Annotated in this window: 49 protein-coding genes (2 of these 49 only partly in view); 13 read left to right on the top strand and 36 right to left on the bottom strand. The window is 61.5% G+C overall.

Annotation, left to right across the window (positions count from 1 at the left end; translation table 11 throughout):
* Positions 1-291, bottom strand: the 5' portion of a protein-coding gene (locus tag ASD00_RS10150; protein WP_025428819.1) for a GntR family transcriptional regulator. 396 nt of this gene lie to the left of the window's left edge; only the first 291 of its 687 coding nucleotides appear in the window; it begins with the start codon at positions 289-291; its stop codon lies off the left edge, out of view.
* A 308-nt stretch (positions 292-599) separates the two neighbouring features.
* Between ASD00_RS10150 and ASD00_RS10145 the strand changes: the two genes are divergently transcribed.
* Positions 600-1,334 carry an aspartate/glutamate racemase family protein gene (locus tag ASD00_RS10145; RefSeq protein ID WP_057206407.1) on the top strand — a complete coding sequence of 245 codons (735 nt, stop codon included), beginning with the start codon at positions 600-602 and terminating at the stop codon, positions 1,332-1,334.
* A gap of 81 nt (positions 1,335-1,415) precedes the next feature.
* Here ASD00_RS10145 and ASD00_RS10140 read toward each other — a convergent pair whose 3' ends face one another.
* The 10 genes from ASD00_RS10140 to ASD00_RS42280 all read right to left on the bottom strand — a co-directional run bounded on the left by ASD00_RS10140 (position 1,416) and on the right by ASD00_RS42280 (position 19,199).
* A complete protein-coding gene (locus ASD00_RS10140) occupies positions 1,416-2,408 on the bottom strand; it encodes an ABC transporter ATP-binding protein (RefSeq protein ID WP_057206406.1) in 993 nt (330 codons plus the stop codon).
* Positions 2,405-3,391 carry an ABC transporter ATP-binding protein gene (locus ASD00_RS10135; protein ID WP_025428822.1) on the bottom strand — a complete coding sequence of 329 codons (987 nt, stop codon included), beginning with the start codon at positions 3,389-3,391 and terminating at the stop codon, positions 2,405-2,407. Before ASD00_RS10135 ends, ASD00_RS10140 begins: the two co-directional genes overlap by 4 nt.
* Complete coding sequence (locus ASD00_RS10130; RefSeq protein ID WP_057206404.1) at positions 3,384-4,874, bottom strand: amidohydrolase family protein; 1,491 nt, start codon at positions 4,872-4,874, stop codon at positions 3,384-3,386. Before ASD00_RS10130 ends, ASD00_RS10135 begins: the two co-directional genes overlap by 8 nt.
* Positions 4,871-6,064, bottom strand: a complete 1,194-nt coding sequence (locus ASD00_RS10125; RefSeq protein ID WP_057206455.1) for an amidohydrolase family protein — start codon at positions 6,062-6,064, stop codon at positions 4,871-4,873. Before ASD00_RS10125 ends, ASD00_RS10130 begins: the two co-directional genes overlap by 4 nt.
* Positions 6,065-6,067: 3 nt before the next feature.
* Positions 6,068-7,018 carry an ABC transporter permease gene (locus tag ASD00_RS10120; RefSeq protein WP_025428825.1) on the bottom strand — a complete coding sequence of 317 codons (951 nt, stop codon included), beginning with the start codon at positions 7,016-7,018 and terminating at the stop codon, positions 6,068-6,070.
* A gap of 9 nt (positions 7,019-7,027) precedes the next feature.
* On the bottom strand, positions 7,028-7,999 hold the full coding sequence (locus ASD00_RS10115; protein WP_025428826.1) for an ABC transporter permease: 972 nt from the start codon (positions 7,997-7,999) through the stop codon (positions 7,028-7,030).
* A gap of 59 nt (positions 8,000-8,058) precedes the next feature.
* The gene (locus ASD00_RS10110) at positions 8,059-9,621 is read right to left on the bottom strand and encodes an ABC transporter substrate-binding protein (protein WP_057206402.1); all 1,563 of its coding nucleotides are present in this window, start codon (positions 9,619-9,621) and stop codon (positions 8,059-8,061) included.
* 456 nt (positions 9,622-10,077) lie between these two features.
* A complete protein-coding gene (locus ASD00_RS10105) occupies positions 10,078-11,382 on the bottom strand; it encodes an HlyD family type I secretion periplasmic adaptor subunit (RefSeq protein WP_057206453.1) in 1,305 nt (434 codons plus the stop codon).
* Positions 11,383-11,384: 2 nt separating this feature from the next.
* Positions 11,385-13,136 (bottom strand): type I secretion system permease/ATPase, encoded by a 1,752-nt coding sequence (locus tag ASD00_RS10100; RefSeq protein WP_057206400.1) that lies wholly within the window; start codon positions 13,134-13,136, stop codon positions 11,385-11,387.
* A gap of 126 nt (positions 13,137-13,262) precedes the next feature.
* Positions 13,263-19,199, bottom strand: a complete 5,937-nt coding sequence (locus tag ASD00_RS42280; protein WP_057206398.1) for an Ig-like domain-containing protein — start codon at positions 19,197-19,199, stop codon at positions 13,263-13,265.
* A gap of 263 nt (positions 19,200-19,462) precedes the next feature.
* On the opposite strand from ASD00_RS42280, the gene ASD00_RS10090 reads away from it, so the two are divergent.
* The gene (locus ASD00_RS10090) at positions 19,463-20,413 is read left to right on the top strand and encodes a LysR substrate-binding domain-containing protein (protein ID WP_082523516.1); all 951 of its coding nucleotides are present in this window, start codon (positions 19,463-19,465) and stop codon (positions 20,411-20,413) included.
* 34 nt (positions 20,414-20,447) lie between these two features.
* On the opposite strand, the gene ASD00_RS10085 is transcribed toward ASD00_RS10090, so the two are convergent.
* The 9 genes from ASD00_RS10085 to ASD00_RS10045 all read right to left on the bottom strand — a co-directional run bounded on the left by ASD00_RS10085 (position 20,448) and on the right by ASD00_RS10045 (position 29,004).
* On the bottom strand, positions 20,448-21,479 hold the full coding sequence (locus ASD00_RS10085) for a histone deacetylase family protein (RefSeq protein ID WP_057206396.1): 1,032 nt from the start codon (positions 21,477-21,479) through the stop codon (positions 20,448-20,450).
* Positions 21,480-21,501: 22 nt separating this feature from the next.
* Positions 21,502-22,014, bottom strand: a complete 513-nt coding sequence (locus tag ASD00_RS10080; protein WP_057206394.1) for a GNAT family N-acetyltransferase — start codon at positions 22,012-22,014, stop codon at positions 21,502-21,504.
* A 61-nt stretch (positions 22,015-22,075) separates the two neighbouring features.
* Positions 22,076-23,023 carry a 3-keto-5-aminohexanoate cleavage protein gene (locus tag ASD00_RS10075; protein WP_057206392.1) on the bottom strand — a complete coding sequence of 316 codons (948 nt, stop codon included), beginning with the start codon at positions 23,021-23,023 and terminating at the stop codon, positions 22,076-22,078.
* A gap of 10 nt (positions 23,024-23,033) precedes the next feature.
* A complete protein-coding gene (locus ASD00_RS10070; protein ID WP_057206390.1) occupies positions 23,034-24,401 on the bottom strand; it encodes an aspartate aminotransferase family protein in 1,368 nt (455 codons plus the stop codon).
* Between the two features lie 12 nt (positions 24,402-24,413).
* Positions 24,414-26,051 (bottom strand): N,N-dimethylformamidase beta subunit family domain-containing protein, encoded by a 1,638-nt coding sequence (locus tag ASD00_RS10065; RefSeq protein ID WP_057206451.1) that lies wholly within the window; start codon positions 26,049-26,051, stop codon positions 24,414-24,416.
* A gap of 8 nt (positions 26,052-26,059) precedes the next feature.
* Positions 26,060-26,824: an amino acid ABC transporter ATP-binding protein gene (locus ASD00_RS10060; RefSeq protein WP_057206388.1), complete on the bottom strand. Its 765-nt coding sequence runs from the start codon at positions 26,822-26,824 to the stop codon at positions 26,060-26,062.
* Positions 26,821-27,480 (bottom strand): amino acid ABC transporter permease, encoded by a 660-nt coding sequence (locus tag ASD00_RS10055; RefSeq protein WP_057206386.1) that lies wholly within the window; start codon positions 27,478-27,480, stop codon positions 26,821-26,823. The genes ASD00_RS10060 and ASD00_RS10055 overlap by 4 nt, the downstream gene beginning before the upstream one ends.
* A gap of 13 nt (positions 27,481-27,493) precedes the next feature.
* On the bottom strand, positions 27,494-28,141 hold the full coding sequence (locus ASD00_RS10050; protein WP_057206385.1) for an amino acid ABC transporter permease: 648 nt from the start codon (positions 28,139-28,141) through the stop codon (positions 27,494-27,496).
* A gap of 80 nt (positions 28,142-28,221) precedes the next feature.
* Entirely contained in the window at positions 28,222-29,004 is a 783-nt protein-coding gene (locus ASD00_RS10045) for an ABC transporter substrate-binding protein (RefSeq protein ID WP_057206382.1), read from the bottom strand.
* 141 nt (positions 29,005-29,145) lie between these two features.
* Between ASD00_RS10045 and ASD00_RS10040 the strand changes: the two genes are divergently transcribed.
* Positions 29,146-30,105, top strand: coding sequence for a LysR family transcriptional regulator (locus tag ASD00_RS10040; protein ID WP_057206380.1), 960 nt, complete (start codon positions 29,146-29,148; stop codon positions 30,103-30,105).
* 21 nt (positions 30,106-30,126) lie between these two features.
* On the opposite strand, the gene ASD00_RS10035 is transcribed toward ASD00_RS10040, so the two are convergent.
* Positions 30,127-30,546, bottom strand: coding sequence for an acyl-CoA thioesterase (locus ASD00_RS10035; RefSeq protein ID WP_057206449.1), 420 nt, complete (start codon positions 30,544-30,546; stop codon positions 30,127-30,129).
* Between the two features lie 226 nt (positions 30,547-30,772).
* Between ASD00_RS10035 and ASD00_RS10030 the strand changes: the two genes are divergently transcribed.
* Positions 30,773-31,348 carry a nucleoside 2-deoxyribosyltransferase gene (locus ASD00_RS10030; RefSeq protein ID WP_057206378.1) on the top strand — a complete coding sequence of 192 codons (576 nt, stop codon included), beginning with the start codon at positions 30,773-30,775 and terminating at the stop codon, positions 31,346-31,348.
* Positions 31,349-31,360: 12 nt separating this feature from the next.
* Here ASD00_RS10030 and ASD00_RS10025 read toward each other — a convergent pair whose 3' ends face one another.
* The gene (locus ASD00_RS10025) at positions 31,361-32,149 is read right to left on the bottom strand and encodes a pentapeptide repeat-containing protein (protein ID WP_082523515.1); all 789 of its coding nucleotides are present in this window, start codon (positions 32,147-32,149) and stop codon (positions 31,361-31,363) included.
* 481 nt (positions 32,150-32,630) lie between these two features.
* Here ASD00_RS10025 and ASD00_RS10020 point away from each other — a divergent pair, with 481 nt between their 5' ends.
* Together ASD00_RS10020 and ASD00_RS10015 are read left to right on the top strand one after the other, a co-directional pair.
* Entirely contained in the window at positions 32,631-34,028 is a 1,398-nt protein-coding gene (locus ASD00_RS10020) for a PLP-dependent aminotransferase family protein (RefSeq protein ID WP_057206376.1), read from the top strand.
* 186 nt (positions 34,029-34,214) lie between these two features.
* Positions 34,215-34,625: a DUF983 domain-containing protein gene (locus ASD00_RS10015; protein WP_025428846.1), complete on the top strand. Its 411-nt coding sequence runs from the start codon at positions 34,215-34,217 to the stop codon at positions 34,623-34,625.
* A 235-nt stretch (positions 34,626-34,860) separates the two neighbouring features.
* On the opposite strand, the gene ASD00_RS10010 is transcribed toward ASD00_RS10015, so the two are convergent.
* The 7 genes from ASD00_RS10010 to ASD00_RS09980 form a co-directional block, all read right to left on the bottom strand.
* On the bottom strand, positions 34,861-35,466 hold the full coding sequence (locus ASD00_RS10010) for an alkylhydroperoxidase domain protein (RefSeq protein WP_057206374.1): 606 nt from the start codon (positions 35,464-35,466) through the stop codon (positions 34,861-34,863).
* A gap of 19 nt (positions 35,467-35,485) precedes the next feature.
* The gene (locus tag ASD00_RS10005; protein ID WP_057206372.1) at positions 35,486-36,103 is read right to left on the bottom strand and encodes a CMD domain protein; all 618 of its coding nucleotides are present in this window, start codon (positions 36,101-36,103) and stop codon (positions 35,486-35,488) included.
* Positions 36,104-36,163: 60 nt separating this feature from the next.
* Complete coding sequence (locus ASD00_RS10000) at positions 36,164-37,210, bottom strand: putative FMN-dependent luciferase-like monooxygenase (protein WP_057206445.1); 1,047 nt, start codon at positions 37,208-37,210, stop codon at positions 36,164-36,166.
* A gap of 29 nt (positions 37,211-37,239) precedes the next feature.
* Complete coding sequence (locus tag ASD00_RS09995; protein WP_057206371.1) at positions 37,240-38,889, bottom strand: ABC transporter ATP-binding protein; 1,650 nt, start codon at positions 38,887-38,889, stop codon at positions 37,240-37,242.
* Positions 38,886-39,770, bottom strand: coding sequence for an ABC transporter permease (locus ASD00_RS09990; protein ID WP_057206369.1), 885 nt, complete (start codon positions 39,768-39,770; stop codon positions 38,886-38,888). Before ASD00_RS09990 ends, ASD00_RS09995 begins: the two co-directional genes overlap by 4 nt.
* On the bottom strand, positions 39,767-40,711 hold the full coding sequence (locus ASD00_RS09985; protein ID WP_057206367.1) for an ABC transporter permease: 945 nt from the start codon (positions 40,709-40,711) through the stop codon (positions 39,767-39,769). The genes ASD00_RS09990 and ASD00_RS09985 overlap by 4 nt, the downstream gene beginning before the upstream one ends.
* Positions 40,712-40,780: 69 nt before the next feature.
* Positions 40,781-42,421 (bottom strand): TIGR04028 family ABC transporter substrate-binding protein, encoded by a 1,641-nt coding sequence (locus tag ASD00_RS09980; RefSeq protein ID WP_057206365.1) that lies wholly within the window; start codon positions 42,419-42,421, stop codon positions 40,781-40,783.
* 310 nt (positions 42,422-42,731) lie between these two features.
* Here ASD00_RS09980 and galE point away from each other — a divergent pair, with 310 nt between their 5' ends.
* Entirely contained in the window at positions 42,732-43,718 is a 987-nt protein-coding gene (gene galE, locus ASD00_RS09975; RefSeq protein ID WP_057206363.1) for a UDP-glucose 4-epimerase GalE, read from the top strand.
* A gap of 40 nt (positions 43,719-43,758) precedes the next feature.
* On the opposite strand, the gene ASD00_RS09970 is transcribed toward galE, so the two are convergent.
* From ASD00_RS09970 to ASD00_RS39900, 5 genes are all read right to left on the bottom strand, one after another.
* Complete coding sequence (locus ASD00_RS09970) at positions 43,759-44,760, bottom strand: acyltransferase (protein ID WP_025428855.1); 1,002 nt, start codon at positions 44,758-44,760, stop codon at positions 43,759-43,761.
* A gap of 14 nt (positions 44,761-44,774) precedes the next feature.
* Complete coding sequence (locus ASD00_RS09965; protein WP_057206361.1) at positions 44,775-46,058, bottom strand: O-antigen ligase; 1,284 nt, start codon at positions 46,056-46,058, stop codon at positions 44,775-44,777.
* A 112-nt stretch (positions 46,059-46,170) separates the two neighbouring features.
* Positions 46,171-47,373: a polysaccharide biosynthesis/export family protein gene (locus ASD00_RS09960; RefSeq protein WP_272502213.1), complete on the bottom strand. Its 1,203-nt coding sequence runs from the start codon at positions 47,371-47,373 to the stop codon at positions 46,171-46,173.
* Between the two features lie 144 nt (positions 47,374-47,517).
* Positions 47,518-48,198: a sugar transferase gene (locus tag ASD00_RS09955; RefSeq protein WP_025428858.1), complete on the bottom strand. Its 681-nt coding sequence runs from the start codon at positions 48,196-48,198 to the stop codon at positions 47,518-47,520.
* Between the two features lie 304 nt (positions 48,199-48,502).
* Positions 48,503-48,829, bottom strand: coding sequence for a hypothetical protein (locus tag ASD00_RS39900; protein ID WP_156585526.1), 327 nt, complete (start codon positions 48,827-48,829; stop codon positions 48,503-48,505).
* Positions 48,830-48,981: 152 nt separating this feature from the next.
* Here ASD00_RS39900 and ASD00_RS09950 point away from each other — a divergent pair, with 152 nt between their 5' ends.
* Together ASD00_RS09950 and ASD00_RS09945 are read left to right on the top strand one after the other, a co-directional pair.
* Positions 48,982-49,266: an exopolysaccharide production repressor protein gene (locus ASD00_RS09950; protein WP_057206357.1), complete on the top strand. Its 285-nt coding sequence runs from the start codon at positions 48,982-48,984 to the stop codon at positions 49,264-49,266.
* Between the two features lie 152 nt (positions 49,267-49,418).
* Complete coding sequence (locus ASD00_RS09945) at positions 49,419-50,441, top strand: glycosyltransferase family 2 protein (RefSeq protein ID WP_057206443.1); 1,023 nt, start codon at positions 49,419-49,421, stop codon at positions 50,439-50,441.
* A gap of 44 nt (positions 50,442-50,485) precedes the next feature.
* On the opposite strand, the gene ASD00_RS09940 is transcribed toward ASD00_RS09945, so the two are convergent.
* Positions 50,486-51,436, bottom strand: a complete 951-nt coding sequence (locus ASD00_RS09940; RefSeq protein WP_025428861.1) for a polysaccharide pyruvyl transferase family protein — start codon at positions 51,434-51,436, stop codon at positions 50,486-50,488.
* A gap of 85 nt (positions 51,437-51,521) precedes the next feature.
* Positions 51,522-52,487 (bottom strand): glycosyltransferase family 2 protein, encoded by a 966-nt coding sequence (locus ASD00_RS09935; protein ID WP_025428862.1) that lies wholly within the window; start codon positions 52,485-52,487, stop codon positions 51,522-51,524.
* A gap of 124 nt (positions 52,488-52,611) precedes the next feature.
* On the opposite strand from ASD00_RS09935, the gene ASD00_RS09930 reads away from it, so the two are divergent.
* From ASD00_RS09930 to ASD00_RS09915, 4 genes are all read left to right on the top strand, one after another.
* Positions 52,612-54,096, top strand: a complete 1,485-nt coding sequence (locus ASD00_RS09930) for a lipopolysaccharide biosynthesis protein (RefSeq protein ID WP_057206441.1) — start codon at positions 52,612-52,614, stop codon at positions 54,094-54,096.
* Positions 54,097-54,505: 409 nt separating this feature from the next.
* A complete protein-coding gene (locus ASD00_RS09925; RefSeq protein ID WP_057206354.1) occupies positions 54,506-55,621 on the top strand; it encodes an acyltransferase in 1,116 nt (371 codons plus the stop codon).
* A gap of 2 nt (positions 55,622-55,623) precedes the next feature.
* On the top strand, positions 55,624-56,406 hold the full coding sequence (locus ASD00_RS09920; RefSeq protein WP_025428865.1) for a glycoside hydrolase family 16 protein: 783 nt from the start codon (positions 55,624-55,626) through the stop codon (positions 56,404-56,406).
* Positions 56,407-56,511: 105 nt separating this feature from the next.
* A protein-coding gene (locus ASD00_RS09915) for a glycosyl transferase family 1 (protein ID WP_025428866.1) crosses the window boundary here: on the top strand, positions 56,512-57,671 show its 5' portion. It continues 43 nt past the right edge of the window; the window shows 1,160 of its 1,203 coding nt (coding positions 1-1,160); its start codon is at positions 56,512-56,514; the stop codon falls past the right edge of the window.

Here is a 57,671-nt window from a genome sequence, read left to right as displayed (position 1 = left end):
CTCGACCACCCGCTGCTCGATCGCCCTTCTCGTCACGAAGACGTCGCGCGCCTCATCCACCGACGGCTCGGATACGAAGGCGCCCCGGTTCGGCATGATCGTAACCAGCCCATCCCGTTCGAGCGCGGTCAGCGCCTGGCGGATACGGGCGCGACTGACGGAGAAAATCTCGGCAAGCTGCTCTTCCTTGAGGCGGGTGCCTGGGCGCAGGCGCCGCTCCGCAATGGCAAGCCAGATCTTCTCACAAATGATAGCCGTCGGCGCTCCGGCGGTCTCGTCCGCATTGTACATGAAATCTCCCATAGCCGTTCGCATACTCTCGTCGGCCAGCGTTCAAAGTCAATTCCACTCACTGCAGTTTGATATTGACTACAAAATTGTAGACAATATTGTGTACCGTAACTTGATATGCTGTGGCAACCACTTAAACGACGGCCATCGACCGGTGTGACAACCGACCGCGCTGACCTGAGAGCTCATTGATGGACTTTGACTTCACCGAACTGCCAAACAACTACATCACCTCCGATCGTCAGTTCGAGATGCGGACACCCGACATCGCGTCCTTTGCCGCCCTCAAAACGAAAATGAACTGATCCATGCGCATCCTTCTCGTCAACCCGAACTCCACTGCCTCGATGACCGAACAGGCGCACCGCAGCGCCGAGCGGGTTGCAGCCGCCCCGACGCTGGTCGAGTCCGTCAACCCGACCACAAGTCCCGCCAGCATCGAGGGCCATGCGGACGAAGCCATGGCGGTGCCGGCGATGCTTGCCGAAATCCGCGCCGGAGAGGAGCGCGGGGTCGATGCCTATGTCATTGCCTGCTTCGACGACCCCGGCCTTGGCGCTGCACGTGAGATCGCCCGCGGACCGGTCATCGGCATCTGCCAGGCCGCCATCCAGGTGGCGATGAACATCGCCACGCGCTTCTCCATCATCACGACATTGCCTCGCTCTGTGCCGATCATCGAGGACCTGGTCGACGCCTATGGTGCGGGCCACCGCTGTCGCAAGGTGCGCTCTGTCGACATGCCGGTGCTGGCGCTGGAGGAAGACCTCGCCCACACGGAGGAAATGCTCGTACAGGAAATCCTGCGCGCCAAGCATGAGGATGGCGCTGAGGCGATCATTCTCGGCTGTGCGGGAATGTCGGAACTGTGCGACCGGCTTAAGCTTAGAACGGGCATGCCGGTGATTGACGGCGTGACCGCTGCAATCAAGCTCGCCGAAGCACTGGTTGGCGCGGGTTATGCCACCTCCAAGGTGGGCGCCTATGACTATCCGCGGGTTAAGTCTGCGGCCGTCACCCACCTTGTGGATACGGTAGCTTAGCAAACAGCTGCAACCGACTGAAAACAAAAAGCTCCGGAGGCAACTACCTCCGGAGCTTTTCATTCTGTGATGACGCTTGGGCTAGGCTGCCTGCGTCGGCTTTGCCATTGACGCGACAGCTTCCTCGACGCGGTGGCATGCCGCGCGGGAACCATCGGCAAAGCTTCTCATTGCCGGACGTTCGCTCTTGCAGCGGGCATCAGCCAGCGGACAACGCGGGTGAAAGGTGCAGCCCGACGGCGGATTGAGCGGGCTCGGCACTTCACTGGCCGTGATGCTGCGCTGGCGCTTCGGTTCGGCGATATCGGGGATCGTTTCCAGCAGCAGCCGCGTATAGGGATGGCGCGGATTGGCGAAAAGCGTTTCCGTGTCCGCCTCCTCGACGATGCGGCCGAGATACATCACTGCAATCCGGTCCGACATATGGCGGACGACGCTCATGTCGTGGCTGATGAAGAGATAGGTGAGCCCCATCTCATCCTGCAGTTTGCGCATCAGATTGAGGATCTGCGCCTGTACCGATACGTCGAGTGCCGAGGTCGGTTCGTCGCAGACAAGGAATTCCGGCTCACCGGCAAGCGCACGCGCAATCGAAATGCGCTGTCGCTGGCCGCCGGAAAACTCGTGCGGAAACTTCGAACCATCAGAAGGCGCAAGTCCGACGATGCGCAGCAATTCGCCGACGCGCTCCATCACCTCTGCTTCCGAATTGCGCAGCTTCAGCTCGCGCAGCGGCTCGGCGATGATGTTTTTCACCCGCCAGCGCGGATTGAGGCTGGCGAAAGGATCCTGAAAGATCATCTGGGCGGAAAGGGGCTCGCCGGAGCGACCCGGCGCAAAACGAACCTCACCCTCCGTGGCGCGATAGAGGCCGGTGACAAGCCGGGCGACGGTCGACTTGCCGCAGCCGGATTCTCCCACGAGACTAAGGCAGCCGCCCATCGGCACGGAAAAGCTGATGTCGTCCACCGCGCGCACGAACTGGCGCGGCTTGCGCTCCAGGACCCGGTTCAGCCAGGGGGCCGACACATCGAAATTGCACGTCAGATCATTGACGGTCAGGGCGTCACTCATAGAACTCCTCCTGCATTGAGCCAGCAAGCACTGACGCCCAGGCCGACCGGGGTCGGCTCCGGGCGATCTTCACGGCAACGCGGTCCTGCCTCGGGACAACGCGGATTGAAGGCGCATCCACGCGGGATGGCGTTCAGGCGTGGCATCGAGCCGTCGATCTGGTTCAGCCGCTCGACACGGCGCCCAAGTGCCGGGATCGAACCCATCAGCCCGCGCGTATAGGGATGGCGCGCATTGCGCAGCACTTCTTCCACGGGCCCGATCTCGACCAGACGACCGGCATACATCACAGCGACCCGATCGGCTGTCTCGGCAATCACGCCCATATCGTGCGTCACCAGCATCACGGATGTGCCGTGGTCGTCGCAGAGACGACGCAGCAGAGAGGTGATCTGCGCCTGGATCGAAACATCCAGCGCCGTCGTCGGTTCGTCGGCGATGATCAGCTTCGGCTCCGCCGCAAGCGCAAGCGCAATGACCACACGCTGCCGCATGCCGCCCGAGAACTGGTGCGGATAGTGATCGAAACGTGCCTCAGGTGCTGGAATACCCACTTCCTTCAGGAGGTGGATAGCCCGTTCCTTGGCACCCTGCTTCGATAGCTTCAGGTGAAGGCGGATCGTCTCGACCAGTTGCGCGCCGACGGTAAAGAGCGGGTTGAGCGATGTCAGCGGATCCTGGAAGATCGCGCCGATCTGTCGGCCGCGCACGCCCTGCATTTCCCTGTCGGAAAGCTGGTCGATGCGGCGACCCGAAAGCCAGACCTCACCGCCGGATATCCGTCCCGGCGGTTCGAGCAGACCCTGGACGGCAAGGCCGGTCATCGACTTGCCGGCGCCGGATTCGCCGACCACACCCAGGATCTCGCCCGGCCGTATGCTGAGCGAGACGTCGGACAATGCCGCCACGGTGCCGTGCCGTCCGGGAAACTCGACGCAAAGTCCGCGCACGTCGAGAACCGGCGAAGTTACGAGCTCACTCATGCCGCAGGTCCTCCATGGGATAGCTGGGTGGGAAGATTTCGCTGACGGGTGGATGCGCCCAGCTGCGTTCGGGGTATTTGGCGATCAGCCCGTCAAACTGCTTTTGTGCCTGCCGGCGTGCCGCATCCATGTCGATGCCGGCGACCTTGCCTTCGTGCATGGAGAGGCGGCCATCGACAAAGACCGTCTTGGTGACACGCCCGGAGCCACCGACAACCAGCGTCGTGATCGGGTCGATCGCCGGTGCCATGTGGTGATCCATCAGGTCGAAGACCGCGATGTCAGCCCGGGCGCCTGGCTCGAGCCGCCCGAGATCGCTGCGTCCCAATGCCTTTGCTCCACCCAAAGTGGCGGCGTCGAAGAGATCGGCGCAGCTGACGGCTGCGGTGTCGCCCTCGACGACGCGGCAGGTGATGAGGCCGACCAGAAGGTTCATCAGCATGTCGGGCGGCGTCGTGTCCGTACCCATGGCGATGTTGATGCCGCGCTCCTTGACCGAGCGGAAGGAGTTGAGCGTGCTGCCGCCGCGTGCCGAGACCATTGGGCAATGGACGATGCTGACGCCGTTGTCGGCATAGAGCTTGAGATCGTTGGCCGTTGCCTGCGTGGCATGCGGGGCGATCAACCGCGAACTCAGGAAGCCGAGGCTCGCCATCCACTCCGGCGCCGTCTTGCCGTGAAGACGACGGACCGTATCGACCTCCATCGTGCCCTGTGCGGCGTGCAGCCGGATCGAGCAATCGAGATCGCGCGCGGCATCCGCCGTTCTCCTCAGCAGCGCCTCGGTGCAGGTCTCGACGCGATCAGGGGCCAGAAGTCCATGAACCAGACCGCCATGACGGCCATCATGCTCACGGATGAAACCGATGGCGTCGTTGAGACCCTGAAGGCCCCTCGCCTCGTCGAAGACTGCCTCGAGCTGTCCCGGCGCTTCCAGAACCATGCCGCCCGATCGGTAGGCTGGGCTCAGATAGACGCGCAGGCCGAGATCGCCGGCGGCATCCGAGGCGGCTGCAAACTCCTCGACCGTTTCGCCCCACTCCCGATAGAACAGCGACGCGATCGGTGCCGCGGTGGTGATGCCGTTGAGCAAAAGCTGAGCGAAGGAGAAGCGTTTCTGAAATGCCAGTTCCTCCTGCGTATACATTTCATAAGGCCCGCGCTCGACGTAGGAGCGCGGCCAGACCCGGCCCTTGGCCCAGCCTGGCTGATGGTCGATGGAAAGGATCGTCGTGTCGAGATCCGAGAGGGCATCGAGATCGATCAGGCCGGGGCTGATCATCGCCGCGCCGAAATCCACGCTACGTGCGACCTCGCCCTCGAAGTGCGGCCCGACATAAAGCAGGCTGCCGCCTTCGATGACCACGTCGCCGTTCGGGATGAGGCGGTGACTGCCGTCGCGGTGGCCGAGAACCCATTGCGCCGTCAGCAACGTACGGCCTTCGGCGCGCGCGCCGAGTTTCAAATCCTTGAGGTCGATCATGGGATGGCTACCTCCGCGACACCGTTACGGGCAACGACACGGCCGCGCTTGACGACCACCGGACGTGGTGCGACTTCGACGACTGCATGGGCAAGCGTTTCGCCGACGAGCAGGGTAAAATCGGCATTGCAGCCGACTTCGAGGCCGTAGCCGGCAATGTCCATGACGTCAGCACCGCCGGTCGAGCAGACATGAAGCGCATGCTCCAGGTCGACGTCGCGGCGCAGGCCGTTCTTCATGCCGAGGATGCGAACGCGGTCCATCATATCCGGCTGGCCCCAGGGGCCCCAGGTGTCGCGAATGCCATCGCAACCGGCGGCCACCTTCACGCCAGCCTCCTTGAGGCGCAGAAGCGACGGAACCGTCGAGGACGGCGAGCCCGTCGTGACGATGCGCACATCGAGCTCGGCGATCTGCTCGAGCAGGCCGGCGACCCGCAGGTAATCCGGAGCGCCCAGCGCAAAGGCGTGGCTGATCGCAACCTTTCCCTGCATGCCAAGCGCGCGAATGCGTTCGAACGTCATTTCCATGCTGAAAGCGCCGAGTTCACCGGCTTCATGCAGATGAATATCGATCGGCTTGCCATGTTTTTCCGCAAGGCCGAAGACGGCATCGAGATGCCCCTTCGGGTCATGGTCGATGCCACAAGGGTCAATTCCGCCAAGGACTTCCGCGCCATTGTTCAGAGCCTGGTCGAGAAGTTCAACCGTGCCCGGGCGGGTCACCAGGCCCGACTGCGGAAAGGCGACAATCTCAATGTCGATGATGCCGTCGAGCGCCTCGCGCGTTTCGATGATGCCTTCCATCAGGCGCAGGCCATGGGTTGTGTCGATATCGACATGGCTGCGGATATGGCTGGCGCCGTTCGCCGCCAGCAGGATCGCCTGGCGCATGGACTGGCGATGCGGATCGATGCCGATCTCAAGCCGCTTCTCGCGTTCGAAATCGATGCGTCCGCGTAACGTTGCGACCTTGGCGTTTTCATGCCAGGGCATGCCCCAGACCGACTTGTCGAGATGGGTATGGGCTTCGACCAGGCCGGGAATGGCGATGTGGCCACGGCCATCCTCGATCGCCAAGCCATCGGCCTGAAGGTTCTGGCCGATCGCTTCGATCTTGCCGTTGCGGATCAGGATATCCGTCGGCGCCCCGCCGTGGGGACGGACGTTACGGATCAAAAGGTTGGACATCATTCACCTCAGTTTCGGATTGAGTGCGTCGCGCAGCCAGTCACCAAGAAGGTTGACCGAGACGACAAGTAGGCAAAGCTGCAGCACCGGGAAGAGGACGACCCACCAGACACCGGAGAACAGGAACTGGTTGCCAAGTCGGATGAGCGTTCCGAGGCTGGGCTGGCTCGGCGGCATGCCGATGCCGAGGAAAGAGAGCGTCGCTTCCGTGAGGATCGCCATGCCGAAGTTCAGCGTGGCTGCAACCATGATCGGCGTCAGCGTGTTGGGCAGGATATGGTTGAGCATGATCCGCCGCGCCGGCGTCTTCAGGAGGCGGGCTGCCTGGACATATTCCTTTCCGCGCTCGACGATCGTCTGAGCGCGGACGGTTCGGGCATATTGAACCCAGGCGCTGAGCGTGATTGCCAGCACGAGAACAGCTGCCGATCCGACGTCGCGCAGCTCCGGCGGCAGCATCTGGCGGGCAACGGCACTAACGAGAATGGCGATCAGGATCGTCGGGATCGAGAGCAGAACATCGCCGATGCGCATCAGGATGTTGTCGACAACGCCGCCGAAATAGCCGGCAATGAGACCGAGGCTGAGGCCGACCGTCAGCGACAGGATCACCGAGCAGACCCCGATCAGGATCGAAATGCGAGAGCCGTAGAGAATAGCCGAAAGCATGTCGCGGCCCTGGGTGTCAGTGCCGAGAATGAAGGGCCATTGGCCATCAGCCTGCCAGATCGGCGGCAGCTCCGAGTTCCAGAGATCGAGCTGCGCCGGATCGAACGGGTTCTGCGGCGCGATCAACGGCGCGGCAAAAGCCGCGGCGATGAGCACGAGCAGGATCAGCGCGCCGGCGATTGCCGACGGACTGCGGGTGAAGGACCACCAGAGATCGCTCTGACGCCAGCGCGCGAGCCGGCCGATCTTGGCTGTCGAGGTTGTTTCCTGAGCCTGGTCAGTCATGGGGCGGCCTCAGCGTGTGGCATCGCGAAGACGGGGATCGATGACCGCATAGGCGATATCGACAAGCGTGTTCAGCGTGACGAAGATGAAGGAGACGATGCACAGGTAGCCTGCCATCACCGGGATATCGAGGAAGGTCACCGCCTGAATGAACAGCATGCCCATTCCCGGCCACTGGAACACGGTTTCAGTGATCAGCGCGAAGGCGATCAGCGAGCCGACGTTCATCGCAGTCATGGTGACAACAGGCATCAGACAGTTGCGAAGCGCATGGCGGAAATTGATGCGCCACCGCGGCACGCCGCGGGCACGGGCAAACTTCACGAAATCAGAACGCAGCACTTCCATCATCTCGGCGCGCACGAGCCGCATGACGAGCGTGATCTGGTAGAGGGCAAGCGCAAAGGACGGCAGAAGCAGGGACGCACGCCCGGATGCGGTCAAGAGGCCCGTGCTCCACCAGCCGATCTGGACGACGTCGCCGCGGCCGAAGGCCGGCACTACGCCGAGCGAAACGGCAAAGACAAGGATCAGCAGGATGCCAACGACAAAGCTCGGCAGGGAAACGCCGATAATGCTGACGAATTGCAAGCCTTCAGAATACCAGCGGCCTCGATGGATCGCCGTCAGCACGCCGAGCGGAATGCCGACCAGCAGCGACAGGACCGTGGCGACCAGAGCCAGTTCGATGGTCGCCGGGAACCGTTCGGCGATCAGCGTCATCACGTCCTGACCGTTTCGGTAGCTGATGCCGAAATCGCCCTGGGCCGCGTTGACGACGAAGCGCACATACTGGGTCAGGAACGGATCATTCAGGCCGAGCTTTTCGCGCAGTTCGAGCCGATCGGCCTGCGACATCTGTTCGTTGGCCATCAGTTCGACCGGGTCGCCGGCGAAACGAAAGATCATGAAGGCCATCAGCGCGACGGCGAGCATGACCATCACGGCATTAGCCAGCCGCTTGATCAGAAAGACAATCATTGGGTTTCCCGCTCAATGAGAAACCCCGACAGAGCAGGCTCTGCCGGGGCAATGTGGACTCAATCGCCGATACGGGTCAGCCAGTGGCGCGGCTTGTTGTCGGCGCGGATGGTGACGTCGGTCACTTCCTTCGACATCGCCCATGCCATCGGCTGCTGATGCAAGGGGATCATGATGACCTGATCCTTGGCAAACTTCAGCGCTTCGGTCTCGATCGCCAATCGCTTGTCGCGATCCATTTCGACGGCGGCCTTCTTCACCATGGCGTCGAGTTCGGGATAGGACCAGCCGCCATAGTTGGCGACGCCGGCAGCACCTTCGCGGGTCGAAAGCACCTGGATCAGGATCGAGTAGGCATCGAGCGTCGGCTCGTTGGCCCAGCCGATCATAAAGGCATCGGACTTGCCGCCGGCGCGCTTCGGCGCCTGCACGGCGCGCGGACCAATGTCGAGCGTCGGCTTGAGCCCGACACGCGACAGCATCGACACGAGCGCACTGCAGACGTCTTCTTCGTTGACGCTTTCGTCGTTCATGCAGACAAGCGTGAACTCGGTGCCGACGGCGCCTGCTTCTTCCAGGAGCTTCTTAGACAGTTCCGGATCATAGGTGGTCGGCACATCCAGTTCGGCGCTGTAGCCCGGGATCTCAGGCGCAACCATGGTACCGGCCACATGCGACTTGCCGCGCATGACGCGCTTGAAGATCAGCTGACGGTCGATCGCATGATCGATCGCCTGGCGGACCTTGATGTCATTGAAGAAGTTTTCGCGGCCGTCGTTGAGCTTGTCCTTGCGGTTGAAGACCAGGTGGATCGTGCGCAGGTCGGAGCGCTCGACGACCTTGATGTTCGGATCGCTCTTCAGCCGGTCGAGATCCTGCACGGGCGCACCGTCGGTCAGGTCGATCTCGCCCGACAGGAGGGCCGCGACGCGAGTAGCAGCCGACGTGATCGGGGTGAATTCGATGCGGTCGAGATTGTGCTTCGGGGTATCCCACCAGCCGTTATTCTTGACGAGCACGGTCTTGCTGTCAGGCACGCGCGACTCAACGATGAACGGCCCGGTGCCGTTGGTGTGATAGGTGGTGTAACCCTCGACCTTGCCGCCGACATCGGTCGGCAATTCGGAGTTGTTCTCGATCAGCCAGTCCTTGTCGAACATGAAGATGTTGGTCATGTCGTTCAGGAACAGCGGGCTTGGCGAATTCACCTCGATATCGACCGTGTAGTCGTCCACCTTCGTGGTGGAGACATAGGCCGGAATGTTGCCACGCAGCGGCGACGTCGGGTGGCTGACGCGAGCCATCGAGGCCATTACGTCGTCGGCGTTGAAATCCGCGCCGTTCTGGAACTTCACACCCTTGCGCAGGTGGAAACGCCAAACCTTTTCGGAGACCAACTCCCACTTGGTGGCGAGTGCCGGCTCAACGACGAAATCTGGCGTGTAGCGCGTCAGTCCCTCATAGACGTGATTGAGGAAGGCGAGGTTCGACGTGCTGCCGTAGGAATACGGGTCGAGCGAGAAGATATCCCGCGGGCTGCCCCAGCGCAGCGTTTCGGCCTGTGCCGTCGAGGCGAGAAAGGCGAATGCCAACCCCGCAAGGAGATGCTTTCTCAGTTTCATGTGGTTCCCTCTGTTTTTCCCATTCGTCGCCGTGCCGTGCCGACCCGGTCGGTCCGCGATCCCTCGATCACTGGATGGCTGACAGCGCTAGATTTGAAGTTGTTGGCGCTAATGTCAACTATTTTGTCGACAATTATGTTGGCAAAATTAGCGATTCCGGTTTTACGGAGAAAAACCGTGCGAATTCAGCGACTTTGAAGCGGCGGCTACTTGCAATCGTGACGTGATAAACTGGGCAACAGCCCACTTTTCAAGGTGGATTGCTGTTGAGGGAGACACAATGAGCCGGCGGCAGCATGATCTTAGCAGGCCGCATGCAGGCAGAAATCTGCGGGTTCTTGCTGCTTCATTGCGTCCAGAACACCAAAACAGCCCGCCCCGTCGCAGTCGGATGACCGGATGGAACGGACTGCTTTTCGTTAGCAACGGCCGGCGGACCGCGAATCGACGGTTGGCTCAGCTCTCGCGGAAGGCTCGGCTGACCTGGTCCATCAGCGGCTTGATGAAATATGAAGCAACGCTTCGTTCCCCGGTGGTAATGAACGTCTCCACCGGCATGCCTGGCATCAGCGAGACATTGCCAAGCCGTTGGATCTCTGCCGGCGTGATCGCGATGCGCGCGACGTAGAAGCTCGCACCCGTCCGCTGGTCGACCGACACATCGGCGGACACCCGCTCGACGGCCCCGACAATTTCCGGCGTCGTCTTCTGGCTGAAGGCGGAGAAACGCAGGATCGCCTTCTGTCCGGAATAGATCTGGTCGATGTCCTGCGGCGCGACCTTGGCCTCCACGACGAGTTTGTCGATATCCGGCACGATCATCATGATCGGCTCGCCCGGAGCGACCACACCACCGACCGTATGGACGGCGAGCTGGTGCACGATGCCGTTCTGCGGCGCGACGATATCGACCCGCTTCAGCTGGTCTTCGGCCGCCACCTTGCGCTCGACATATTCGCCGATGCGGGCATCCATTTCGCGCAGGTCGGTTCCGACCTCCTCGGCCCATTGCTCGTCGACCTGGATGATCTGCAGCGATGTCTCGGCGATCTTCTCGTGCACGCCGGCGACGCCTGCCAGCAGCCTGCCCATCTCGCCATCGATGTCGGTTGCCTGGCGCTCGAGTGCGCTGAGGCGGCTCTTTTCCATCAGCCCCTTGTCATGCAGGAAGGTGTAGCGGCCAAGCTCCTCCTTGATCAGGATCCGCTCGCGGCTACTGGCGGTGCGCTCGGCATCCATGCCGCGGATCTCGTCGTTCAGCTGCTGCACACGCCGCTCCAGTTGCCGCTTCTTGCTCTCGCGCACATCCCTGCGGCTTTCGTAAAGGCGTTGCTCGGCATGCATCATTGCAGCCACATCAGGATCCTCGGCGCGCGACAGCAATGTCTCCGGGAAAACGACACGTTCCGTACGATCGCGTTCGCTCTCCAACCGCGCCTTGCGGGCGGCGAACTGGTCCAGGCTCTTGAGAATGATCGCCAGATTGGCCTTCGTCATCGTCGCGTCGATGCGCATGACGACATCCCCCGCCTTCACGTGGTCGCCGTCGCGCACCATGAGTTCGCTGACGACGCCACCCACGGGGTGCTGCACCTTCTTCAGGCTGCTTTCGACAACCACGGATCCTTGAGCGATCACCGCCCCGACGATTTCCGTACTGATCGCCCAACCGCCGAAGAGCCCGACCAGCGTCGCAAATCCGAGCACGCCGACGATCAGGTGGGTGCGGATCGAACGTCTGAGTGTCTGCCAATCATCCATGTTCATGCCTTTGCTGCTTCTGCTGATTGCACCACCTTGAGCGCACCCGGATTGGCGGTTGTCTGCCTTAGAACCTTCGAGAGAACTTCGTCCTTCGGGCCGAAAGCCTGCTGGCGGCCCGCGGCAATCATCAGCACCTTGTCGACCGCAAGCAGCGCGCTGGGGCGGTGGGCAATGACGATGACGATGCCGCCGCGTTCACGGATCCCGAGGATCGCCGACGTCAGAGCTTCCTCTCCTTCGGAATCGAGGTTTGAATTCGGCTCGTCGAGGATGACGACGAAGGGATCCCGGTAAAGGGCCCTTGCAAGCGCGATGCGTTGCTTCTGGCCGGCGGAAAGCGGCCGGCCATTTTCCCCGACTTCGGTGGAATAGCCTTCCGGCAGGCTGACGATCAGATCGTGAACCCTTGCTGCGCGGGCAGCGGCGATGATGTCGTCGGACCCAGCGTCGGGGTCGAAGGAGGCAATGTTCTCGGCGATGGTGCCGTCGAGCAACTCGATCGATTGCGGCATGTAGCCGATATGGCGGGCAAGCGCTGCGGCCGGCCATTGGTCCGGCGTGGCGCCATCGAGCCGGATCGCGCCGCGCGCCGGGTGCCAGATGCCCACGAGCAGACGTGCAAGCGAGCTCTTGCCTGAGCCGCTCGCACCGATGACGCCGAGCCCCGCGCCAGCCTCCAGTGTGAAGGTGACATCCTGCAAGACGACGTCTGTCGTTTCCGGCGGAAGAGCGCTGACGCGTTCGACAGACAGTGCACGGCTCGGTGCCGGCAAATCCATGCGATCAGGCGCATCGGGCAAAAGCGCCAGCGTCTTTTGCAGGCGTCGGCGGCTTTGGCGGGCACCGATGAAGCCCTTCCAGTTGGCGATCGCCAGATCGACCGGCGCCAGTGCCCGGGCGGACAGGATCGAGCCAGCGATGATAATGCCGGGCGTTGCCTGCTCGTTAATCACGAGCCAGGCGCCGACCGCAAGGATGCCGGACTGCAGCATCATGCGCAGCACCTTGCTCAACACGCCGAACCCCGAGGAAACATCGCTTGCGCGGCGCTGCTCACGCGTAAACGCGCGGTTCTCATCCTGCCAGCGGCGCCTCAGATGCGGGCCCATGCCCATCACCGTGATCACATCGGCATTGCGGCGGCCGCTCTCGGCCATGCGATTGCGCTTGGAAGAATGGCGCGCAGCCTCCTCGACCGGCCGCTGCGAAACGAGTTCCGTCAACAGGGTAATCGCCGCCAGAATGACAGCGCCTGCGAGTGCCGTGACACCCAGCCAGAAATGGAAGGCAAAGCAGATGGCGATATAGAACGGAAGCCAGGGGAGATCGAAGAGCGCGGTCGGCCCGCTGCCCGAGAGAAAGGCCCTGATGGTATCGAGATCGCGCAACGGCTGGGCGTAGCGACTGCTGATCGGCACCTGCAACTGCAGACCGACGATCGCATCGTAGATCCTTGGTGAAAGCGCCTGGTCGAGCCGATCGGCTATGCGCACCAATAATCGGCCACGCAGCGCGTCGAACAGGCCCTGAAACGCGTATAGCACGACAACGATGGCGAGAAGCGCAACAAGCGTCGGCAGGCTTCTGCTCGGAAGCACCCGGTCGTAGACCTCCATCATGAAGAGCGATCCGGTGAGGTAGAGCACGTTGACGACGGCACTCATCAGGCCAATGCCGACGAAGGCACTCGCACAGCCCGCAAACACACCCTTGAACTGGCTGGAATTTCTGTTGGAAGAACTGTCGCGCATGGTCCCTGATCCGTTGAGATCGCGGCGGTAGCAGGCAGGCAACACAAGGCGATGACATGCCTGAAGTGATTGAAGCCTACGCCGCGCGAAAAAGGGGCGCACCGAATAGTGCGCCCCTCGCTTTGGTTAGGCGAAGCGGAAGTCGTCGATGACGAAGTTTTCCGTTTTCACACCGTTGAAGGTGATGGACGACCCATCGTCGAACGCGATCTGTGCACCGGCGTCACCATCGGTGAAGGCACCGGAGGACAGGAGCGCCTGGTAGTCGGCGAGCATGTCCTTCGAAAGCACGACCACGTCGTCGCCCTGTGCACCCGCCTGGAAGTCCAGGACCACGTCGCGACCGTCGCCGGAGGCGAAGACGAAGGTGTCGGCACCCGCACCGCCGGTCAGCACGTCATTGCCCGTGCCGCCGTTCAGCGTGTCATTGCCGGTACCACCGTTGAGCTGGTCATTGCCGGCACTGCCGCTCAGCGCGTCATTGCCAGCGCCGCCCATAAGCACGTCGTTGCCAGCACCACCCTCGACCACATCGTTGCCGTCTCCGGCGACAACGCGGTCATTGCCTGCCCCGGCATCGACCATGTCGTTGCCATCGCCCGCCAGCACCGTGTCGTTGCCGTTGCCGGCCTCGATCATGTCCTTGCGGTCAGTGGCAACCAGCGTGTCGTTGCCGTCGGTGCCTTCGACGACGTTGTACTCGGTGTAGCCGTCGATCTTGATCGAGGCGGTGCCGGTCGATTCCCCACCCTGGGCGTCACGCACGGTGTAGGTGACGGTGACCATGGCGTTCTGCTCGTCTTCCAGAGCCATAAAGGCAGAAGACGGATCGGCGACGAGCTTGCCATCGACGATCGAGAAGGCTGTAGCAGCCTGAGCATTCGTCAGTGTCAGACCGGTCACCGCCGTGACCGCAAAACCGACGAGCGTCAGCCGGTCGCCTTCGATATCGGTATCGTTGGCAACGAGGTCGAAGGTGGCGGTCTCGTTCTCGGCAACGCCGCCGGTATCGGCAACAGCCACCGGTGCATCATTGACCGGCTTGATCGTCACACTGACGGTGCTCTCGCTGCTGCCACCCTTGCCGTCGGACACAACGACGATGAAGCTGTCCGATGCGTTGACATTGGCATTCGGATCGTAGGTCCAGGCGCCGGTTCTGCCATCGAGTGCGACGCTGCCATTGGCGGCCCCAGCGCCCGTCTTGACGGCATAGCTCAGCGTATCGCCATCGATATCGGTTGCCGTGATCGTGCCGCTGATCGACGTATCCTCGTTCGTCTCAATGGTCAGCGACGATGCAACAGGCGCGTCGTTGACCGGCTTGACGACGAAGGTGGCGCCGGCTTCGCTCGAGCCGCCGCGACCGTCGGAGATCTGATAGTGGAAGGAGGCTTCGCCATTGAAGTTCGCGGCAGGCGTGAAGCGAATGCCACCCTCCTCGACGGTGGCGGTACCACCGACGACCGAAGTGACGCCAGTCACCTTCAACTGATCGAGATCGGCATCGCTGTCGTTGGCGAGCAGGCTCGCAAACGGGATGACGAAGGATGGCGCATCCTCATCGATCGGGGCAAGCGTGTCGCTGGCGGCAACCGGACCACGGTTGACGAGGCTGTTGGCGATCGACGCGCGGTTCATGACCGTGCCATCGGCGAAGGTAACGAGTTCGACACCGCCGCCTGCCAGTTGGCCGTTGAGGGTCAGTTTTTCGCCATTGGTGAATTCGACCTCGACGGCTTCACCGTATTTATGCAGGACGGCTTCGCCGCGGGCGATGTCGTGCAGGACGAGAACGTCGCTATCAGCAGATGCAGCGGCCGTTTCGACGATTTCGTCGGAGCCTTCGCCACGTCCGTAGACGTAAGTATCAGAACCGTCACCGCCGATCAGCACGTCGTTGCCGGCACCACCTTCGATCAGGTCGTCGCCGAGACCGCCGGCAATAATGTCGGCACCCTCGCCGCCCATCAGCACATCGTTGCCCTTGCCGCCGACAAGCCCGTCACGTCCGGCACCACCCATCAGCGTATCGTCGCCGTCGCCGCCATCGACGCGATCGTCGCCGCCGTTGCCAATGAGGGTGTCGTTGCCACCAAGACCGTAAATCGTCTCGCCGGCTTCACCGCCGACCAGCATGTCACGGGTATTGGTGCCGTTGATCACCTGGCCGCCTTCAAGGCCCGATTTCAGATCGACAACCGTGAGATCGTCGAAGGATAATCCGGCATTGCCCCAGGAATAGAGGCCGAAGGTACCGGCGTCGAGACCACGGTCGCCGACCGGATAGGCAAAGAGGGCCTCATCGTTGAGGAAGGCGGTGATCTTGTCGCCGACGACTTCGACGCGCAGCTTCATTGCCTGACCCGGCTCGTACTTGCCGGGAACCTGGGCAAGAATTTCCTCGACCCCGTTCTTCATGCGCACGAGGTTGAAGATGCTGCCGGCGCCATTGCCGGGGCTGCGGTCGAGGATGCCATCGGCATCGAGTTCGAGCTTGTAATAGTTCTTGTTGTCCTTGTAGCGGAACAGGAAGCCGAGGCCGTCCTTGTCAGGCGTCTGGATCGTTGCCTCAACCGCATAGTCGGTCCAGGCAAGTGCTACCGGATCCTTGAACAAGGCATAGGTGCCGAGACGAAGGACGTTGACGCCGTCGCCAAGCGGGCTCCAACCACGCTTCCACAGATCCGCGGCAGTTGCCCCGCTCCAAGTCAATTCGCGGCTAGCAAGCCCCGTCGTCTGCACCAGCTTTCCGTCGGCAAGCAGCCATTCGGATGCCTTTCCATCAGGTCCGATGCCGCCAAGCTCGCCCTCATCGACGATGTTGAAGCGCGACAGGGACTGCGGTGACGAGAAGTCTTCGGCAACGAGTATCTTGGTGCGGTCGACAACGGTGATATCGACACGATCGGTCGAGACCGAACCGTCCACAGCCGTCACCTTGAGCAGCAGTTTGTTGACGCCGGTGTCGAGATTGACGTTGGCGGTCTTGTCATTGGCAATGACGTTGCCGGCGAGGTCCGTCCAGACGTAGTCGAGCAACTGCTTCGGACCAAACGAGCCGGAGGCGTCGAGCTTGACGGAAGCCTTGCCGTCGCCGTCGATGTCGTAGGTCCGCTGGTCGATGCCGGCCTTTGCCGTTGTGTCCGCCTTGGTGACGACGATATCATCGAAGACAGAAGCGCGCTGGCCGCTTGAATAAAGGCCGACGGTACCGCCGCTAAGCGGCGCATTGGCGTCAGTGACCGGTCCGGCAAAGACATTCTTGTCGCCGAGGAAGATGTTGATCGCGCCGCCGGTGACAGCCACGGTCAACGGGATTTCCATATTGTAGGGCGAACCTTCGTTCACCGATGCCAATATGGTCTCGACGCCGTTGGCCACCTTGACCAGTTGGCGACGGTTGGTCTCGCCATCGAGCGTGAAGCGGTAGTGATTGTTGGCGTCCTTGTAGTAGAAGAGAACGCCGATCGCGTCGTTGTCGAGCTGGGTCAACGACGCTTCGAAGACGTAGTCCGTCCAGGTAGACGAGCCCTCACCGACGAAGACCAGCTTGTTGCGGGCGGCATCGCTTTGGTCGAAGAGCGCGGCCTCAGGTGCTGCAAGGCCGGCTGCTCCGGTCGGACGCGAGAAGACCGTTCCCTTCAACAGGAAGTTTCCGGTATTGCCGTTGGCCGCACCGATATCGGTTGCCCAGCCGTTGGCATTGCCGTCGTTGAAGGTTTCGACCAACAGAGTGCGATCGCCACGGACAATTACGTCAACGGTGTCGCTGGTCTTGATGCCGTTGAAATCGGTGGTGGTCAGCGTCAGCTTGTGCTTGCCAAGCTCGAGCTCGGCCTTAGCGTCCTTGCCTTCAGCCACCACGTCGCCGTTCTCGTTGGTCCAGACCCAGCTCTTGACGCTTGCCGGCAGCAGCGACTTGGCACCGGAAAGCGCGACATTGGCGGACGAGGCACCCGCAGAAGCGTCAGCGATGATGTCGTCACCGGCTTCAGCCATGGCGCGTGCATTGCCGCCGCTGACGTCAATGTTCTCGAACACTTCCTGGTGGCCACGATAGTAGCCGGTCAGGCCGTCGCGATCGAGTTCCGGCTTGGTGCGGAAGCCGTCTAGGTAGTCGTCGAACCCGGTGAAGTAGGTCTCGGTGGAAATGCGGTTGTTGTCGGGATCGATGGTGATCAGGCGGATGGCGCCGTTGCCGCCATTGTTGCCTTTCGCTTCGTTGCCGTTGCCGGTGATCTCGCGCGACACACCATTCTGGTAGTTGACCAGGAACTGGAAGACCGGCTCGCCGTACTGATTGTAGGTGATGTCGGTTTCAGCGCCATCCCCGAAGATGTGACCGGAGAAGGTCATGACGATGTTCGGATAGCGGGCGAGCAGTTCGCGCGAAACATATTCGCCGTCGTTGGCGCCGCGCTGGTCGGTGCGCATGCCGTAGTCGTAGCCTGCACCTTCGTCGTAGAGCGGCAGGGCCAGATTGTCCTGGCGGCCGGCATAGCTCGTCAGCGAGTGGGTGGCGAGCATGACGCGATAATCGGGATGGGCCTCGATGACGTCGCCTGCCCAACGGATCACGTCGTCGCGCGGACCGAACTCGAGCGAGACCGACAGCCACTTGGTGCCATCGGGGGCCGTGAACGTGCTGTAGGTGTTGCGGGCGCTCATCAGCTCCTGATCGTAGGCGCCGCCAAAGGTGCCCGGGCTGGTTTCTGCCTGCTTGTCCGGCGAGAAACGCTGGTCGAGATAGATCGACGAGTGGTCGGCAGCACTGCCGCCATTGGCCTGGTCATGGTTGCCCGGAAGCAGGGCGTAGGGGATCTTGCCGTCGAGCTTGCGAAGGGCAGCTTCGGCGATGTCCCACTGGCCGGACAGGTTGTTCTGGGTGATGTCGCCGACATGGGTCATGAAGACGATGTTGTGGCTCTGGCGATTGTCCAGCAGCCACTGCGTCATGTCGCCGAAGAAGTGCTTGATGCCATCGTTGGACGTGTAGTCCTGCGTATCCGGGAAGACGGCGATCGTATAGGCATTCGCACCGGCGACGCGGACGCGGAAATCATCGCTGACCGCATGGCCGGCGGCGTCGGTTGCCGTCACGCGGACGTCGGAGTGACCGAGCGCTGCGAAGTCCAGCACCAGCTTGTTGCCATTGGTGAGGACGGCATTCAGCACCTCGCCCTTGCTGTTCTGGACGGTGAAGGTCAGGTTTTCACCGGAGAAATGCTGCGACAGGTCGATCGTCACATCGGCCGCATCCGGCGTGACCATCATGTCCTTGATGGCGGTGGTCTTGACGACGGAGCCCGGGTTCGGCGTCGTGTCCTGGCCGACGGCCGGAATGCCGGCCGTTGCCGGCGTCGTCGTCGACACGGTGGTGCCTTGGCCGCTCAAGGAACCCTGGCCGAAGGCCGGCGTGGTCGAGCCTTCGCCGAAACGGAACTCGGTGCCGTTGGACGACAGCGCATCAGTCTTCAGCGCATCCGGAACGATGCCCTCCGGCTTGGCATTGCCGAGCGCCGACAGTTCCGTACCGGTCAGAACCTTTTCGATGAAGAGGAAGTTGCTGAGATAGCCGGAAGACGTTTCGCCGTCTTCGTCGGCGAAGATCAGGAAGCCCTTGGCCTTGTCGATGGTGAAGCGGGCGGCAAGCGTGCCGGTCATCTTCTGTTCGGCGACGAACTCGCCGTTGATGTATTTCTTCATCGAGACGCCGCCGCTGGCGTCCTTGTCGATCGTCAGGCCAATTCGGTTCCAGGCATCGAGCTTGGCCGCGCCGCGATAGTCGCTGTTGATGCCGAGGCCGAAGCTCTCGCCGCCAACCTTGCCGAAGATATCGCCATCAGACGTGTTGGTGACGTCCGTCTGCAGGAACGGGATCCAGCCGCTGGAGCCAGCCGATGGGAAGTAGACGTCATAGACTAGACTGTAGGACGAAGCATTGCCGGTGCCGCCCGGCGACACGAGAATGCCCTGCTGGGCCTGCACACGCGGGATATTCAGGAGCCAATCGGACGAAGATTGGATCGGAGTCGCTAGCGAATTGGGGGAGGAAGTCATGTCGGCTTTCTCTCTAAAGGTGAACGGGATCGGCTCTTGGCCGTGCGTCACCGTTATCCGCCACCCTTACCGCGCAGATGACAGTTGCTTAACAAAACGTAAAGCGGCCATAGCGTTTTCCGATGGCTGCCATCGGTTTCGCCCACCTCTTAGTGGACCGATCGGTGTGGTCACCGCCGGTGTCATGTGCCTGTCAGCTTTTGCGACAATGATACGCGCGCGGATCCAACAGGCCATGCCCGCAGGCAACAGAACCGGAAGCAATGTCGATCACTCAATTGAAAGCGTTTCACATCGTCGCCCAGTCCGGCGGCTTCTCCCAGGCCGCCCGAGACATGGCGATCAGCCAGTCCACCCTGTCGCAGCACGTGCGGGAACTGGAGGCATTATGCGGGCAGAACCTGCTTGATCGAAAGGCGCGCGGCGTCAGCCTCAGCGCCCATGGCGAGCGCCTGTTCGAAATCACCTCGCGCCTGTTTCAAGCAGAGAAGGAAGCCAACGCCTTCCTGCGCGGCGAGGCCGGCACGACTGGCGGTCATCTGCGTGTTGCCGCCGACGGCCCCATCCTGGCGCTACCGATCCTTTCGCGGTTGAAGATCGATCGACCAAAACTGACATTCTCCCTAGCCGTCGATAATTCCGCCCGTGTGATCGACCAGATCATCGACTATCGCGCCGATGTCGCGATCACCGCGCAGATCCCCGACGACCCGCGCCTCCATGGCGTCCGTTTTCTGAGCATGCGCCTCGGCCTCTGCGTGCCGGCATCCCATCCGCTGGCATCGCGCGACGGCGTCACCATGAAGGAACTCGAAGGTCTCTCCTTCGTCATGCGCGAGCGCGGCTCGCGCACCCGCGAGATCTTCGAGAAGAATCTCGCCGACCACTCCATCTCGATCCATCAGATCGTCGAGATTTCCTCGCGCGAGGGCGTGCGCGAAGCAATCGCCAATGGCGTCGGCTGCGGCGTCGTTGCCGATCTCGAATTCGGCCATGACATCAGGCTCTCGTTCGTGCCGATCGACGACGCGAGAGAAATCATCGACGAGTACGCGATCTGCCTGGCCGAGCGCCGTCATCTGCCGCTGATCCGCGGCTTCCTCGATGAGGCGAGCCGCCTGTTGCCCGAAGTGGGCGACACGTTCAGAACGCCATTGCCTTTGCAGAAAGAGACAACAAAAACAATAATTTCTGCGTCTTTCATGACACAATAGATTACAACGTCCGTTCGTTGACGTAACGGCAGCCTCAGAGCTTGGCCGTCGCGCCGAAGCCCGTGAGAAAAGACGTCAGATTGTCGGACAGCGCATCGCAGAGATAGCCGCCCTCCTGAACGATGGCCGTCGGCAAGCCCAAACCGGCGATCGCCGCGCCGATCCTTGCGAAGCCTGATGTCGAGACCGACAGGCCCCCGAAGGGATCGCCCTCGAACGCATCGAGCCCGAGTGCCACGACAAGCGCGTCCGGCGCGTAGGCGCGGATCCGGCGGAAGGCGACGTCGAGGGTTGCGAGGAAATCGGCGTCGCCGGACTTGCGCTCGAGCGGCAGATTGAGGTTGTAGCCAAGGCCCGGCCCCTCGCCGCGTTCGTCCGCATGCCCCCAGAAGAAGGGGTAGAAGCGCACGGGATCCGCGTGGATCGAGACCGTCAGCACATCGGAGCGCTGATAGAAGATGCCCTGCGTGCCGTTGCCGTGATGCAGATCGATATCGAGGATCACGACGCGCGACGCGTTCGACAGAAAACGCTGCGCCGCAACGGCGGAGTTGTTGAGGAAGCAGAAGCCGCCAGCAACGTCTGCAAAGGCATGATGACCGGGTGGGCGGCAGAGCGCATAGGCGGCGCGATCCCCAGCCAGCACCGCATCTGCCGCATCGACCGCGCTCCAGGCGCTCCAGCGCACGCTCTCCCAGGTTTCGCCGGAGATCGGGCATGCGGTGTCTGCCATGTGATATCCGGCCTGCCCTACTGCGGAAGCCGGGTATCGGCCATCGCGGGCCAGCGGGTGGATGTTCGGTATCACCTCGTCCGAGGCTTCGGCGATGCGCTGCCAGCGCGCGTAGATATGCTCGAGAAAGTCGAGATATTCGGGCGTGTGCACGGCGGCAATCGGGGCGAGCCCGTGGTCGCGCGGCCGAACGACGGAGCATCCGGCGTCACGGGCGCCGATCAGGAGCCTTTCAACCCGTTCGGGCTGCTCCGGGTTCGGCTGCGGCGCCCCGCTCGAAAGGAAAGCCTTCGGGTCGTGTCGCTTCTGTTCCTGTGCGTAGAAGGCTTTCATGCTCTCTCCCGTTCCTGCATCGTCAAGCTTTCAGTCCCTCGGTGAGAGCCACAAAGGCCTCGCCATAGGCGGCATGAGCGCGGTCTTTCGTCTGCCAGGTAATGCCAAGCCGCTGGTAAAGGCGCTGCGCCGGCTCGTTCTCCACATCGACTTCCAGCCGCAGGTAGTCCCCGCCCCGCGCCCTCGACCACGAGGCCACTTCGCGCAGCAGGCGCTCGCCGATACCGAGGCCGCGGAAGCGATCGCCGACATACAGATCCTGCACGAAGACGCCGGGCCGGCCGCGCCAGGTCGAGAAGATCGGAAAGAACAGGCAAAGGCCGGCAAATTCTCCCTCAACCTCAGCAATCAGACTGCCGAAGCCGGCATCGGGGCCGAAACCGAAACGACGGTAGTCATCGACCGTGCAGGTGACCTTGCCGGCCATATCGAGCCCGCGGCCCATAGCCTGGATCGCGCCGTGCATCGCCTCGGCGTCCTTGATTTCACCGGCGCGAATGCGGATATCTGCGGTCCTCCCGTGCGTCGTCGTCACTTCCGTCCCCTTTTCTGCCGATGAGCCTATGGCATCGATGACGCGCCTGTTACCAGCGGCGTCAGAATGCCACCTGATCTCCGCCTTTGAGGCCAAGAAGATCACGTGCTTCCTTAGGGGTGGCAACCTCCAGCGACAAGGCGTCGAGAACGGCGCGGATGCGCAGAACCTGTTCGGCATTGCTGGTCGCAAGTTGCCCGCGGCCATTGTAAAGGCTGTCCTCCAGCCCCACCCGCACATTGCCGCCCATCGCAGCCGCCATAGTGATCATCGGCATCTGGTGCCGGCCGGCGGCCAGCACCGAGAACGAATAGTCGTCACCGAAAAGCTTGTCGGCGATGCGCTTCATATGCGTCAGGTTCTCCGGATCGGCGCCGATGCCGCCGAGAATGCCAAAGACGAACTGAATGAACAGATGACCGGAGACCAGACCGCGGTCGCGGAAATGCGCCAGCGAATAGAGATGGCCGACATCGTAACATTCGAATTCGAACCGTGTGCCGCATCCCTGACCGAGCCGGGTGAGGATGAACTCCATGTCGGCAAAGGTGTTCTTGAAGATCGAACTGCGCGTCGCCTCCAGCAGCTCCGGCTCCCAATCGTGTTTCCACGCCACTGGCTTGTCGAGCGCCGGAAACAGGGCGAAGTTCATGGACCCCATGTTCAGCGAGCACATTTCCGGCTCGGCCCGCAAGGACGCCGCCAGGCGGTCCTCCAGCGCCATCAGCGACGAGCCGCCGGTCGATATGTTGACGATGGCGTCGGTCGACTGCTTGATCCGCGGGAGGAACTGCATGAACAGCGAGGGGTCGGCGGAAGGCCGGCCGTCTACGGGATTTCGCGCATGCAGGTGCAGGATCGAGGCGCCGGCCTCCGCCGCAGCGATTGCTTCCGAAGCGATCTGGTCCGGCGTGATCGGCAAATGGGGCGACATGGTCGGCGTGTGCACCGAGCCCGTCACCGCACAGGTGATGATGACCTTCCTGCGCGACGTCTTGGTTTTCGTCATGATGTCGATCTCAACGGTTGACGGGAAGAGTGAGCTCAGCGGCAAGCTGCTCGAGGACATCGCCGAGGATGGCGACGATCTCGCCGATCTGCTCTCTGGTGATGATCATCGGCGGGCAGACCAGAAAATGATCGCCTTCGACGCCGCCGCGTGTCCGCCGCGAATAGATGATCAGTCCACGCTCATAGGCGAGATCAACGACCCGCTGATGTGCGTTCAATTCCTTCGGCAAGGGCTTCATCGTCTCAGGATCAGAAACGAACTCGGCGGCAAGCAACAGACCCTTGCCGCGCACATCGCCAATAAACGGGAACCGTTCGGAAAGCGCGACCAGTTCGGCCTTGAGCGCACCACCCATGACAGCTGCATTGTCGATCAGGCCCAGGCGATCGATCTCGTCGAGCACCGCAAGGCCGGCAGCGCAGGCGAGCGGATTGCCGGCATAGGTGAAACCATGCTGGAAGCCGCCTGCGTCGAGCACCGGCTGCACCAGCCTCGATGGTGCTGCCATGGCGCCCAGCGGGCAATAACCTGAGGCAAAGCCTTTCGACAGCGCGATCAGGTCCGGCTTGCAATCCCAATGGTCGCCGCCAAGGAATTTTCCGGTACGACCGGCTCCGCTCATGACCTCGTCATGGATCAAGAGGATACCGTACTTGTCGCAGATTTCGCGGATGCGCTTGTAATAGCTGTCGGGTGCGACCAGGGCGCCGGTCGAGGCGCCGCCGATCGGCTCCATGATGAAGGCAAGCACGCTATCAGGGCCTTCGGACTGGATCCTGTCCTCCAGCATGTCGGCATATTTGATGCCGCGTTGCTCCATCGAGAGATTGTCGCGGTCGAGATAGGCTGTTGGAGCCGGCACTTTCGGCATTTCCCGCATCATCGGCGAGAACGGATCGGAGAGCGCCGCATAACCGGTGACCGCCAGAGCGCCGAGCGTGCCGCCGTGGTAGGACGGAAACCGCGAAATCACCTTCCAACGGTCCTTCTGGCCGGTCGCAACCGCCCATTGGCGGGCGAGCTTCAGGCAGGATTCGACCGCTTCGGACCCGCCGGAGACGAAGAAGATCTTGTCCATGCCTTCGGGCAGCTTTTCGGCGGCGCGGCGGGCCAATTCTTCCGCCGGTTCGTTTTCGAAGTGGAGACGATAGGCAAACGTCACGCGATCCATCTGCCGCTTCATCGCCTCGAGCACGTTGCGATTGCCGTGGCCGATATTGACCACCATCGCACCGCTCGAACCGTCGATCACCCGGCGGCCATCCTGATCCCAGAGATAGATGCCCTCGGCCCGGTCGACCAGCGGCCGGCGAAGACGCGACTGGTAGAACAGGTGTGAAGCGGGCCGTTCGTTGGAAGCTGTCGTCTTGAGCATGTCGGGTCTCTGTCAGCGTTTGAGGTAACGGTTAAGAACATTGGCGGTGACGCGTTCGACCATCGCGTCGCCGCGCATCAGGGCGGCAACCCATTCGCAGCTGCCGGCGTGGAACACCTCGCCCTTGCCGCGTGGGAAATTGACGATCATGCCACAGCCGCGCTTGACGCGATCGACTGCCGCCTCTCCGGTATCGCCGATCAGTGTTTCCGCCACGAACTTAGCGTCCGCGTCGGAGAGGAACTGATCGTCGGCGGGTATATCGGCGCTCTCTTCCTTCAGCGATGACATGCCGAGCGCCAGGATTTCCAGACCATCCGGGGCGCCGCTGTCTTGCGTCGGCTCCGGCAGACCGCCGCGGATGATGTAGTCGAGGCCGTCGACCTCATAACCGAAGGCATGACCTTCGGCGCCGAGGATGTCGCCATAGTAGATACCGGTTCCGGCAAATGCCCAATGCTCCGGACGATAGACCGGAAACCCGCGGGCGCCGCGCGGGGCACAACCGCCCCAGCCGACATAGAGCCCGCGCGTGGCATTGAGCCCGAAGGTCGAAGCGCCGGGGCGGCCGATCTCTGCCGCCTCCCAGGAGCCGGACGTGCGCGTCTGATCGGCGGAACGGTAGGCCGGGTCCTCGGCACGCGAGCGATATTTGTAGCATACCTGCCGCTTGCCGCCGTCCTCCAGCCGCGTCTGCCACATGAAATTGCCGGCAAAGCGGGCGGCGTGGCCGCCCCGCTCGACATAGGTGTCGACCGCGTCGCGCATCTCCCAGGTCCAATATTCGTCGTGACCAACGAAGACGACGCAATCGTAGCCGTCGAGAATTTCCGGATTGAAATGCAATTCATGCTGGCTGGCGAGATCGACAGCATAACCTTCGCGCTCGGCCCAGCGGAAGAAATGACTGTCATAGCTTGCCCAGCCGGACGAGGCATATTTCTTGGAATAGCCGTTGGCATAGGCCCATTCCATGTGCGGGTAGCGTGGCGCCACTGCCATCGGAGAATAGATCTCCAGCGGCACCCGAGGCGCATCGATTGGGAGCTGGACGAAGCCGCGGCAGAACGGCCGCTCAATGCTGACAGTCGTTGCATATTGGTCGCGATTGGGGCCGGTGATGCCCTGATAATGGTTCGATCCACCCCAGGTGTTGTAAGACGTCCAGGATCCTGTCGCCGCCACCTGCAGTACGCGGCCCGGCTTGCGGCCGGCCTCGGGGCGCACGATAAACAGATGGTGACAGCGAATGGGCGAACGGTCGCGGCCCTCAGCCGTCAAGGTGACGCGATAGGCACCGGACGACCAGTCCGCGCCCACCTGGAATTCAAGCGTCGTCTCCCAGCCGCAGCCGACCACCGAGCATTGGTCCGGCGTATCCTGCCAGCGGGCGGCAATGCCGCTTCGCTTCATGACCGGTGTTTCGACGGCGCCGTCGCGTACGATCTCCAGTTCGAACAGGGCTGCGGTCGAACTCACCTGAAGCCGGACCGTTGCACCGGGCGGGTAGGCATAGGCGTCGGTGTAGCACCAGATTTCGCCGCGCTCGCCATCCATTCCGGGGTATTCGAAGTAGTGGCCGAGCACCGCTTCGCGGCGCTGCTCAGGTGTCAGGCCGAAATCGGGGAATTGGTTGCTGGTCATCTTCATCGCATCCATCACGCCGCCAGATATTTCTTGAGGAAAGCCCGCGTGCGCTCCTGTTTCGGTTCGCGGAAAATCTCGGCTGGCGCACCCTGCTCGACGACGACACCGCCATCCATGAACAGCACGCGGTCGGCGACCTCGCCGGCAAAGCGCATCTCATGCGTGACGATCAGCATCGTCATGTGCTCGGCGGCGAGTTGCTTCATCACCGCATTGACCTCGTCGACGAGTTCGGGGTCGAGCGCCGAGGTCGCCTCGTCGAAAAGCATGACCTTCGGCTGCATCGCGAGCGCCCGGGCGATGGCGACACGTTGCTTCTGACCGCCTGACAGTCGCGAGGGATAGGCGTCGACCTTCTCCGCCAGCCCGACCTTCGACAGAAGCTCGACCGCCAGCTCGCGTGCAGCCGCCTTCGCCATGCCCTTCAGGATAATCGGTCCCATCGTGACGTTTTCGATCACCGTAAGGTGCGGGAAGAGATTGAAGTGCTGGAACACCATGCCCATCTGCTGGCGCACCGCGTTGATGTGGCGCTCGAAGGCCTGGCCGCGCAGGTTCTGGTTGACCTGGACGCCGTCGAGCCACACCTCGCCGCCGTTCAGCGTTTCGAGATGATTGATCGAGCGCAGCAGCGTGCTCTTGCCGGAGCCGCTCGGGCCGATGATCGCAACGATCTGCCCCCGGGCAACCGACAAGTCTATGCCCTTCAGGACTTGAAGCTCGCCATAGGCCTTGCGAGCACTCTTGACTTCGACCATGGGTCGCTGGGCGGTCATCGTGATACCTCCACGTTCTGTTCGACCCGGCGCAGACCCGCTTCGAGCACGAGGTTTAGGATGTAATAGAGTGCGGCGACCGTGATGTAGAATTCGAACGGCCGGAAGGTTTCGCTGATCGCCAGCTGCGCAGCATGAACCAGCTCGGCAATGCCGATGATCGACACCAGCGAGGACTCCTTCAACAGCACGATCAGGTTGTTGCCCATGGCCGGAATGGTGTTGCGCACGGCCTGCGGCACGACGAAGTAGCGCAGCGTCTGAAAGCGGCTGAAACCGAGGCTGCGCGCGCCTTCCGTCTGCCCGACATCCACTGCCACGATACCGGCGCGCAGAATGTCGGCGTTATAGACGGCAAAGTGCAGGCCGAGACCGATGATGCCGGCGACAAGTGCCGGGATCTTGAACCCCAGTTGCCCCAGCCCGTAGTAGATCAGGAACAGTTGTAACAGCAGCGGTGTGCCCATGAAGAGCCACATGAAGGCGCGCACCGGCAAGGCCACCGCCTTGGGCGCATAGAGAACAACCAGGGCAAAAACGACGCCGAAGATGAAGCTGATGGCCGCTGCGGAGACAGTAAGGACGACAGTCCACCAGATCCCCATCCAGAGGATATCGGCATAGGGCGGGACGACGCTGAAATCGAGACCTTGCATGCGCGCCTCCCCTTCAGGCTATGGCGTAGCGTCGGTCAAGCAGATCGACGATCCGCGCGACGACATAGACGATGAGCATGTAGAGCACGGCGGCAACGCCGAAGATCTCGAACGGCTTGTAGGTCGAGCCGATATAGCGCTGGGCCGTGTAGGTGAGTTCGACCACGGATATCGTCGATACCAGCGCCGATCCCTTCACCAGAGCCACGGCGTTGACGCCGAGCGGGCGGATCATCAACCGTGCGGCCTGCGGCAGCACCACCTTGCGCATCGTCTGGAACCGGCTGAAGCCGATCGAGCGGGCAGCTTCGGTCTGGCCGCGGTCGACCGACTGGATCGCACCACGAATGGCTTCGGCCATATAGGCGCCGATATTGAGCCCAAGCCCGATCACGCCGGCGGCGAACGGCTCGAGATTGATGCCGATCTGCGGGCCGCCGAAATAGAGGACGAAAAGCTGGATCAGGCAGGGCGTGCCGCGAAACAGACTGACATAGGCAGAACCAAAGACGCGCAAAGGCCAAGAGCGCGACATCTTTGCCGCCGCCACGAGAAAGGCGACGACGAGCCCGAGCGCCAGCGAAAGCGCCGATATCTCGATCGTGATCCACGCCGCTTCCACGAAGAACGGGAAGACGCGCTGCACCAGCGAAAAGTCCATTGGAAAACTCCGGGGGGAGAACGCGACAATCTCCGGCCGCTGCCGTCAATGGGCGGCCGGAGACGGGTAGAAGCCAGCGATCAGCGGATGTCGCTACCGACCCATTCCATCGAAATCTTCTCGTAGGAACCGTCTGTCAACATATCCTCGAGCGCCTTCTGCATTGCAGCCTTCAGCTCCGGATTGTTCTTGCGGATGGCGATACCGATGGCGACGCTGCCACCTTCGATGTCAGGCGTTTCCAGACGGCGAACCTTCTCACCGGTTTCTTTGACGGCCACCATGACCGGAATGTTGTCGACGACGATCGCATCGACCCGGCCGCTCTTCAGTTCCATCATCAGCTCGGGCAGCCCCTTGTAGGTGCGCACGTCCCAGCCGCCCTGTTCGCGGGCCCATTTCTCATGGGTTTCCCCGAGCGTGACGCCGAGCGTCTTGCCCTTGAGTTCGTCGAGCTTCTGAACGGCGGAGGCTTCGGCGACGAACACCGCGCGGCCGGCGTGATAATACGGGCCGACGAAATCGACGACCTTCTCACGCTCGGGCGTGATCGTCATGGATCCGACGACGGTATCGTATTTGTTGGCGAGCAGGCCTGCGATGATGCCGTCCCAAGCCGTCGTCACCAGAGTGCCCTTGACGCCGACGCGCTCTGCAATCGCCTGGCCGATCGAGGCATCGAAGCCGACAACCTGGTTCTGTTCATTGACGAAGTTGAAGGGCGGATACTGCCCGCTCATCGCGATCTTCAGTTCACCCGCAGACTTCACCGCTTCGAGGTCGTCAGCGCGCACCGAAACGGCGGAGAAGGTTGCGGCAATGGTGAGCGTAGCGGCCAAAAGGCCGGAGAAAATGGTTTTCATGAAATGTTCCTTGCTCCTCTGGATGAATGCGCCTTCTCGTGCGCTTGGGACGGGCATCGAGGCGCTTTGCGAATTTCATGATTGCCTTTGCATCAGCATTGCGCAAATAGATAATGGGAATAGAAGGCATAGATTTCAGGAATGGTCACACCTCGATCCGAACGGCTCGTCTGGGAGCTCGATTGGAACCTTCTGCGCACCTTCGTGGTGATCGCCGAGGTCAAAAGCATCACGCGCGCCGCGGAACGGCTGAACCTGAAACAGCCGAGCGTGAGCAACGCGTTGAAGCGGCTGGAGGACCGTGTCGGGCGTCGGCTCGTCGAACGGGATGCGACGCGTTTCGACCTGACGGAAGTCGGCCAACTTCTCTACGAGCAGGCCGTCGAGGTCTTCGGGACCATTTCCCAGCTGCCGCAATTGGTGCGCGGGGTCAGCGACGACGTGACCGGGCATGTGACGATCGCCGTCGCCAGCCATGTGGTGTCACCGATCTTCGACCGGGCGCTGATGGAATTTCATCGCAACTATCCGCGCGCGACACTGAACATCTCGGTGGCCGCAAGCGGCGAAGTCACCCGTCAGGTGCGGGAGAAACGGGCATCCTTCGGCCTCTGCCTTGTCAGCGTCCGCGACCCGGCGCTGGATTATCTCCTCGTCTTTCGCGAGTTCTTCGGCTTCTTCTGCGGTCCGCACCATCGGCTGTTCGGCAGGCAAGGCCTGAAACTCGCTGACCTCAAGGGTGAGACTTCGGTGTCGTTCCACACCGACCATATCGCCGATGCATTGCGGCCCGTTGCGCTTCTGCGTAGCGAGGCCAAGCTCAATGCCAACGTTGTTGGCGTTTCCTCAAGCCTCGAAGAAGTGCGCCGGATGATTGTCGCCGGCCTCGGCGTCGGTCCCTTGCCGCTGCATGTGGCACGCCGTGACGTGGCCGATGGTGTGTTGTGGCGGCTGCCACCCTATGAAGCACCGCCGGCGATCGACATCTTCCTGCTGACGAACCCCGACAAGGCCTTGAACCGTGCAGAAAAGGCATTGCTTGCCGGGCTGCAGATGTTGATCGCCGAAACCCCTGTCGAAGAGCGGATCTATACGGACTGACGACGGACCGCGGGCGGCAGATCACGCTTGAAGCAATGCCTCCGCGCGTGCGCGTGCCGCCGGCTCCAGCGCCATTGCCGTGCGCGCCGAAAGATCGAAGCGAACGGTCACCGTTCGGTTGACGGCGTGAACAACATCATCAAGCGTGCCTGACATGATCTGCTCGAAGGTCACGGAGGAACGGCCCAGCTTGACCAACCGCGAGCGAATGGTGAGTAGGGTGCCTGCCTTCGTCTCGTGTTTGTATTCCACTTCCGACCGCACGTCGGCCCAGCCCCTGCCCGGCTCGCCTTCAACCTCGATCCCGGCAATATGACCAAGCAGCTGGAAGCTGGCATCATCGAACATCGCCGCATAGTGGCGAACGTTCATATGCCCCATCGTGTCGCACATCCACGGATGTGCAACGCCGACATAGGTGGTCAAAGGCTGACTTGGCATCGATGGACCCCGCTGATGGATATGCCTGGACAGAACGGCTGAGAGATAGCGGATGACGAAGCCGCCTGTCCATGCCGTGCCATCATCGACCGCTCCTGCAATCGGCGCGGACAAGTACCGAAATATCGGTGGGTAAGCGCCGGCCGTGCAACCACGCCTACTAGGCGCCCGCCCGCGACCTCCCTAGGCTGACCTCCTTTGACGGACTGGGAAATCTGCAAGGAGCATGATCGTGAAAGTATATCTGGCCGGGCCTGAAGTGTTCCTGAGCAATGCCGTGGAGATCCAGGCACAGAAGGCCGAACTTGCCCGTGCGGCCGGCTTCACGCCACTCGTGCCGGGCGACCTGGAAATTCCGCCGGCCGAAACCAAGCATGCACGCGGCGTTGCGATCTATGGCGTGGATGAAGGCATGATGCTGGCCAGCGACATGATCATCGCCAATCTGACGCCGTTTCGCGGCATCAGCGCCGATGTCGGCACGGTTTTCGAGCTCGGCTTCATGTGCGGCCGTGGCCGCCATGTCTATGCCTACACCAACACGTCGCGCAGCTATTACGACCGCATCCTCCACGGCCATTACGGCGGCAAGGCCGGCACGCGCCCGGACGGCCGCATGGCTGGACAGGACGGGTTGAGCATCGAGGATTTCGATATGGCCGACAATCTGATGCTCGATGGCGGCATCCTGGCGCGCGGCGGAACCTTCATAAAGCGCGAGGTGGCCGAAGCCGACCGGCTGACCGATCTTGAGGCATTCAAGCAATGCCTGGCGATTGCCGCCAAGCAACATCTCCGTTGAGATCGATCCCGTTCAGTCGACCGGGCACGGCCAATTGGCTGGAGTAGATAGCCCGGCCGGCAGTTTGGTGGCGCTGTCGCCGCATGTCAGGTTAACCTGCTCCTGCTCGAGCCCGGTTGCGGCCGACAAGTCCACCCCTTCGATGCGCGTCAGGAACATGAACGCATCGGTGAAGTCGATCGGGCCCTCGAAGCTAGAGCCGCTGAAAGTGGCGCGCGACAGATTGGCCATAGGGAAACGCGTGCCCGTGATCACCGCTTTTTCGAAGTTGGCGCGCCCGAGCTCGGCCTTCTCGAAGTCGGCGCCCGTCAATTTGGCTCCTGTGAAATTCGTTCGCTGCAGTTCGGAACTGTTGAATGAAGCGCCTTCCGCCGAGATGCCGGCAAAACTGGTTCGGTAGGCTTCAACCTTGGCGAAATTCGCCTTATCGGCCCTGGCGCCGGCCAATGACGAACGCACCAGCGTCGCCTTCTCCAGGTTTGCGGCCGTGAGATTGGCGCCTCTCAGATCCGTCAGGGTGAAATCAGTGTTGACCAGTTTCCCACCCTCGAGATCGATCCCGCCAAGCATCAGCAGCTTCTTGTTGCAATCGCTCCAGTCAGCGCCCGGCGCCGATGGATCCTTGCAGTTCGCCGCATAGGCAAGGTTCGAGAGCGCCAGCGTCACAAGAAATGCAGAGAGGCCGATCGCCGACCGTTTGCCACAGGCGCGAATGGCGCGTTTGATCCCGATTGTGTCGCTAAACCCACCCTCCCCGGTTGCGACAAACGAACGAATGGGCTTCGGCTTTGGGATATGCATGGCGCTGCTCCACGGCCCCTTGGGATGGACCGGTTCTGTTGCATTTCTCGTTTGCAGGCTTCGTCGGCGAAAACGACCATACAAAGCGCGCGTCACGGCTTAAGCGTATGACATTGTTGCCCTTCGCGCAAATGACAGCCACGCGATATGACAAACAAGATTTGCCTTGAGCGGGAAAAAGACTGAAACCTATCAGCCTCGGCAGCAACCCAGGCGACGATGGGCTACCGTCGCACGGCGAGCAATCAAGACGAATGCAACCAAATGCCTGCATCGAACGCTCAACTGTCGAGCGCCGGGTAGGTTGAACGTCGAAAAGCTTCCTAGGTTTCCGCAGTAACGGAGATTGAGCAACCGTTTGTGCCGCTCGACGCAGCGATTCGGTGGCCCCGTGCACGCTAGCCCGTCCCCGAGATACGGCGGCTTGCGCCAGCATGGTAAAACATGCAATATCCATACAATGTGATCTTGAGGTAGTGCCATGACGACGGATGCATTGGAGACGACCTGGCTGCCGGCCATCCGGAAAGCGAACGGACCGCTTTACATCGCTATTGCCAACGCCATCGCTGCTGATATCGCCGAAGGTCGCCTGTCCGAAGGCGCGCGGCTGCCGCCTCAGCGCGCCCTCGCCAGCGCATTGGGCATCGACTTCACCACGGTGAGTCGCGCCTACAACGAGGCGCGACACCGCGGATTGGTGGAAGGGCGCGTCGGCCAGGGCACCTATGTCAAGGCGAAAAGAATGAAGGGATTGCAGCCGGCAGCCGATGGCCTTGTCGACATGAGCATGAACCTGCCGCCACTTTTCGACGACGCGGCCCTGACAATGCGCCTGTGGAGCGACATCGCCAGCCTGCAGGGCGAACATGGGCTCGATCTGTTGATGCGGTATCAGGCGCCCGGCGGCACGCTTCACAATCGCGCTGTCGGGGCCAACTGGCTACAGCCGCGCCTGGGAGAAATCCCAGCCGAGCGTGTACTGATCTGCGCAGGAGCGCAAAGCGCCCTGCTGGCCGCGATCAGCAGCCTTGCAAAGCCCGGCGATGTGATCGCCGCGGAAACCATTGCCTATCCCGGCCTACGGGCGCTCGCCGCCCATCTCGGCATCGATCTCGTCGGCGTTCCTATCGACAAAAATGGCATTGTACCAGAACAGCTTGAGGAGATTTGCAAAAGCACGAAATTAAGAGCGCTCTACTGTAACCCCACGCTCCACAACCCGACCACAGCAACACTGCCGCTTGAGCGCCGCAAGGCGATCGTTGCCATTGCCCGAACCCACGGCGTAGCAATCATCGAGGACGACGCCTATGGAGCGCTACCAATCGCCGCGCCGCTGCCATTGGCAGCACTTGCGCCTGACCTCGTCTATCACATTGCCGGTCTCGCCAAGTGCCTGTCGCCAGCGCTGCGGATTGCCTATCTCGTCGTTCCGGATCGCCAAAGCTGCGTGCGCATCGAGGGCGCGATACGCGCGACGAGTGGCATGGCTCCCCCCTTCAACGCCGCGATCGCAACACGCTGGATTGAGGACGGGACGGCAAGGGAGGTCCTCGGCGCCATCCGCCAGGAAGTGACGATCCGACAGACCATGGTCAGCCGCTTGTTGCCAAGGGACGTTGTCCAGACGGACCAGGAAGGCTTCCACGTATGGCTACACCTGCCACTACCCTGGACGCGAGGCGATTTTTCCGGTCGGCTGCGGGCGTCCGGCATCAGCGTCGTGGCCAGCGATGCCTTCGCGCTTGACCTAGCACCTGAAGCCGTGCGCCTCGGCCTTGGCGCGGCACGGACGCACGAGGAGTTGCAGCGCAGCCTGATGACGATTGCAGATCTGCTTCAGCAATCTCCGGCTGCATCGAGTCTCGTCGTTTGAGGTCTTTCGTTTGCGGCCGGCGAAATTGTCGCAGCAATGTATGCATACAATAAATTGACAATGCGTGCTTTTAGGCGTCTTAATCCCTGCAGGCCTGAGGCGGCACGGAGCATTCGTCGACCGCACCCAGGCATATCAGCTGGCGCGCCGGAATGGCTGCGCCGCAGACGCCTGAAAGGAACGCATATGTCTTCGGATCACGACTGGCCTCCCATACCTCCGATGCAAACCGGCTTGCGCGGCCGTTGTCCGCGTTGCGGCCAGGGGCATCTGTTCGAGGGCTTCCTCAAGATGCGCAAGAAGTGTGAGGTCTGCGATCTCGACTACTCCTTCGCCGATCCCGCTGACGGCCCCGCCTTCTTCGTCATCTGCTTCGGCTGCGTGCCGAGCGTGCTGCTCGGCGTATGGCTGGAGGTGCAATTCAGCGCTCCGCTGTGGATACACCTTCTGGTCACCGGCCCATTCATGTTGCTGACGTGCATTCCACCACTTCGACCACTCAAGGGATGGCTGGTCTCAAGCCAGTTTTTCTACAAGGCTGAGGAAGGAAAGCTCGTGCGCAGACAGGTCGAGCCACCGCTCGCCCCGACCCAATAGGCTTTCGGTTGGCAGACTGGCACTGAACGTCAGATGGCCATCCGTCATGGTTCGGTACCGATAACGAATATCAACAAGGCGCGAGCAATGCTCGCGCCTTGTTCGGTTGGCCTTCTTGGACGCTGATCGATGCGGCATGGCCGGACCGTGCTACCCATCGGCACGGTTCAACCGCGGTGATGCGGGCATTTGCCGGGACCCCGCAGCATGCTTGGCCGCGCCCCTCAATCTCAAATCATTGTACCGCCGGTGTCGGCTCGCCAAGCGAGAGCATCAGGCGGTTCGCCCAGTTGAAGAAGGCGGCGCCGTGGATCACGTCGGCAATCTCGAGTTCATCGAGGCCGGCGGCAGACAGGCGTTCGATATGATCATCGCCGAATGTGGGTGGCGTAGCCGTCAGTGCGACCGAGGCTGCAACGATCGCGTTCCAGCGTTCGCCGAGATCAGCATCCACACCTTCATCGAGAAGCTTCTGAACGTCGTCGCCCCGCCTGGAATGATGAGATGCGAAACGCGAATGCACAGAGGCGCAGAAGATGCATCCATTTGACCGCGATGCGGCGGTCGCTGCAAGCTCGCGCTCGGCACGCGGCAGGCCCGTGCGGGTGTTGTAGAAAATATCCTTGTCCGTCTTCGTCCGCGCCTCCAGAACCTGGGGATCGCGAACGAGCAAGCGGAAGTAGGGCGACTTGGCGCGCGACGCCTCGACGAGACCGGCAAGGTGTGCCTCCGTCAGATCGTCCTCCGCGAGCGGTTCCAGCCACGGTGTCCAGCCGATCTCGGCCTGCGTGAACGCGACAGGACGATTTTCAATGTTGGGCGTGATGATGTGGTCAGTCATGACAAACTCCTTCTAAGGCTCAGGCGGCAGCGCGCCTGGCGGAAGCCGCAAGCAGGCCAAGGCCGGCGATCACCCGGATCTGGAACGCAACGAATGCGACAAGCTGCGACAGCGTCACGATACCGTTCGTCGTCCAGCCGGCAGCGATGAGCGCCTGAAGCGCCCCAGGGCTTGCGTCACGGAGATGGAAGACAAGCAGATGCGCATGTTCCAAGGCTGCCGCAAGCTTTGCTCCGAGCGCTTCACGCCCGGCATCAGAGACCTGGTAGATCGGCCCGGGTGCGTCCTCGACGCTCAAAGCGCCGGCCGGATATCGCCCATAGGGGCCGACGGCCTGCGCCGCGCCGATCTCGGCCTTCAACACCTCGACCACCCAGCGGTTCGCTTCGCCTTCCTCCAGTGGGCTGACGTAGAACTCAAAAATATCCGGATGCCGATGCAATCCCGCGACGAAGCTGGCAATTGCCTGCCGTTCGGCATGAGAGACGTCGCCGAAATTTTCGGGTTCGAAGAGCGCGAGATAGCTCTTCTGCGCCTGCTCGCGTGTTTCCGGCCGCTGGGTGCGGATGCGATCAAGCGATGAGCCCGGCTTGATGCCGGCCAGCAGGTCGATAATATCGGGTGTCGATGTGGTCACGGTAAGTCTCCTTCCTTCAGTTTAGCGGCGCCCCGGGTGCCACTGTGGTGATCGGCGTTGTCAGCCGACGGCTCCGAGGCGGCGGGGGGCGAATTTTTCCTCCGGCGCCCATCCGAGCGCCGGTGCGACCTTAGTTGCGATTAGCTCGATCGAGCGCAGGATCAGAGGGTGGGGCGGATCGATGGAGTGAACCTGGAAGACGAGGTCGGTAACCCGATCGAACGTCGTATCCGCACGGAGGCTTTCGATCACGTCGTCGGGCGTCCCGACATGGACGTCGAAAGCGGCGATCAGTTCGGCGAGCGAGTTGCCCGTCGGCTTGTGGCCGGCCGCAATCAGCCGTTCGGCGCCGCGACGCAAGCCGATTTCGGCCAGGCGCAATGCCTCAGCGCGGCTGTCTGCCACGAACAGGCTACGTGAACCCAAAATTCGGGGCGCGCGGCCTGCCGGCAATCCCGCGAGATAGGCGTCGATAATTGGGTTCTGCAGTTCGGCGAGCGACGCATCCGGGCGTTCGGCGGTCCGGGGCTGAGTGCGCGACAGCATGAGGCCGTCGCCGGCGCGCCCTGCCCGCTCTCCACCAGCGACGGAGAATGTCGCCTGCCAGATGCGATTCAGCAATTGCGGCGCGATCGGGTAGAGCTGGTCGCCGCCGGAAAGGCTCCGCCCCGCCCATGCGTCGAGAACGACGCGCAGATGCCGGGCGAAGATGTCTCCGCGCTCGGCACTCTCGAGGCCGAAAGCCGTAAACGATGACGGTGTGCCGCCGGTGCCGAAGCCGATTTCGACACGGCCGCATGACAGGAGGTCGAGCACAGCCGCATCCTCGGCAACCCGTATCGGATTTTCAAGCGGCAGCGTGATGACGCCAGTCCCGAGCCTGATCCGCGACGTCTGCGCGGCGACATGTGCCAGGAAGACGAGTGGCGCCGGCAGGCCGCCCTCGTCAGCATGGAAGTGATGCTGGGCGACCCAGGCGGTATCGAAGCCGAAACGTTCGGCGGTCGCGATCTGCTCGGCCGCATAATGATAGCGCGTGCCGGCGGGCACGTCGTCGAGGAGACGCGTAAAGAACCCCAGTCGCTTGCGTGGCGTCGTATTCGTCATTTTCTGTCCTGTCATTCATTCCTGCGTCGTCAGACGAGGACTGCTCGTTTTTGTCCGGGGATGGCGTTGATGAGTTCGCGGGTATAGTCGCTGCCCGGCCGTTCGAAGACGTCCTCGACGGGTCCTCCGTCGACCAAACGACCGTCCTTCAGCACGGACACCGTGTCTGAGATCTGCCGAACGACTGCGAGGTCATGAGACACGAACAGGTAGGTCAGACCGAGATCGCGCTGGAGTTCGTCGAGAAGATCGAGGATGCGGGCCTGCACCGTCACGTCCAGAGCCGAGACCGCCTCGTCGAGAACGACGACGTCGGGGTCGAGAACGAGTGCGCGGGCGATTGCCACCCGTTGTCGCTGACCGCCCGAAAGCGCGTGAGGGCGGCGGCCAAGCGCCGCTTCCGGCAAGCCGACGCGACTGAGGATTGCCCGGACCTTCTCTTCGCGTGCCGGCCGGGCGAGTTTGCCGAAATTTAAGAGCGGCTCGGCAACGATGTCGAACACCGTCTGGCGCGGATCAAGCGAGCCATAAGGGTTCTGGTAGACCAGCTGGATCTTGCGCCTGAACTGGCGCAGCGTTTCGCCGCGAAGCGACGAAAGATCGGTGCCATCGATCTCGATACGGCCCGCAGTCGGTTTCTGAAAGCCGACAATCGCGCGGATGGTGGTGGTCTTGCCGGAGCCGGATTCGCCGACGATGGCATGGGTCGTGCCGCGACGGACCCGAAAACTGAGACCGTCGACGGCGCGAAAGGATTTGCCATCGCCGTCGGGGCGAACGAAGTCCTGCACAAGACCTTGGACGATAACGACATCATCGTCTAATGATGCGGGCTTTTCGCGCGCGGTCGCTGGGCCCCTGCGCGCAACGGCCGAGAACGACGGCGCGTCGGCAATCAGTTGCCGTGTGTAGGCGCTTCGCGGTGCGGCAAGCACGCCTTTGGTCGCGCCGACTTCCTGGACCCGGCCGCCCTGCAGTACGACAAGCCGGTCGGCTCGGTCGGCGGCGACCCCGAGGTCATGGGTCACAAGCAGAACCGATGTGCCGTATTCGGCGCGCAATTCGTCGATCAGGTCGAGGATGCGTTTCTGCACCGTCACGTCGAGCGCACTTGTCGGTTCATCAGCGATGATGAGTTGCGGCTTCAGCGCGACCGCTATCGCGATCAGCACGCGCTGACGCATGCCGCCCGAAAGCTCGTGCGGATACTGCTTCGCCCTGAGGGCAGGCTCGCTCAGCCCGACGCGCTCCAGAAGCGAAATCACCTGCGCTTCCAGCTCGCGACCGCTTGCGGCGCCATGGATCCGAAGAATCTCGCCAACCTGCGCTCCGATCGTCTTGACCGGATTGAGCGAACTTGCCGGATCCTGTGGTACCAGGCTGATTTTAGCCCCCCGCACGGCATCAAGCTGTCGATCTGACCAGCGGGAAATGTCGGTGCCGTTGAGCTTGATGCTGCCGCCGTCGATGCGGCCATTGGCATGGAGCAGGCCGATGATCGATTGCGCCGTCGTCGTCTTGCCGGAGCCGGACTCCCCGACCAGCGCGACCACCTCGCCGGGCTCGATCCGGAACGAAACGTCGTGCACGACACGGCGATGGGCGACGCCGTCATGGTAGGAGATCGACAGGTTCTCGACCTCCAGCACCGGTGGGTATGCAGCGGGTGAGGTGTTCATGCGGCTACCTTGCCGAAGGATTGGCTGACACGATTGGCGGCCAGAACGACCAGAACGACGACGATGCCGGGCGCGGTCGTCAGCCACCAGGCGGTCGAGATGTAGTTTCGGCCCTCAGCAATCAGCAGTCCCCATTCGGGCGTCGGCGGCGGTGCGCCGTAGCCCAGGAACCCGAGCGTCGAGATCTGCAGCACCGCCGATCCGAAATGCAGCGCGGCGATCGCGAGAACCGACGTCAACGAATTCGGCAACACATGCCGCCAGAGGACCGAAGTGAAGGTGCCCCCACTGCCGAAAGCCGCCTCGACATAATCGCTGCGCCGGACACGAACCACTTCCGAACGCGCCAAGCGGGCAAAACCGGCAACAGAGGTGACGCCAACGGCGATCGCCGCGTTCACCGTGCCGAAGCCGAGCAGGATGATGATGCTGAGAGACAACAGCAGTGGCGGGATAGACAGCAAAACGTCGACAAGCCGCATGATCACATCGTCAAGCCGCCGGTCGACCGAGCCGGCGACCACGCCAAGGCCCGTACCGATGACAAGACCAAGTGCCACAGCGACAAAGGCGCCGGTCAGCGAATGAACCGCTCCATAGACGATGCGGGCATAGAGATCGCGCCCGAGCGCGTCGGTGCCGAGCAGATGGCTGGCGTCAGGCCGGCGCAGCTGTTCGCCGCCGACCCCTTCGAGCGGATTGTAGATGGTGAAAAGCCACGGAGCGACTGCCCAGAGGAAGGCGATGGCGAGAACCAGCCAGGACAATGCCAGGCCCACTGGCAACCGGCGGATGAAATGGGGGAGCGAGAAGCGCCCGCCCACCCGGTGTCCGTGCCCTGACGCGATGGCGTCATCGTGGATTGTATCGAACGTGGTCATGCGGTGGCTCCTGCTTTTGTCCGAAGACGCGGATCGAGCACAGGAAAGAGCAGATCCACGATGAGATTGATGACGACGAAGGCCAAGGCCGAGAGCACAACGATCGCCTGGAGCACGGCCGCGTCCTGGCTGCCGACCGCCCTTTCCGTCAGCCCTCCGATGCCGTTAAGGCCGAAGACAGTCTCGGTGACTACGGCGCCGGCGATGAGTTCACCGAAGAGCACGCCGGCAATGGTGAGCGTCGGCAGCAGCGCGTTCTTGGCAACGTGGCGCCACAGGACCCAGTGGCGGGTTGCCCCCTTGGCGCGAGCAACCGCGACGAAGGGGCGTGTGAGCACATCGTCGATGTTGCGCACCAAGACCTGGGCGAGCGGCGCGGAAATCGGCACGGCCAGCGTGACGACGGGCAGGATGAGTTCCTGCCAAGGGCCGGGGTTGATGACCGGTACGAGTTTCAAACGAAACGAGAAGATCTGAATCAGCATGATGCCGAGCCAGAAGGTTGGGATCGAGATGAAGAGCGACGGCACGGACTGGAGTGCACCGCGGAGCCAGGCGAAGGGCGTGAGGCTCGAAACGAAGGCGATTGCGACGGCAAAGACAGCGGCAAGCGCGAAACCAAGCGACGCGAGTTTCAGCGTCGCCGGCAGGTGGGTCGCAAGCATCGTGCTGACCGGAACGCCCACTTGAACGGAATAGCCGAAGTTGCCGGTGAGAAACCGGCCGATGGTCTGGAGATACTGCACCCAGATGGCGCTGTCGGCGGCGTAGGATGCCCGGATATCGGCGATCTGCTGCGGGTTAAGCCCGAGTTCCGGGTTCTGAAACTTGATCAGGACGGCATCACCGGGCATCGCCTGCAGCAACACAAAGGAGATGGTAAAAGCCGCCCATAGGACGAACAACGCCTGCCCCAGGCGATTGAGCAAATATCCGGACATCAGCCGCTCCTCTGCTTGGTTCATTGCGAGGGCCGGCCACGGGCAATGCACGTGGCCGACCGGTCGATGTCAGTGTTCTGCAAGCCAGGTGCTGTAGAAGCTTGGGCGGCCAACCGCCTCGAAAGCGATGCCCTGGACGTAAGGCGCACCGGCAAAGGCTTGCGGCTCCTCGAAGATCGGGACCGCATAGGCCTGGTCGACGACATAGTCCTGAACCTCGCCGGCAATCGCCAACCGCTTCTCGCGGTCCGGCTCCGAAGCAAGCGCCTCGAGCAGGCCGTTCAGCTTGTCATCGGCGAAGCTCTGGACTTTGTCGCTCTGACCACCCTTTTGGCGAAGGACGTCACGGTTCTTTGGGTAGTACTGGCTCTTGATCACGTCGGGATCGGCGCGCCCGACCATGGCCGGTGAAACCGGTGTCTTGAGCGGGTCGAGATCGTCGACGATCCTGCTGCCGCTGTCGCCGGCAAGCACCGTCAGCTTGACGCCGAGCTTGCCCCATTGCTGGGCGACCAGCTGCAAGGTTTCCTTGTTCTGCGGCTGCGGCAGAGATTCATAGGCCGTCAGCACTAGTTCCTTGCCGTCCTTCTGGCGCAGGCCGTTGGCGCCGACCGTCCAGCCGGCCTCATCGAGCAGGGCTTTTGCCTTTTCCGGATCGAAGGAAAGCTTCGCCGAAATGTCGCGGTAGCCGAGCGCCGTCGAGGCGATGATGGAGGTCGCCTGTGGGTAGTTGGCGGAAAACAGCGTGGTGACGATTTCCTTGGCGTCGGTCGCGTGCAGCAGCGCCTTGCGGACCCTGACGTCGGCGACGAGCGGATTGTCGGGTCGGAAGACGACGCTGTTGTTCACGCCGCGCGTCGAAGGCGCGTAGATCTGGTAATCCTGCGCTTCAACCTGTTTTTCGTCATAGGCCTGGACCTGCCGGATGAAATCGGCCTGGCCCGCAAGCAGAGCGCCGATGCGCACGCTGTCCTCGCCGGTGATGATGTATGTGATACCATCGAGGTAAGCCCGCCCCTGATGCTCCAGCTTTGCCGGACCCCAGGCGTATTCTTCGCGCGCCTTCAGGCTCAGCTCCTTGCCGATCGTTTCGCTGTCGACGACAAACGGACCGGAGCCGACGATCTTGGTGGCATCGCCCAGTTGTTCAAACGGAAGCGCCAGCGTGCTTGCGGCAACGAGCCCGGAGCCGATCACCGACGTGCCCTGCAGGAAGCCCGGCGACGGCTTCTTGAAGTAGAATTTGACGGTCAGCGGATCGATGACCTCGCTGCCCGCGTAGTTATTGATGACCTCCGAGACCGGCTGCTTCAGTTCCTTGTTGCCGAGCCCGAAGACGTCGTAGTTCCTTGCGACGGCAGCGGCATCCAGCGGCGTGCCGTCGGAGAAGGTGACGCCAGGACGGATCTTGAAGGTGTATTCGGTCGCATCAGCGTTGACCGTCCACGATTCCGCGATCCAAGGCTCGATCTCGAGCGTCTTCGGGTTCTGGTAGGTCAGCTTGTCGGTGATCTGGTTGAGGATGCCGCCATTTGGGTAAAAGCCGCCGGCCGGCGGGTAGAGATTAGTATGGGCCTGCTGCTCGAGATAGATCAGCGTCCCGCCCTTGATCGGATCGCCTGCACCTTGTGCAAAAGCGCCGGACAGGAAAAAGCCGGAGGCGGAGAGTGTCGCCAGCGTCAGCGCGAGCCGTTTCAGTTTCGTCGTCATGGGAGCCTTCCTTCTAGATGTCTGGAGGCTATCGTACGACTAGGCGCCGGCTTATCAACTAAATCTAGTAAATTAATATGCTATATGTTTCATGCGAAGCGAAAGAAGCATCTCCGCCTCAGAGCCGACGGAGATATTTCTCCCGCGGCCGCTTCCCTGCCTTCTTTTGCTGGTCTCAAGCGGCATGCGGATCATCGTGCGAAAAGAGAGCGTTCGATCACGCGTGAAACGCTTCAAGAGGCATTGACAATTCGGCCATTGTTCATTGAAAACTTTGCCAATTCCTTCCAAGCCCGAGATTGAGATATTCATGACAAATAACAAGGTTCTTGTCGTCGGCGGCGCCGGCTATATCGGATCGCACACCTGCCTTCAGCTTGCGTCCAAGGGGTTCGAACCCGTGGTCTACGACAATCTGTCGAACGGCCACGAGGAGTTCGTCAAATGGGGCGTTCTCGAAAAGGGCGATATCCGCGACCGCCAGCGTCTCGATGAGGTGCTTGCGCGCCACAAACCGCGGGCGATCCTGCATTTCGCCGCGATGATCGAGGTCGGGGAATCCGTCAAAGATCCGGTCTCGTTCTACGACAACAACGTCATCGGGACCTTGACCCTTCTGTCGGCAGCACTGTCCGCCGGCATCGAAGCCTTCGTGTTCTCGTCGACCTGCGCCACCTACGGCCTGCCGGAGAGCGTGCCGATCGACGAACAGCACCGCCAGGCCCCGATCAACCCCTATGGCCGCACGAAGTGGGTCTGCGAGCAGGCATTGAAGGACTATGGCCAGTACAAGGGCCTGCGCTCGGTCATCTTGCGCTATTTCAACGCCGCCGGTGCCGACCCGGAGGGGCGGATCGGCGAGTGGCATGAACCCGAGACCCACGCGATCCCGCTGGCAATCGATGCCGCGCTCGGCCGCCGCGACGGCTTCAAGGTCTTCGGCACGGACTACGACACCCGCGATGGCACCTGCGTACGCGACTATATCCACGTCCTCGACCTCGCCGACGCCCATGTCCGCGCCGTCGAATACCTGCTTGAAGGCGGCGACAGCGTCGAACTCAATCTCGGTACGGGAACCGGCACGACGGTGAAGGAGCTGCTGAACGCCATTACCGATGTCTCGGGCCGCAGCTTCGGCATCGACTATGTCGATCGCCGCGAGGGAGATTCGACCACGCTTGTCGCAAACAACGACAAGGCTCGCGAAGTCCTCGGCTGGGAGCCGCAATACGACCTGGCGGCGATCACGCGCACGGCCTGGAACTGGCATTCCCGCCGCAACCAGGGCGCCTGACATCGGGCACCTCGGCTGATCGCACCCCAGGCTTAGATGCCTAGGATGCCTCGCGTACCCGGTTCAGAGGCAATCTGGAGCGGGTGCGTCGAATGAGCGGACGCTCGATCAGGAGATAGGCCGCAACACCAGCCAGCGAGCCGGCGGCCAGAGCGCAGAGCAGCGTCAGCACTGAATCCAGCCCGATCATCGCCGCAGCCTTGACGACGACCGATATGGCGAAGGTGTGCCAGAGGTAGATCGAATAGGAGGCATCGCCGAGCAACGTCGGTAATGTCCATTTTTGAAACCAGCCGCCGGCTTCAAGCGCAAGAGTGCCGACGACGAGCATGACCGCCAGCGGGCCTAATATTCTTTCGTCAAACGGCAGGCGCAGGACGGCAAGGGCTGCAAATCCGGTGAATGCGCCAAGGACAAGCACAATGCCGAGGCCTGGCCCGGCGGTCCTGCCCCGCAGCCAGAACTCGGCGACAATCATGCCGGCGACAAATTCCAGGATGACCGGGCGCGTATAGGTCAAAATCAGCGCGTTTTGCGTAGTGATCGTGAGGCCGAGCAGCACCAGCGACACAAACAGCGCTGCCATCACCGGTAGCCGGCGGTCCCTTGGCAGCATCAAAGATGCCGCAAAGACGACGTAGAAGAACATTTCGAAATTGAGTGTCCAACCTTGCACGAGCACCGGCCAGATCTCGCCGCTGCTGGGCGAACGCACGGGAATGAACATCAAGGACGCCAGGATATGCCCGAGCGTCAGCACGAGGTTCGGGAAGAGGCCGACAACGCCACCGCCGATCATCACCAGGGTCGCGAGCCAATAGATCGGCGCAATCCGACGTAGCCGCTCTCTAAGGAATGCCAGCGGCGCAACCGGGCGTCGGTCGCTGATCACCCACATGATAAAGCCGCTGATGACGAAGAAGACGTCGACCCCGGCTGCGCCGATCGCGAAGTGATGGCCTGTCCGTTCGGCTGCATGAAAGAGCACGACCCCCAGCGCCGCAAGCGCACGCAGATACTGGATGCCGTGGATGGTTTTCATCGGCGTTGGTGCCATCAGAACCTCAGCTGCGGATGATGGCTCGCCAACACCCTGCCCTCTGCAAGGCGCCGCTCGGTGACGACGCGCCGGCCTTGCCTTATCGTCAGCTTGCCGGCTGCGAAGTAGAGCAGGAAGGAACCGACGTGATAGGGATTCATGATGTCGATTTCGACAAATGCCCGCACGAAAAGCAGCATGGCGACGCCGAAGAGCACCGAGGATTCGATGTGATGGTCATAGGCGAGCAACCGTTTGATATGGCCAAAGACAGTGACCAGAAGCACGGTGCATAGGAGCACGAGCCCGATTGCTCCGGTCTCCACCATCGCCTCGATGAAGGTGTTGTGGAAGTGGAAGCCCGAGCGGGTGGCGATGAAGAACTCTTCCCAGAGACGTTCGGATTCGGAGAAGCCCTGGACCCAATAGGCCTGGTAGCCCACCCCGACGACAGGCGAGGATAAAGCGGCTTGTATCCCTTGCTGCCAAAGGTAGGTTCGCCCCGTAAGCGTGGAATCCTTGCCGAAGAGGCCGAGAACGAGGTCGACGCCGCCGCCATAGGTCGCAGCGATGGCGGTGATCCCGCCGACGACAACAGCACCTAAGAACAGTCCCTTGCGATGACCGGGCGACAGCATGCCCACGGCGCGCATGCCGAGCCAGCAGCCAACGATGGCGACGGCCGTCAGAACCGACGTCGCCGATTGCGAGGCAAGCAGCGAATAGGCTGATATCAGCCCAACGGCCCCGGCGGCGGCGAGCCAAAGCCCGCGTTCCCTGAGCGCGACTGGGGCGATGAAGGCGAAGTAGATCCCGAGTGAGGCGTAAAAGCCAAGCTGGTTCTTCGAGGAAAAGGCGCCGACAAAGCTGAACGTACCGTCGAGCGGATCGAGGTGGTAGACGCCGAACAGCAGCGAATAGGTGAGCACGATACCGACGCCCGCCAGTGCGCCGCGCACGAGCGTGCGGATGTCGATCGTGCGCATGGCAATCAGCGCGCATACGACATGCGAGAGATACTGAACTCCCGTCCTTGCCGTCATCCCGGGCGCTGCCGACCAGAAGACGGAAAGGCAGGCAAAGACGGCGAAGGCAAGGATCCAGATATATCTGCCGTAATTGCCGAGCACGCTTCGATAGTCGACGAGCACCAACGGCAGCCACAGCGCATAGTAGACAAGGATCGACGCCTGCCCGAACCGCGAGGAATAGGCAAAGACGAAGAACGATATCGCCAGCGCAAACGTACCGTAGGCCTGGTTTGCACCAGGAGAAACGAGGCTTGCCTTGGAAATCCTCATCACGATTCCTTAGAGCGTAGCCGGGTTAAACAGAGTCACAGAAACGCTCCATCTCTTTATTTCCAAGCATTTCCTGACGGAAAACCGCTTCGCACTTTTCCTTGGAAAGGCTCTAGCGCATCGCCAGATTGGCTTCGACCTTGATCACGTCGCCCGGCAGCACCGGCGTGTTCTCGTCGGCGGCAATCTGTTGCGCCTTGCCATCCTTTTCACGGACGATCGAATAGCTGATGACAGCGTCCGACATGTCGTCCTTGGACTGTGCCGCCTCGGCCGATTGCAGCAGCGCCTCGGTCATGAGGTCGCGACTGGTACCAAGTTTGATGGACAGCGTATCGAGCTCAGCTTCGGTGTTCTGCAGGTCCTGGGCAAGCTGGGCATCCCAATCGTTGCGCAGGTTGGTATCGTCCTGGGTGGCCTTGCTGACATCCTGCTTTGCCTTCAGAGACGCCGTGTCGATATCCAGAACAGCTGACTGCAGCTCCGCCACGCGCTGTTCCAGCGCGAGCTTGCGCGCGCTCAGCGCCAGCCCCTTTTCGGCAAGCCCCTCGATCTTGTCCCGGTCCTCGATCACCAGATCCAATTGACGGTTCTGCGTTTCTGACTTTTTCGCCAGTGCCTGGATTTCGCTTTCGAGCAGAGACTTGAGATCGGCCAGCGACGCCAGCTGGCGTTTCTGCCTTTTGTCGCGCGAAACCATCAATGCAGTCTCGCTTTCAAGCAAGCCGGCGACGTCAGGCGCGTCCTTCAAGTCCTTCGGCAATTCGATCTTTTCCTTGCCGGCGATCTCCGCCTGCAGGCGCGCGCGCCGGATAAGCAACCGGTTGCGTTCGGAGACCTGCACGCTCGAATCTCCGCGTGCGTTGATGTAGTCGCGTGCGAAGCGCTGTCCGCTTTCCGAACGTCTCAACCCGCCGCCAAGGCTGACGGCCTTGAGGACCGTCAGGTTCGGCACGTAAGGGTACTCACCGGGCTTCTGGATTTCTCCGGAAAGATAGACCGGACGATACTGCGCGAGCTCGACCGACGCCGAAGGCCGATCACGCAGGCCGAACAGCGTCTGCATCTTGAGGCCGATCGCCTCGCTCATCTCGTTGGTCGTTTTGCCCGCCGCCGGCAGATCGCCGATGAAGGGGATGGAGACCATGCCGGAGGCACCAACGGTGTATTCGCCGCTGACCACCGACCAGTCGCGCACAGCACCTTCTGCGGTCTGCCATTCGGCCACGCGGATCTTCAACTTGTCCATGACCCCGAGATGGTACTCGTCGGCATGGACAGGCAAGGTGCCGAACACAGTTATGGCCGCCAGCATGGCGACCTTCAGAGAATACGGCTTTCGGAGGGAGATACGCGATCTCCCCTTGGCAATTTGATGTTTCATTACGGTTTCCCGGTTGCTGGTCGCGCGCGCCGGCGTCCGACGACGAGGTCGTCAGGCTCCGTGGCGCAGCGTTTGTCAGTAGCTGCCGCGAGAAAAGCAGACTGCGGGGATCGTCTTGACGACGATGAAAAAGTCGCGGATCAGCGACCAGTTCTGTACGTAGTGCGTGTCGAAGGCGACGCGGGCGGCATAGGAAACGTCATTCCTGCCGCTGATCTGCCACAGGCCGGTAAGACCCGGGCGAGACTGCAGATAGAACACGGCTGCGGCGTCGTAGAGTTCGAGTTCGTCTTCCACGACAGGTCGCGGGCCGACGATGCTCATCTCACCACGGATGATGTTGATCAGCTGCGGCAACTCGTCGAGGCTGAGTTTGCGCAGAACGCTGCCGACAATGGTCACGCGCGGGTCGTCCTGAAGCTTGCGCGTCGCACGCCATTCCTCGTAGGCGGCCGGATTGTTGCGGAGATAGTCCTGCAAGAGCCGATCTCCGTCTGCCCGCATCGTGCGGAATTTCAGGCAGCGGAATGCACGGCCGTTATGGCCGATACGGCGGTGACCGTAAAAAACGGATCCGCCATCGGAAAACTTGACGAGCATCATCAAGAGCAGGAAGAGCGGACTGAGAAAGACGAGAGCCAGTGAAGCGGTAAAAATATCGAAGCCACGCTTCGATATTCCTCCTACCGGACGAAATGCTCCCGACTCTGCGGTACTGAAAAACGGCGAATTGGCCGATCGAGTCGCAGACTTCATAGAGAAGACTCCATTTACGTTGGCGATTGGTCGGTCCCCTGTGGGGGCGCACTCGTATCCAAGAATGAGTGTATGGTTAGAATTTGGTTTTTAAAGGCGAAATGATGGCCGGTGCCGTGCCCGCGGTTCGCGGACGTATATCATCGATCGCGAATATGTAATATTTCTTCGGGACCGAAGATCATCTATTCATGGCGAGCCAAGTGGCTTCCAGTCGATTTCGATGTAGTTCGCGGGCAAACCGAATTTACTCATGAAAAAATTGACCTTACCTTGAACTAGTGATGTTTGCTTTCGTCTTGCATCAGAAGATTTTCCCGCCCTGTAAATTGAAATCCGTCAACTCCACGGGCGCTTTTTGCGGCGCAGCATTCTTTTGCACTGCACGCACAAATCCTTCACAAACGCGAATCTTGTAACAAAAGTTGATAACAAAGTGAGAGCGAGGCCAACTTCGAGACGAGCGAAACAGGGCGAAACCCACGGAGGGTGGAATATCGAGCGACACATTTCGCCCCGTTAAACCCCAACCAAACTCGATACGGCCGGCCGCAAACTGATTCCTTGCATCCGCCCCACGCCGGGCAATCAACGGAATTTGATCGGAGGCGGCCTGTTCTAAAGGCGACATAAACATTTTAGGGGCTATAGCGGCTCATATTGCATCTGCGGTTATTGTCGGTTGAACCGAGGGATAACCGCCAATATATTGAAACCCTGTGGTGGGAAGGGCCTTAGCTCATATGGAGACACCAACAACAGCCCCGAAGGCAAGGTAGCGCGATGTTCGCACCACGCGTCTTTGCGAGCATGATTGGCGCTTTGGCGGTCTTTGCCATCGTCACCTATCTGCTGAACGGTTCGCTTACCTCGACCCTTATTCAAACCTTGGTCTGCGCCGTCCTGATGCAGGTCGGCTATTTCCTGGCTGTTGTCTTTCTCATCTGGAAGAAGGCGCGCGAACGCGACAGGCAGGCGGCCGAGAACGCACGCGCAACGACCGATGAAAAACAGGCGGGTAAGGTTTCGCCGGGGCGCTTGAACAGGCCGGGTCACTTCAACCCGTAGGGCACGATGGGAAACTCCCCTCGCCCTCCGCAATGCCCACAACAAAAATGTCAACGTTTTGACGCGGTTGCGACATGATCCCGTTGCATCGTGCGGTGGGCCGGCAAGGAATACCGATGCCGGCCATGCCCGACGTAACGCTGGAGGCCACAATGACCGCAGCTGCAACGATGGACGTTTGTGTCATCATCGCCGCAAAAAATGCCGCCGAAACGATCGCAAGGGCCGTCGCTTCGGCGCTAGCCGAGCCGGAGACTGCCGAGGTCATCGTCATCGACGACGGCTCGACCGACGCGACTGCATCAGCCGCCCTGTCCGCTGCCGATGACACCGGACGATTGAACATCGTGCGATTTGAGAAAAACAGGGGGCCGGCTGCAGCGCGAAACCACGCGATCTCGATCAGCCGCTCGCCTATCCTCGCCATCCTCGATGCCGACGACTTTTTTCTGCCCGGCAGGCTGGCCAAGCTTCTTGAGGTTTCGGATTGGGATTTTGTCGCCGACAACATCGCCTTCATGGACGAGAGGGCTGCCGCCAGCGCTGCGGCCGACGTCGGCCGGTTCCAACCGGAGCCGCGCCTTCTCGATCTCACCGGCTTCGTCGAAGGTAATATCTCGCGCCGCGGTGTCAGGCGTGGCGAGATCGGTTTTCTCAAACCCCTCATGCGGCGTGCGTTTTTGTCCAGCTATCAACTCGCCTACAACGAGACCCTCCGCCTCGGTGAAGACTACGACCTCTATCTGCGGGCGCTTGCCAAAGGTGCACGCTACAAGATCATCCACAGCTGCGGCTATGCGGCGATCGTGCGTGGCAATTCGCTTAGCGGCAGTCACCGCACCGAGGACCTGAAGCGCCTTTACGAGGCCGACCGTGCCATCCTCGCCGACAATCAATTGAGTGCAGAAGCGACGGCCGTGATCCGCCGGCATGAACGCCACATCCGGGGACGTTACGAACATCGGCGCTTTCTCGACCTGAAGCGCGAGGGCGGCCCGATCGCCGCCGTCACCTACCTGCTCGGCAAGCCGGGGGCAGTTCCGGCAGTCGCCGGTGGGATCTTTGCCGATAAGACCGAACGTATGCGACCGGGCAAGCCGGACGCTCCGGTGGGGCTCGGCGGCTCGGGGCGGCTGCGCTACCTGCTGCCGGCTTCCGCTGAGTTGAGCCAATGATAGGCTAAACGGCGCCCGCTCGGGGCGCCGCTTGATCTCAGCCCTTAGAGATAATCGCGACGAACCGTATCGAGTACGTCGCGGAAGCGTGCCTTGCGTTCGGCCAGGACGCGGTCTTCGCTCAATTGCGGCTGCGCTCTGCTTGCCTGCCACAATGCTAGCGTCGACGGCGCCGCCAGAAGCTGCTTGGCCGCTCCACGCAAGAAAGTTTGCCTTGGCTGCGTCGCGCTGACGACGAGGTCTCCGTCGATCTGTCGCCGGTTCGGGTCTTCACCATAGGTCTCGGCGACATCAAAACCCATGCCCCAGAACCGGGTTCCCTTGATCATCGCTTCCGCCCGGCTTGAAACCGGGACATGGCGAGGGCGATAGGTGACCCCGACCGTCCGGGCCCAATCGTTCCATTTGAAGCTGTTGATGCTGTTCGATGTCGAGACTGCGACCCACGGAACGCGAAAGGCGTCCGCCAGGATCGCACCGTGCATCGATTCTGCTACGATCAGTTCGGACTGCGCGATCTCCCGGATCACGGCTCCGGCCTCTCCGCGTGGGTCGATGTAGTGCAGGCCGACCGTGCCGCATGTCGTTGGCCACATGCCGGCAATCGCACTCTCCCAATGGGGCACGAAGCTATGCTTATGGATCTTGGGCAAGTTCTGGAACTCCGGCATTTCGGCGACCATCACGGCCGGGTCAACAATGCCGCGTTCGGGTTCGATACCGACCTTTTCGGCCGTCAGCGGGCCGCGCACACAACGAATGTCCCATTCCGCCGTATCGCGCATATCTGGAAGCGTGCCATAGCCAAAGCCGCTGCCAAGCACCAATTTTCGCATGCCGTCAGGTAATAACGCTCGATTGAGCACCGTACCGACGCCGACGAGCAGAATGTCGTCATGGCTGTCGCGGAAACCAGGCAAGAGGAAATCCCAGAGCCAAAGATTGAGGTCGTCTCCAAAATTTCCGTGATGTGATTCCCAGTAATAGGGCTTCATAAGCGGTCCCTTCTCTCAAATAAAAATGTGTCCGGCGCCGCAAGCGACGGGTCTTTCTCCCTCCTGAGGGATGCTGTCTTCGTGATCAGCGTTGCGGTGATAGTTTGCCGACGGCCAGTTCAAGCGCGCTTTGCAGCAATTTCGGATCGCGCCATACCCAGCGCGCAAGCAGCCTGAATTGTGGCGCCTTCTTGCGACGCAGTCGCCGTGCCTGGCTCCATAGGGCCTGGCGGCGGGCCGTATGCTGGTAGGAGCGGATCGAGGCGATTTCCTGCGGCCGGCGCAAAAACCTGCCCTCAAGCGTTTCAAGCGCCACGAAAGTGTTGAACTGCTGCTGCAGAAATTCCGGCGAATCGTTGTCGATCGAATGGAAAATGTTGATGCCCTCGCCGCGTTCCGCACCCGCGGCATCGCAAAGCACCACACGCCGCGCCGACAGCACGCAATCGCAGAAGAACAGCACGTCCTCGGCTGCCAGCCGGAGTGCGGCGTCGAAGCGGATCGTCTCGAACAGCGAGCGCCCGATCACCATGCAGGAAAGGTGCAGAAAGCTCCAATTCCTCAGCATGACGTTGGATAGATCGGGGATTTCCACGACCAGCGGGCTCTCCTGCAGCCGGATGCAGGTATCGCTCTTCAGGAGATCGGCGACGCCAAAATGATAGTAGAAGGCATCGCCACCCGTTATCGACGCCCAATAACAATCGGCATCGAATCGCGTCAGGCTTTGATAGGCATTTCTCAGGTGATCCGGTGTCCAGACGTCGTCGGAATCAAGGAATGCCACGAACTCGGAATCTTGAGGAACATTGTCGAGCCCGGTGTTGCGTGCGCCGCCCGGTCCCTGGTTGGGTTGGCGCACGATCGTGATGCGCTCGCGCATGTCTTCACTGAGCGGCGCCAGCTCCTCATCAACAGGATAAGGAGATTGATCGTCGACGACCAAAACATGGAAGTCCTGAAAAGTCTGGGCGAAGACGGACGAAAGCGCCCGCCGAAGGATGCCCGGCTCCTTCTGGTAGTAAGGTATAATAATCGTCAGCTTTGCCATCTTTTCGCCCCTGCGGCTTCTCTACAAAGAGTCTTGCGTGGTCTCCTCCCACTGGGTCGCGGCCGTATGTCTATCGCTTGTCCTTTGTCATTCATTCTTTCAAAGGGCTCACGGGATGTTCGCCATGCCCTCAACCGTCAATGCCAAATCCGTCACCCGTAACGTCGGCTGGAGCGTGCTCTCAAAGACAGGCACATTCGGGCTGAAATTTGTCACCGTGCCTATTCTTGCGCGCATCCTGACGCCTGAAGAGTTCGGAACGGTCGCGGTCGCGCTCACCGTCGTGCAATTTCTGGCGATGATCGGCGGCGCCGGTCTGGCCTCCGCGCTGATCATTCAGCGCGACGAGGAAATGGACCTTGTCCACTCCGCGTTCTGGGCGAATCTGGCGATTTCCATGGCAATGGCGCTTGGGCTTTTTGTCTTTGCCGCGCCCCTCGCAACGCTGCTGGGCGCGCCGGAAGCTGCCTACCTATTGAAGATCATGAGCCTGCTCATCCCGCTTCAGCTTGGCGGCGATGTCGCCTATGCGCTCCTCGCCCGGCGCATGAATTTCAGCAAGGATGCCGCCTGGAGCATGATTTCGGAGACGCTCGGCGCTCTCGTCGCCGTTGCCATGGCGCTCGTCGGGTTCGGCGTGTGGTCGCTCCTCGGGCAGCTCTTCGTATCGGCGTTGATCCGTCTTTTCGGGCTCTATTCCGTCTCCGGCTACGTGCCGAGGCTGGTTTTTTCGTTTCAACGCGTATGGACGTTATGCCGCTTCAGTCTCGGCATGATGGGCTCCGAAATCGCCAATTTCATCACCTTCCAATCGCCGATGGTGGTGATCTCCCGCTATCTCGGCCTTTCTGATGCCGGTGCCTATTCCGCCGCCAACCGCTTCTCCAGCATTCCAAACCAGATCGTGCTTTCGGCTGTCATGGGTGTGCTTTTCCCCGCCTTCAGCCATATGGGCGAGGATCGCGAGCGCCGGTCGCAGGCGTTGATGCTGAGCACGCAGGTCACCACAGTGCTGCTTGCTCCGATGATGTTCGGGCTGTGGGCGCTCGCCGAACCAGCGATGCTCGTCCTCTTCGGTAGCCAATGGGCAGCGGCCTGGCCGGTTCTCGGCCTTCTGGCTTTGTCCAAGGGCATCCTGACCCCCTGCAGCACCTACGTACCCTATCTCAAAGGCATCGGCCAGGGCGCCATCCTGTTCTGGTGGGCTGTGATCCGAGCTGTCATCACCACCGGCGCGGTCGCCTATGGGGCGATCAACGGCTCGCTGATCGACGCGATGATCGCGCTTTGCATCGTCAACGTTCTGACGCTGGTCGGATATTCATGGGTGGTATTCCGGGCCGACCATATGCCGTTCGTGAGAGGCTTCTTCGTCTCAACGCGGCCGATGTTTGCGGCCTTTGCCATGGCGCTTGCCGTGCGTTTTCTGCTCGAGCGATTCGGCCCCCTGGTTCCCAACGCCATCTTGCAGGTGCTGATCGGGGCTGCCATCGGCGGTCTCATCTATCTCATTCTGATGGTTCTGACCGAGCGGCAGTTGCTGGTGAAACTACATCGGATGATCCGCCAGCGCGGCGCGGTGGGTGTTTCGCCAGAACCTGCGGAATGATCGTAAATGGCGAGCTCGGCCCTGCCTTACACTCGCCGCAATTCGCGCCGCCGGCAGCAAAAAAACTCCGATTTGACAATGATCAACGAAAAAATCTGCAATTTTTGATCGCAATTAATCGGCGTGCGTTCAATCACAGACTTTGGTTCATGAGAATATGAACATATTCCGCAACATGCGACAATACGTGCGCTTTTAAGGATTGAAGGGGTCGATTCCCTGTTGTTTTGCCGCTAACTCGAAATGTGGCGAATGCTGCACCGCAACAAATCATGGCTGATTCTTTTGTTGCAGCGCCATATTTTTATCCACGCCCCTGCCCTAGTTTAATCGATGCGGGCTCTAGTCTGCTCTGTTGAAACGGCGCCGAAAATGACGCTGGCAGATAGGAGTGACGGATATCGTGGCTATGGACGCGAACATTTCCTCGCGGATCAATTTGATGCGCATCGTGCTGATCTCGGGCATCGTCTTCGTACATGTGCCGCATGATCCGCAAACCAGCCCGTTCCTGGGAACCTATGGGTTTCTGGACTGGCTGCGCGTGTTTTTGGGCGACAGCCTGTTTCGCGTCGGCGTTCCCTGCCTCAGCGCGATCTCGGGCTATCTCATGTTCCGACGCGGTCTGGATACGTTCGATTATAAGAAGACGCTTCGGACCAAGGCGCGCACGGTGCTGCTTCCCTTCCTTCTGTGGAACTTCGCGTTTCTCGCACTCGTCTATGTGGCGCAGCTCAAGAATATTGGCTTCGGCTACCTTCCCGATGTGGTCAATGCCACGCCACGCGAATGGCTGAGCCTTGCTTTCGCGCTTGAGGCGCTGCCGATCAACGTTCCACTCTACTTTCTGCGCGATCTGCTGCTATGCATCCTGCTCTCGCCATTGTTGGCCTGGCTGATCAAGCGCTATCCGCTGCAAACGCTTGGCGTTCTGCTCGCCTTCGCCGTGCTTCCACTGCCGAATGGCATCTTCCTGAAGAAATCCATCCTCTTCGGCTTCTGCACCGGTATCTATCTGAGCCTGCATCGCATCGATACCAAGCTGCTCGACCCCTATGCCCGATCGATCACCGCCGTTTTCCTCGCCGCCGCTGTCGCGCTCTCGATCGTTCTTTACCAGACGGGTCCGGAGTTCCCGGTCTGGGTCGATATGCTGCGCAGCCTGACAGCACTTTCCGGAATCGTCGGATCCTGGGCCGTTTCAGCGCTTCTCGTGCGCACCCGGCTCGGCGAACGCCTGGCGCGTACCGGTGGCCTCAGCTTCTGGATCTTCTGTGCCCATTACCCCCTGCTCATCGTTTCCTGGATGGTCTGGAATCGCACCGAGATCGCCGACTATCGCCTGTTCTATTTCACGATCCCGTTCATCACGATCGCCATTCTCGTTGCCGCGCATGGGCTTGCCAAGCGCCTGGCACCGGGCCTCACCGCCGTCCTGACCGGCAGCCGCACCGGCTCCTCCCAAGCCAACGCGCGCCCGGATACCGGCCGTCGCTCCGACTACTCGCCACAGCAAAGGACCTGACCATGAGATCGATCAGACCTCACCGCCTCGCCCTTCTCACATGTCTCGCCACCGGCCTTGCCGGCTCCGCAATGGCACAGGAAGGTGCCACCGGCACGTCGTTCCTCGACAACTTCGACACGCTCGACACCGGCCACTGGTATGTTTCGGATGGCTGGAACAACGGGCCGCACCAGAACTGCACCTGGTCGAAGGAGCAGGCGGTGGTCGTTGACGGCATCCTTGAACTGAAGTTCGAGGAGGGCAAGACAGGCGAACGCAACTATGCCTGCGGCGAGGTCCAGACCCGCAAGCGGTTCGGCTATGGGACCTACGAAGCCCGCATCAAGTCCGCCGACGGATCGGGGCTGAACTCAGCCTTCTTTACCTATATCGGTCCTGCCGACAAAAAGGCGCATGACGAGATCGACTTCGAAGTGCTCGGCAAGAACCCGGCAAAGGTGCAGCTCAATCAGTACGTCTCCGCCAAGGGCGGCAACGAGAAGCTCGCCGACGTACCGGGCGGCGCCAACCAAGGCTTCAACGACTACGCCTTCGTCTGGGAGAAGGAGCGTATCCGTTACTACGTCAATGGTGAACTGGTTCACGAAGTGACCGATCCCGCCAAGATCCCGTCCAACGCCCAGAAGATCTTCTTCAGCCTGTGGGGCACCGACACCCTCAGCGATTGGATGGGCACCTTTAACTACAAGGGGCCGACAGCGCTGCAGGTTGACCGGATCGCCTTCACCGCACCCAACGACAAGTGCCAGTTCGCCGAGTCCGTCGCCTGCAAATTGAACTGAGGACGGCACAACGCCGCCGCATCCGTGCATCGCAACGCCACCGTTGCGATGCACGATTTCTTGAATCAAGCTTGGCTCGGGCTAAGCACGAAAACGGATGTTTTCATGCTGCAGATACTTTATTTCGCGCAGGATCTGGCTGACCCCGCGGTTCGCCGTCGAATCCTGATGTTGAAGGCAGGCGGTGCGCGCGTGACGCTGGCCGGCTTTCGCCGGGGCGCGAACGCACTGGCCGCGATCGAGGGCATCGATCCGATCGAGCTCGGCACGACGCGCGACGGTCGCTTTGCCCAGCGGGTCTCAGCGATCACCAAGGCCTGCCTGTCGCTACCCGCCAAGCTGCGCGCGGTCGGCCGGCCCGACCTGATCATCGCCCGCAACCTCGACATGCTCGCCGTCGCCAACAAGGCGGTTTCCATGTTCGGCGGTGATGTCCCTATTGTCTATGAATGCCTCGACATTCACCGCCTGCTTCTGCGCAAGGACGTGGCTGGACGCGCCATGCGCGCCAGCGAAGCCTATCTCGGACGCAATGCGCGGCTTTTGATCACCAGTTCTCCCGCCTTCGTCGAGCATTATTTCCGCCCACTCTCCGGGTTGGAGACGCCAGTCATGCTGCTGGAGAACAAGGTGCTGGAGCTCGGCGATCGAGATTGCCTGCAGGTTTCCGCGGCCCCCACAGCGCGACCAGACGGCCCCTGGCGGATCGGCTGGTTCGGTGCGCTACGCTGCCGCAAGTCGCTCGAACTGCTTTCGACGTTCTCGCGCCGCATGGAGGGCCGTTTCGAGATCGTACTACGCGGCCGGCCCGCCTATTCCGAGTTCGACGATTTCGACGGTTTCATTCGCAATGAGCCGCACATGACCTTCCACGGCGCTTACCGCAGCCCGGAAGACCTCGGCGCGATCTACGACGAGATCGATTTCACCTGGGCGATCGATTTTTTCGAGGAGGGCCAGAACTCCAAATGGCTGCTTCCGAACCGGCTCTATGAGGGCTGCCGACACGGACGGGTTCCGATCGCCATGCGCGGCACGGAGACGGCCCGTTTTCTGGCGGTCCGCGGTCTTGGTTTTCTGCTTGATGAACCCGAGCCGGACAACCTCGTTTCGCTCCTTGGAGCGGTCGATGCCAACAGCCACGCCGATGCGTCTGGGCGGGTTGCCGCCTGCAACACCGACACCTGGGTCTTTCGCCACACCGATTGCGAGAACCTCGTGAGGCGCCTTTCGGCAATTGCATCGACGGCCCCCGAGCCCGCGAC

Origin of the sequence: Ensifer sp. Root31, assembly GCF_001424825.1 — a bacterium.
GTDB lineage: Bacteria > Pseudomonadota > Alphaproteobacteria > Rhizobiales > Rhizobiaceae > Ensifer > Ensifer canadensis.
The sequence above is the reverse complement of the archived record's forward strand: the minus strand, read 5'-3'. Positions and strand labels throughout refer to the sequence as shown.

What these genes read in the sequence shown, in the direction of transcription:
- ASD00_RS10145 (WP_057206407.1), top strand. Translation starts at nt 600, where the DNA reads ATGCGCATCCTTCTCGTCAACCCGAACTCCACTGCCTCGATGACCGAA.
- ASD00_RS10140 (WP_057206406.1), bottom strand. Translation starts at nt 2,408, where the DNA reads ATGAGTGACGCCCTGACCGTCAATGATCTGACGTGCAATTTCGATGTG.
- ASD00_RS10135 (WP_025428822.1), bottom strand. Translation starts at nt 3,391, where the DNA reads ATGAGTGAGCTCGTAACTTCGCCGGTTCTCGACGTGCGCGGACTTTGC.
- ASD00_RS10130 (WP_057206404.1), bottom strand. Translation starts at nt 4,874, where the DNA reads ATGATCGACCTCAAGGATTTGAAACTCGGCGCGCGCGCCGAAGGCCGT.
- ASD00_RS10125 (WP_057206455.1), bottom strand. Translation starts at nt 6,064, where the DNA reads ATGTCCAACCTTTTGATCCGTAACGTCCGTCCCCACGGCGGGGCGCCG.
- ASD00_RS10120 (WP_025428825.1), bottom strand. Translation starts at nt 7,018, where the DNA reads ATGACTGACCAGGCTCAGGAAACAACCTCGACAGCCAAGATCGGCCGG.
- ASD00_RS10115 (WP_025428826.1), bottom strand. Translation starts at nt 7,999, where the DNA reads ATGATTGTCTTTCTGATCAAGCGGCTGGCTAATGCCGTGATGGTCATG.
- ASD00_RS10110 (WP_057206402.1), bottom strand. Translation starts at nt 9,621, where the DNA reads ATGAAACTGAGAAAGCATCTCCTTGCGGGGTTGGCATTCGCCTTTCTC.
- ASD00_RS10105 (WP_057206453.1), bottom strand. Translation starts at nt 11,382, where the DNA reads ATGGATGATTGGCAGACACTCAGACGTTCGATCCGCACCCACCTGATC.
- ASD00_RS10100 (WP_057206400.1), bottom strand. Translation starts at nt 13,136, where the DNA reads ATGCGCGACAGTTCTTCCAACAGAAATTCCAGCCAGTTCAAGGGTGTG.
- ASD00_RS42280 (WP_057206398.1), bottom strand. Translation starts at nt 19,199, where the DNA reads ATGACTTCCTCCCCCAATTCGCTAGCGACTCCGATCCAATCTTCGTCC.
- ASD00_RS10090 (WP_082523516.1), top strand. Translation starts at nt 19,463, where the DNA reads ATGTCGATCACTCAATTGAAAGCGTTTCACATCGTCGCCCAGTCCGGC.
- ASD00_RS10085 (WP_057206396.1), bottom strand. Translation starts at nt 21,479, where the DNA reads ATGAAAGCCTTCTACGCACAGGAACAGAAGCGACACGACCCGAAGGCT.
- ASD00_RS10075 (WP_057206392.1), bottom strand. Translation starts at nt 23,023, where the DNA reads ATGACGAAAACCAAGACGTCGCGCAGGAAGGTCATCATCACCTGTGCG.
- ASD00_RS10070 (WP_057206390.1), bottom strand. Translation starts at nt 24,401, where the DNA reads ATGCTCAAGACGACAGCTTCCAACGAACGGCCCGCTTCACACCTGTTC.
- ASD00_RS10065 (WP_057206451.1), bottom strand. Translation starts at nt 26,051, where the DNA reads ATGAAGATGACCAGCAACCAATTCCCCGATTTCGGCCTGACACCTGAG.
- ASD00_RS10060 (WP_057206388.1), bottom strand. Translation starts at nt 26,824, where the DNA reads ATGACCGCCCAGCGACCCATGGTCGAAGTCAAGAGTGCTCGCAAGGCC.
- ASD00_RS10055 (WP_057206386.1), bottom strand. Translation starts at nt 27,480, where the DNA reads ATGCAAGGTCTCGATTTCAGCGTCGTCCCGCCCTATGCCGATATCCTC.
- ASD00_RS10050 (WP_057206385.1), bottom strand. Translation starts at nt 28,141, where the DNA reads ATGGACTTTTCGCTGGTGCAGCGCGTCTTCCCGTTCTTCGTGGAAGCG.
- ASD00_RS10045 (WP_057206382.1), bottom strand. Translation starts at nt 29,004, where the DNA reads ATGAAAACCATTTTCTCCGGCCTTTTGGCCGCTACGCTCACCATTGCC.
- ASD00_RS10040 (WP_057206380.1), top strand. Translation starts at nt 29,146, where the DNA reads ATGGTCACACCTCGATCCGAACGGCTCGTCTGGGAGCTCGATTGGAAC.
- ASD00_RS10035 (WP_057206449.1), bottom strand. Translation starts at nt 30,546, where the DNA reads ATGCCAAGTCAGCCTTTGACCACCTATGTCGGCGTTGCACATCCGTGG.
- ASD00_RS10030 (WP_057206378.1), top strand. Translation starts at nt 30,773, where the DNA reads ATGATCGTGAAAGTATATCTGGCCGGGCCTGAAGTGTTCCTGAGCAAT.
- ASD00_RS10025 (WP_082523515.1), bottom strand. Translation starts at nt 32,149, where the DNA reads ATGCATATCCCAAAGCCGAAGCCCATTCGTTCGTTTGTCGCAACCGGG.
- ASD00_RS10020 (WP_057206376.1), top strand. Translation starts at nt 32,631, where the DNA reads ATGACGACGGATGCATTGGAGACGACCTGGCTGCCGGCCATCCGGAAA.
- ASD00_RS10015 (WP_025428846.1), top strand. Translation starts at nt 34,215, where the DNA reads ATGTCTTCGGATCACGACTGGCCTCCCATACCTCCGATGCAAACCGGC.
- ASD00_RS10010 (WP_057206374.1), bottom strand. Translation starts at nt 35,466, where the DNA reads ATGACTGACCACATCATCACGCCCAACATTGAAAATCGTCCTGTCGCG.
- ASD00_RS10000 (WP_057206445.1), bottom strand. Translation starts at nt 37,210, where the DNA reads ATGACGAATACGACGCCACGCAAGCGACTGGGGTTCTTTACGCGTCTC.
- ASD00_RS09995 (WP_057206371.1), bottom strand. Translation starts at nt 38,889, where the DNA reads ATGAACACCTCACCCGCTGCATACCCACCGGTGCTGGAGGTCGAGAAC.
- ASD00_RS09990 (WP_057206369.1), bottom strand. Translation starts at nt 39,770, where the DNA reads ATGACCACGTTCGATACAATCCACGATGACGCCATCGCGTCAGGGCAC.
- ASD00_RS09985 (WP_057206367.1), bottom strand. Translation starts at nt 40,711, where the DNA reads ATGTCCGGATATTTGCTCAATCGCCTGGGGCAGGCGTTGTTCGTCCTA.
- ASD00_RS09980 (WP_057206365.1), bottom strand. Translation starts at nt 42,421, where the DNA reads ATGACGACGAAACTGAAACGGCTCGCGCTGACGCTGGCGACACTCTCC.
- galE (WP_057206363.1), top strand. Translation starts at nt 42,732, where the DNA reads ATGACAAATAACAAGGTTCTTGTCGTCGGCGGCGCCGGCTATATCGGA.
- ASD00_RS09970 (WP_025428855.1), bottom strand. Translation starts at nt 44,760, where the DNA reads ATGAAAACCATCCACGGCATCCAGTATCTGCGTGCGCTTGCGGCGCTG.
- ASD00_RS09965 (WP_057206361.1), bottom strand. Translation starts at nt 46,058, where the DNA reads ATGAGGATTTCCAAGGCAAGCCTCGTTTCTCCTGGTGCAAACCAGGCC.
- ASD00_RS09960 (WP_272502213.1), bottom strand. Translation starts at nt 47,373, where the DNA reads ATGCTGGCGGCCATAACTGTGTTCGGCACCTTGCCTGTCCATGCCGAC.
- ASD00_RS09955 (WP_025428858.1), bottom strand. Translation starts at nt 48,198, where the DNA reads ATGAAGTCTGCGACTCGATCGGCCAATTCGCCGTTTTTCAGTACCGCA.
- ASD00_RS39900 (WP_156585526.1), bottom strand. Translation starts at nt 48,829, where the DNA reads ATGTCGCCTTTAGAACAGGCCGCCTCCGATCAAATTCCGTTGATTGCC.
- ASD00_RS09950 (WP_057206357.1), top strand. Translation starts at nt 48,982, where the DNA reads ATGTTCGCACCACGCGTCTTTGCGAGCATGATTGGCGCTTTGGCGGTC.
- ASD00_RS09945 (WP_057206443.1), top strand. Translation starts at nt 49,419, where the DNA reads ATGACCGCAGCTGCAACGATGGACGTTTGTGTCATCATCGCCGCAAAA.
- ASD00_RS09940 (WP_025428861.1), bottom strand. Translation starts at nt 51,436, where the DNA reads ATGAAGCCCTATTACTGGGAATCACATCACGGAAATTTTGGAGACGAC.
- ASD00_RS09935 (WP_025428862.1), bottom strand. Translation starts at nt 52,487, where the DNA reads ATGGCAAAGCTGACGATTATTATACCTTACTACCAGAAGGAGCCGGGC.
- ASD00_RS09930 (WP_057206441.1), top strand. Translation starts at nt 52,612, where the DNA reads ATGCCCTCAACCGTCAATGCCAAATCCGTCACCCGTAACGTCGGCTGG.
- ASD00_RS09925 (WP_057206354.1), top strand. Translation starts at nt 54,506, where the DNA reads ATGGACGCGAACATTTCCTCGCGGATCAATTTGATGCGCATCGTGCTG.
- ASD00_RS09920 (WP_025428865.1), top strand. Translation starts at nt 55,624, where the DNA reads ATGAGATCGATCAGACCTCACCGCCTCGCCCTTCTCACATGTCTCGCC.